This window comes from Streptomyces sp. NPDC058291, assembly GCF_042880855.1.
Lineage (GTDB): Bacteria > Actinomycetota > Actinomycetes > Streptomycetales > Streptomycetaceae > Streptomyces.
Genome location: NZ_JBHVYK010000051.1, coordinates 1 through 53235 on the forward strand (window position 1 = coordinate 1; position 53235 = coordinate 53235).

40 protein-coding genes and 2 pseudogenes are annotated in these 53235 nt (G+C 73.0%); 19 read left to right on the top strand and 23 right to left on the bottom strand.

The genetic code is table 11. The features are described 5' to 3' along the window. Positions 1-228: 228 nt before the first annotated feature. Complete coding sequence (locus ACFVYK_RS24065) at positions 229-666, bottom strand: ATP-binding protein (protein WP_389777478.1); 438 nt, start codon at positions 664-666, stop codon at positions 229-231. A gap of 316 nt (positions 667-982) precedes the next feature. Here ACFVYK_RS24065 and ACFVYK_RS24070 point away from each other — a divergent pair, with 316 nt between their 5' ends. From ACFVYK_RS24070 to ACFVYK_RS24090, 5 genes are all read left to right on the top strand, one after another. Beyond that, positions 983-1858, top strand: coding sequence for a helix-turn-helix domain-containing protein (locus ACFVYK_RS24070; RefSeq protein WP_389777481.1), 876 nt, complete (start codon positions 983-985; stop codon positions 1856-1858). Next, positions 1855-2118 (top strand): DUF397 domain-containing protein, encoded by a 264-nt coding sequence (locus tag ACFVYK_RS24075; protein WP_389777483.1) that lies wholly within the window; start codon positions 1855-1857, stop codon positions 2116-2118. Before ACFVYK_RS24070 ends, ACFVYK_RS24075 begins: the two co-directional genes overlap by 4 nt. Before the next feature lie 83 nt (positions 2119-2201). Further along, positions 2202-3008, top strand: coding sequence for an SAM-dependent methyltransferase (locus ACFVYK_RS24080; protein ID WP_389777486.1), 807 nt, complete (start codon positions 2202-2204; stop codon positions 3006-3008). 416 nt (positions 3009-3424) lie between these two features. Next, on the top strand, positions 3425-4003 hold the full coding sequence (locus tag ACFVYK_RS24085; protein ID WP_389777489.1) for a hypothetical protein: 579 nt from the start codon (positions 3425-3427) through the stop codon (positions 4001-4003). A gap of 130 nt (positions 4004-4133) precedes the next feature. Next, on the top strand, positions 4134-4943 hold the full coding sequence (locus ACFVYK_RS24090; RefSeq protein ID WP_389777492.1) for an SAM-dependent methyltransferase: 810 nt from the start codon (positions 4134-4136) through the stop codon (positions 4941-4943). Between the two features lie 110 nt (positions 4944-5053). Here the strand turns inward: ACFVYK_RS24090 and ACFVYK_RS24095 are convergent, their stop codons facing one another. The 3 genes from ACFVYK_RS24095 to ACFVYK_RS24105 form a co-directional block, all read right to left on the bottom strand. After that, on the bottom strand, positions 5054-6508 hold the full coding sequence (locus ACFVYK_RS24095; protein ID WP_389777495.1) for a WGR domain-containing protein: 1455 nt from the start codon (positions 6506-6508) through the stop codon (positions 5054-5056). Positions 6509-6655: 147 nt separating this feature from the next. Beyond that, on the bottom strand, positions 6656-7645 hold the full coding sequence (locus ACFVYK_RS24100; protein ID WP_389777497.1) for an MASE1 domain-containing protein: 990 nt from the start codon (positions 7643-7645) through the stop codon (positions 6656-6658). 50 nt (positions 7646-7695) lie between these two features. Further along, complete coding sequence (locus ACFVYK_RS24105) at positions 7696-8544, bottom strand: PP2C family protein-serine/threonine phosphatase (RefSeq protein WP_389777499.1); 849 nt, start codon at positions 8542-8544, stop codon at positions 7696-7698. 140 nt (positions 8545-8684) lie between these two features. On the opposite strand from ACFVYK_RS24105, the gene ACFVYK_RS24110 reads away from it, so the two are divergent. Continuing rightward, positions 8685-9269 (top strand): CGNR zinc finger domain-containing protein, encoded by a 585-nt coding sequence (locus tag ACFVYK_RS24110; protein WP_389777502.1) that lies wholly within the window; start codon positions 8685-8687, stop codon positions 9267-9269. Positions 9270-9487: 218 nt separating this feature from the next. Here ACFVYK_RS24110 and pgm read toward each other — a convergent pair whose 3' ends face one another. Both pgm and ACFVYK_RS24120 read right to left on the bottom strand, forming a co-directional pair. Continuing rightward, the gene (gene pgm / locus ACFVYK_RS24115) at positions 9488-11128 is read right to left on the bottom strand and encodes a phosphoglucomutase (alpha-D-glucose-1,6-bisphosphate-dependent) (RefSeq protein ID WP_389777504.1); all 1641 of its coding nucleotides are present in this window, start codon (positions 11126-11128) and stop codon (positions 9488-9490) included. A gap of 218 nt (positions 11129-11346) precedes the next feature. Next, the gene (locus tag ACFVYK_RS24120) at positions 11347-11523 is read right to left on the bottom strand and encodes a hypothetical protein (protein ID WP_351365370.1); all 177 of its coding nucleotides are present in this window, start codon (positions 11521-11523) and stop codon (positions 11347-11349) included. A gap of 298 nt (positions 11524-11821) precedes the next feature. Here ACFVYK_RS24120 and ACFVYK_RS24125 point away from each other — a divergent pair, with 298 nt between their 5' ends. Then, a complete protein-coding gene (locus tag ACFVYK_RS24125; RefSeq protein WP_389777507.1) occupies positions 11822-12475 on the top strand; it encodes a lysophospholipid acyltransferase family protein in 654 nt (217 codons plus the stop codon). A 142-nt stretch (positions 12476-12617) separates the two neighbouring features. Here the strand turns inward: ACFVYK_RS24125 and ACFVYK_RS24130 are convergent, their stop codons facing one another. Beyond that, on the bottom strand, positions 12618-13664 hold the full coding sequence (locus ACFVYK_RS24130) for a LacI family DNA-binding transcriptional regulator (protein ID WP_389777510.1): 1047 nt from the start codon (positions 13662-13664) through the stop codon (positions 12618-12620). A gap of 236 nt (positions 13665-13900) precedes the next feature. Between ACFVYK_RS24130 and ACFVYK_RS24135 the strand changes: the two genes are divergently transcribed. From ACFVYK_RS24135 to ACFVYK_RS24155, 5 genes are all read left to right on the top strand, one after another. Further along, a complete protein-coding gene (locus ACFVYK_RS24135) occupies positions 13901-14827 on the top strand; it encodes a carbohydrate ABC transporter permease (protein WP_389777512.1) in 927 nt (308 codons plus the stop codon). A gap of 4 nt (positions 14828-14831) precedes the next feature. Further along, positions 14832-15755: a carbohydrate ABC transporter permease gene (locus ACFVYK_RS24140; RefSeq protein WP_389777515.1), complete on the top strand. Its 924-nt coding sequence runs from the start codon at positions 14832-14834 to the stop codon at positions 15753-15755. Positions 15756-15844: 89 nt separating this feature from the next. Then, positions 15845-17182 (top strand): ABC transporter substrate-binding protein, encoded by a 1338-nt coding sequence (locus tag ACFVYK_RS24145; RefSeq protein WP_389777518.1) that lies wholly within the window; start codon positions 15845-15847, stop codon positions 17180-17182. Positions 17183-17319: 137 nt separating this feature from the next. Further along, a complete protein-coding gene (locus tag ACFVYK_RS24150) occupies positions 17320-19365 on the top strand; it encodes a beta-galactosidase (protein WP_389777521.1) in 2046 nt (681 codons plus the stop codon). A gap of 122 nt (positions 19366-19487) precedes the next feature. Beyond that, positions 19488-21515: a glycoside hydrolase gene (locus ACFVYK_RS24155; RefSeq protein ID WP_389777523.1), complete on the top strand. Its 2028-nt coding sequence runs from the start codon at positions 19488-19490 to the stop codon at positions 21513-21515. Here the strand turns inward: ACFVYK_RS24155 and ACFVYK_RS24160 are convergent. The 8 genes from ACFVYK_RS24160 to ACFVYK_RS24195 form a co-directional block, all read right to left on the bottom strand. Then, a complete protein-coding gene (locus ACFVYK_RS24160; RefSeq protein WP_389777526.1) occupies positions 21496-22512 on the bottom strand; it encodes an STM4011 family radical SAM protein in 1017 nt (338 codons plus the stop codon). The two genes, ACFVYK_RS24155 and ACFVYK_RS24160, sit on opposite strands and share 20 nt — an antisense overlap. 10 nt (positions 22513-22522) lie before the next feature. Beyond that, a complete protein-coding gene (locus ACFVYK_RS24165; RefSeq protein WP_389777529.1) occupies positions 22523-23902 on the bottom strand; it encodes an STM4012 family radical SAM protein in 1380 nt (459 codons plus the stop codon). Further along, entirely contained in the window at positions 23899-24771 is an 873-nt protein-coding gene (locus ACFVYK_RS24170; protein WP_389777581.1) for an STM4013/SEN3800 family hydrolase, read from the bottom strand. Before ACFVYK_RS24170 ends, ACFVYK_RS24165 begins: the two co-directional genes overlap by 4 nt. Positions 24772-24853: 82 nt before the next feature. Continuing rightward, a complete protein-coding gene (locus ACFVYK_RS24175; protein ID WP_389777532.1) occupies positions 24854-25987 on the bottom strand; it encodes an STM4014 family protein in 1134 nt (377 codons plus the stop codon). Continuing rightward, the gene (locus ACFVYK_RS24180) at positions 25968-26924 is read right to left on the bottom strand and encodes an STM4015 family protein (protein ID WP_389777535.1); all 957 of its coding nucleotides are present in this window, start codon (positions 26922-26924) and stop codon (positions 25968-25970) included. The genes ACFVYK_RS24175 and ACFVYK_RS24180 overlap by 20 nt, the downstream gene beginning before the upstream one ends. Before the next feature lie 284 nt (positions 26925-27208). Further along, positions 27209-27934 carry an FAD binding domain-containing protein gene (locus ACFVYK_RS24185; RefSeq protein WP_389777537.1) on the bottom strand — a complete coding sequence of 242 codons (726 nt, stop codon included), beginning with the start codon at positions 27932-27934 and terminating at the stop codon, positions 27209-27211. A gap of 170 nt (positions 27935-28104) precedes the next feature. After that, a complete protein-coding gene (locus ACFVYK_RS24190; RefSeq protein ID WP_389777540.1) occupies positions 28105-29229 on the bottom strand; it encodes a M23 family metallopeptidase in 1125 nt (374 codons plus the stop codon). Positions 29230-29559: 330 nt separating this feature from the next. Next, positions 29560-32934: a pyruvate carboxylase gene (locus ACFVYK_RS24195; protein ID WP_389777543.1), complete on the bottom strand. Its 3375-nt coding sequence runs from the start codon at positions 32932-32934 to the stop codon at positions 29560-29562. A 210-nt stretch (positions 32935-33144) separates the two neighbouring features. On the opposite strand from ACFVYK_RS24195, the pseudogene ACFVYK_RS24200 reads away from it, so the two are divergent. The 4 genes and pseudogenes from ACFVYK_RS24200 to ACFVYK_RS24215 form a co-directional block, all read left to right on the top strand. Next, a pseudogene (locus tag ACFVYK_RS24200) lies at positions 33145-33330 on the top strand (phosphatase); the annotation flags it as partial. A 209-nt stretch (positions 33331-33539) separates the two neighbouring features. Next, complete coding sequence (locus tag ACFVYK_RS24205) at positions 33540-38717, top strand: family 43 glycosylhydrolase (protein WP_389777546.1); 5178 nt, start codon at positions 33540-33542, stop codon at positions 38715-38717. A gap of 351 nt (positions 38718-39068) precedes the next feature. Next, on the top strand, positions 39069-41324 hold the full coding sequence (locus ACFVYK_RS24210) for an ATP-binding protein (protein WP_389777549.1): 2256 nt from the start codon (positions 39069-39071) through the stop codon (positions 41322-41324). 306 nt (positions 41325-41630) lie between these two features. Next, positions 41631-42668, top strand: coding sequence for a helix-turn-helix domain-containing protein (locus ACFVYK_RS24215; RefSeq protein ID WP_389777552.1), 1038 nt, complete (start codon positions 41631-41633; stop codon positions 42666-42668). Positions 42669-42776: 108 nt separating this feature from the next. Here the strand turns inward: ACFVYK_RS24215 and ACFVYK_RS24220 are convergent, their stop codons facing one another. From ACFVYK_RS24220 to ACFVYK_RS24230, 3 genes and pseudogenes are all read right to left on the bottom strand, one after another. After that, on the bottom strand, positions 42777-43142 hold the full coding sequence (locus tag ACFVYK_RS24220; protein ID WP_389777554.1) for a hypothetical protein: 366 nt from the start codon (positions 43140-43142) through the stop codon (positions 42777-42779). Positions 43143-43166: 24 nt separating this feature from the next. After that, a pseudogene (locus tag ACFVYK_RS24225) lies at positions 43167-43582 on the bottom strand (flavin reductase family protein); the annotation flags it as partial. A gap of 21 nt (positions 43583-43603) precedes the next feature. Next, positions 43604-44137 (bottom strand): STAS domain-containing protein, encoded by a 534-nt coding sequence (locus ACFVYK_RS24230; RefSeq protein WP_389777557.1) that lies wholly within the window; start codon positions 44135-44137, stop codon positions 43604-43606. Between the two features lie 233 nt (positions 44138-44370). Between ACFVYK_RS24230 and ACFVYK_RS24235 the strand changes: the two genes are divergently transcribed. Continuing rightward, on the top strand, positions 44371-44718 hold the full coding sequence (locus ACFVYK_RS24235) for a helix-turn-helix transcriptional regulator (RefSeq protein ID WP_389777560.1): 348 nt from the start codon (positions 44371-44373) through the stop codon (positions 44716-44718). Between the two features lie 232 nt (positions 44719-44950). Continuing rightward, complete coding sequence (locus ACFVYK_RS24240) at positions 44951-46909, top strand: NlpC/P60 family protein (protein ID WP_389777563.1); 1959 nt, start codon at positions 44951-44953, stop codon at positions 46907-46909. Positions 46910-46922: 13 nt separating this feature from the next. On the opposite strand, the gene ACFVYK_RS24245 is transcribed toward ACFVYK_RS24240, so the two are convergent. Further along, positions 46923-47096: a hypothetical protein gene (locus tag ACFVYK_RS24245; protein ID WP_389777565.1), complete on the bottom strand. Its 174-nt coding sequence runs from the start codon at positions 47094-47096 to the stop codon at positions 46923-46925. A 140-nt stretch (positions 47097-47236) separates the two neighbouring features. On the opposite strand from ACFVYK_RS24245, the gene ACFVYK_RS24250 reads away from it, so the two are divergent. Next, entirely contained in the window at positions 47237-47869 is a 633-nt protein-coding gene (locus ACFVYK_RS24250) for a class I SAM-dependent methyltransferase (protein ID WP_389777568.1), read from the top strand. Between the two features lie 6 nt (positions 47870-47875). Here ACFVYK_RS24250 and ACFVYK_RS24255 read toward each other — a convergent pair whose 3' ends face one another. The 4 genes from ACFVYK_RS24255 to ACFVYK_RS24270 form a co-directional block, all read right to left on the bottom strand. Further along, complete coding sequence (locus ACFVYK_RS24255; RefSeq protein ID WP_389777571.1) at positions 47876-48451, bottom strand: phosphatase PAP2 family protein; 576 nt, start codon at positions 48449-48451, stop codon at positions 47876-47878. Further along, positions 48444-49805, bottom strand: a complete 1362-nt coding sequence (locus ACFVYK_RS24260; RefSeq protein ID WP_389777584.1) for a diacylglycerol/lipid kinase family protein — start codon at positions 49803-49805, stop codon at positions 48444-48446. The genes ACFVYK_RS24255 and ACFVYK_RS24260 overlap by 8 nt, the downstream gene beginning before the upstream one ends. A 227-nt stretch (positions 49806-50032) precedes the next feature. Then, positions 50033-52189, bottom strand: coding sequence for a DUF1996 domain-containing protein (locus ACFVYK_RS24265; RefSeq protein WP_389777587.1), 2157 nt, complete (start codon positions 52187-52189; stop codon positions 50033-50035). A 235-nt stretch (positions 52190-52424) separates the two neighbouring features. After that, complete coding sequence (locus tag ACFVYK_RS24270; RefSeq protein ID WP_389777590.1) at positions 52425-53072, bottom strand: hypothetical protein; 648 nt, start codon at positions 53070-53072, stop codon at positions 52425-52427. Positions 53073-53235: the final 163 nt, after the last annotated feature.

Sequence of the window (53235 nt, forward strand, 5' to 3'; positions counted from 1 at the left end):
GGCAGCGGCGCGGGCGCGGAGCGTTCAGCGGCAGCGGCGCGGGCGCGGAGCGTTCAGCGGCAGCGGCGCGGGCGCGGAGCGTTCAGCGGCAGCGGCGCGGGCGCGGAGCGTTCGGCGGCAGCGGCGTCGCGGCCGGTGCCTGGCGGCGGACGCCGGTGCGACGGCAGGCCGGGGCGGGCTCCCCCTCGCCGGCTTCCCCGAGCCGGCCCCGGACCGGGGCTCCGGCGGTCAGCCCGCCAGGGTCGCCCACACCGCGTTGCCGCCGGTCAGCCGCGACCGGTCGACGCCCCAGGTCTGGGCGAGCTGTTCCACGAGGAGCAGTCCGCGGCCACCCTCGTCGTCCGGGCCGGGCTCGCAGCGGGGCAGGACGCGGCCCGAGCGGTCCTGGTCGTGGACCTCCAGGCGCAGGCACCCGGCCTCGACCAGCCCGACCCCGCACAGGAACCGGGCGCCGAGCGCGTGCCGCACGGCGTTCGTGGCCAGCTCGGACACGAGCAGAACGGCGTCCTCGCACAGCTCGCCGGGCAGCCGCCACGCCGTCAGCCGTGCGTCCATCGAGCGGCGGGCCAGCGAGACGCTGGAACGGTGAACGGGGAGTTCGAGCCAGTGCGTACGGTCCGGACTCCAGGTGTCCAACGGCTGAGGGGACGTCGTGTGGGGGGACACGGTGGGCGCCTTCCGTGGGGGGCGGGAGCAGCAGCCAGAGGCCGGAGAACGTGAGCAAGGGGCCGGGGAAGAAGCGGTCTTCCGGACGGTCCCTGCGCCGCGAACGCCCGAGCGGTCCAACTCCTGCGCGGATGGAGGAGCTTGACGGGGGAACGCTGGTGTTCGGCAACGCGGTTCACGCAAGTAACTATGCTCGCACCTAAGTTCAGGCTGCAACCGACTGCCTGATAATTTCAGCAAGCCGGTATCCGTCCGGTCGCCCCGTCAGGGGGCGCCGCCGGGCGCGTCAGGGTGACATTCCCTCAGGAGGCACGGCGTGAGCGAAGGCCGTTCGGGCACGGGCAGCAGCAGTGCGCCCACCGTGTTGCGCATGATCCTCGGCCGGCGGCTTCAGGAACGGCGTCAGCAGGCGGGCGCGTCACTGGAGGACGCGGCCAGGGCGCTGCGCGTGAAACCGCTGACCATCCGTCGTCTGGAGAAGGCGGAGGTCGGCCTCAAGCCGCTCTACGTGGAGATCCTGCTCGACATCTACGGCGCGGGCCGGCAGGAGATCGAGGAGTTCGTCGCCCTTGCCGAGCGGGCCAACGAGCCCGGCTGGTGGCACCCCTACCGCGATGTGCTGCCGAGCTGGTTCAGCGGCTACGTCAGCCTGGAGACGGGGGCCAAGACCCTGCGCACCTACGAGCCGCACTACGTCACGGGCCTGCTGCAGACCCCTCGGTACGCGCGCGCCGTCCTCGGCGGCGGCTTCCCGAACGACCGGGACGAGGACCTGCGCCGCCGCGTGGACCTGCGGCTGCGCCGCCAGAGCCTGCTGGAGCGAGCCGGCTCCCCCACACTGTGGACGGTGCTGGAGGAGGCCGTGCTGCACCGGATGGTGGGCGGCCCCGAGGTGATGCGGGAGCAGATCGACCGGCTGCTGGAGGTGTCGGAGCTGGAGCATGTGAGCGTCGACATCGTGCCCTTCACGGCCGGAGCCCACGTCGGCGCGTGCGCCCCGTTCACCTACTTCCGGTTCGAGGAACCGGAGCTGCCGGACATCGTCTACACCGAGATCCTCTCCGGCGCCGTGTACCTGGACCAGCGCTCCGACGTGGCGGCGCATCTGGAGGCGCACAACCGCATGTCCCTGCTGACCTCGGACACGGACAGCAGCGCGCTCCTGAACCGTATGCGCAAGGAGTACTCATGACCGGCATCGACGGCGGCGACGCCCACGACGTCTACAACGGGATGCCCGCCTCCGACCTGGGCGATCACGGCTGGGAGTCCCCGTGGAGCGGGCCGAACGGGGGCCAGTGCGTGCAGACCAAGCAGCTCGCCGACGGCCGCGTGGCCCTGCGGCAGTCGACCGACCCGGCCGGGCCGGCGCTGATCTACACCCCTGAGGAGATCGCCGCGTTCGTCGCGGGCGTCAAACGGGGTCTCGCCGACCATCTGGCGGCCGGCTGAACCCGAGCACGACGGACGGGACCCGGCCGTTCGCGGTCCCGGCCCGTCCGGCACCCCCCACGCACACCACCGAAAGGCACAGGATGACCACCTCGAACGCCGCGCGGGACATCGACACCAGCAGGCCGCACTCCGCCCGGATGTACGACTACTACCTCGGCGGCAAGGACCACTTCGCGGTCGACGAGCAGGCGGCGGAGGCCGTCGCGGGCGTCTACCCGGGCATCTTCGTGTGCGCCCGCGAGAACCGCGCCTTCATGCACCGGGCCACCCGGGTCCTGGCCCGCGAGCACGGCATCCGCCAGTGGCTGGACGTCGGCACCGGCATCCCGACCGAGCCGAACCTGCACCAGGTCGCCCAGTCCGTGGTCCCCGAGGCGCGGGTGGTGTACGCCGACAACGACCCCCTGGTCCTGAAGTACGCCAAGCGCCTGATGCGCAGCACGCCCCAGGGGCGCACCGCCTACGTCCACGGGGACGTCAACGACCCCGGCTCGCTGCTCGACTCGCCCGCGCTGGCCGAGGTGCTGGATCTGGACCGGCCCGTGGCACTGTCCCTCAACGCCCTGATGCACTTCGTCACCGACGCGCAGGACCCCTACGGCATCGTGGCGCGCCTGCTGGACGTGGTCCCCTCGGGCAGCGCACTGGCCCTGAGTCACTGCACGCCCGACTTCGACCCGTCGACCTGGCAGAAGGTCACGGACATCTACACCGGCGCCGGCACTCCGGTGCAGTTCCGCTCGCGCGACGACGTCGCCCGCTTCTTCGACGGGCTGGAGCTGCTCGACCCCGGTGTCACGGTCGGCCACCGCTGGCGTCCGGACGGGTCCGTCGAGGCGACCGACGCCGAGGTCAGCCTCTGGACCGGGGTGGGGATCAAGCCGTAGCAGGCCGTCCGCGCCCGGCCCCGGCGCCCCCACCGCACCCCGAAAGGCGAACACAGGGAAACCATGGAGACCATGGAGACCATCGCCGCTGACGTCGCGGACCTGTACGGACTCGGCACGGGGCCGTGGACGATACGGCCGGTCGCCCGGGGCGCGCCGGGGCAGATCCGGAAGCTGTCGGGCGGGGGCGCCTCCTGGGCGGTCAAGGAGATGTCTGCCGGAACTGGGCGCCGTCTCGCGCCTGGCGCAGTTCGTGGACACCGTGCGGTGACGGCCGTGACCGTCCTCGCGGCGCAGACGGGGCGTCAGCGCTCCCGGGCGGCCGCCCGCCGGCGTCGCCGCGGCTCGACTCCCCGCCGCGCCGTCTGAGTAGGAGACCTCATGACGCGCGCGACCTCGTGCGCGAAGATCGGCGCATGACGAAGATCGGACGCCCCGAAATACTGCGCGCCGCACCGCTGTTGGCCGCGCTCACCCTGCTGGCGGCGGGGTGCGGAACCGAGCGGGCTGGAGACGTCGCCGGGGACGGCGGCCCCTCACGGGCCACGGCGACGACGCCGAGCGCGCCGGTGGACCTTCCCTGCCCCGGGGAGAGTTCCGCGCCGTCGCCGTCGCCGAGTGCGGACCCGTCGGGTCCCGCCACGCCTCCCACCGACCACTACGCCGAGAACCACGGCTTCCTGGTCCCCCTCGCTCTGCACGGGAAGCTGCGGTGCGACGGGCTGGCGGCCGCCCGACGGATCGAGCGGGTGCTGGAACCCCTGCGCGAGCGCGGCGACTTCACGCCGCAGAGCACCCTCGGCGCGCTGACCGGCCTGGGGTACGCCGCCGGGAACGTGCGGTCGTCCCAGGACGGTCCCACCGGGGTGAGTTTCGTCATCGTCGCCCGTCCCCTGTGTCTGGAAGGCGAGATGAACCGCGAGACCACGCGGGCCGACGCCTTCGGCGGCTACCCCGACGGCACCGACTGCGAGCCGCCCTCCGGCGGCCACTGACCGCGGCCGCTTCCCACGAAGGGACCGTCGAAGGTGAACGGATAGGTGAACTGATGTACGGAACAGGTCGGTTGGGACGTAAGTTGTGGCCAGAACTGCTCACGCCTCGGCTGAAAGACGGACGACGACCATGACCGACCCTGTGACCACGTCAGCGGCGCATCAGCCCATCGACACGTCGGTGCCGCACTCGGCCCGTATCTGGAACTACTGGCTGGGAGGCAAGGACAACTACCCCGTCGACGAGCAGGCCGGCGACGCGTACACGGCCGTCTTCCCGGGCATCGTCACCATCGCCCGCAGCAGCCGCGCCTTCCTGCGCCGCACCATCACGTATCTGGTCACCGAGGCGGGCATCCGGCAGTTCCTGGACGTCGGCACCGGCCTGCCGACCGCCGAGAACACCCACGAGGTCGCCCAGCGGCTCGCCCCCGAGTCGCGGATCGTCTACGTCGACAACGACCCGCTGGTGCTCGCCCACGCCCGCGCCCTGCTCACGTCGACCCCCGAGGGCGCGACCGCGTACGTCGACGCCGACGTGCTGAACCCCGAGCGCATACTGGCGGCCGCCGCCCGGACGCTGGACCTCAGCCGCCCCACGGCGCTCATCCTCAGCAACATCCTGGGCCACGTCGCCGATCACGCGCGGGCCCGCTCCATCGTCACCGAACTGATGGCCGCGCTGCCGGCCGGCAGCCACCTGGCCGTCAACGACGGCTCGCGGGGCGTCGACCCGGTCTTCGAGCAGGCGCAGGACGCCTACAACGAGAGCGGCGCCGTGCCGTACAACCTGCGCACCGTCGAGGAGATCACGGCGTACTTCGACGGCCTGGAACTGCTCGACCCGGGGGTCGTGTCGGTGCCGCTGTGGCGGCCCGAGGCCGGTTCCCCGGCCCCGGAGCTCATCGGCGAGCACGGCGGCCTCGCCCGCAAGCCGTGAGCGAAGGCCGTCTCCACCGGCCCTGACCCGGCCCGTGCCGCGCCGTCCCGTCGGGGCCGGCGCGGCGGCGGTCGACGGACGGGCCCGCCGAGGCGCGGGGGCCGCCGCCGTCACAGCAGTCGCCGGATGTCGCCGCGGACCCGGTAGAAACCGCCGGCCGCCGGATGCAGGGCGTCGACGACGTAACGCGCCCCCGGCTCCCGTATCTCGCGCGGGAACTGGACGTTCCAGGACGAGTCGTAGCCGTCGGAGACCACGTGCACCCGCACCCGGCCGGACCTCTGGACGCACTCGACGACGATCGCACCCGAAGGGACCTGCGCCACGGTGGCCACGGCGCTCATCGCGGTGGCGGGCGCGTAGGTCGGCAGGGCCGCGGCGAGCTTGACGTCCCGCACCACCGGCACCGTGCCCTGCTGGGCCGCCTCGACGGCCGCCTCGCTCGCGTCCACGCACACCAGCGAGCCGTCCGTGGTCACCAGGTACAGCCGTTCGTCGCGGTACTGCATCGACAGGGCGGAGCCGCCGCCGGTGCCGAGCTTCCACAGCCGGGCGCCGTCCCGGTCGAAGCAGTAGACGGACGACGACGAGTCGCCCGCGAACACGAACCGCCCGCTGGGCGAGGTGGCGCACGAGTACACCGCGCTGTCGCAGCCGTACGTCGCCTCGACCGCGCCCGTGGCCTTCGACAGCCGCTGGACCACCCGGTGCGCGGTTCCGGCGTACACGGCGTCCTGCTCCTGCCAGCCGAACAGGACGCCGCCCTGGGTGGGCGTGTGCCAGAGTTCGCCGCCGCCGTCGGGCGCGTAGGCGGTGACGCCCCGGTGGTGACCGTGGTAGACGGCCCGGTCGTCGGCGCGCACCATCCAGGCGTGCTCGCCCTGGCTGCGGCGGGCCCACTGGTGCTCGTCCTCGTGGTCGATGACGGTGAGCCGGCCGCCCCGGTCCGAGACGTTGAGGACGCCCTCGTGGATGTCCAGCCAGAAGATGTCCACGTCGGCCGTGATGTCGTACGCGGCGAAGGGCAGTTTCGAGGACAGGTCGTAGACCTTGCCGTCGTCGCAGCCGGCGTAGATCCAGAAGTCGTCGGCGACCAGGCACTTCACGCCGTCCGGCAGGGTGAAGCGGGCGAGGACGCCGCCGTCGTGGTCCAGCGTGTAGACGTCGCCCGCCTGGTTGCCGACCCAGCAGCGGTCGTCGTCGACGTGGATGCCGAACGCCGAGGAGCCGGTGCGGAACCGCCACAGCACCGGAGCCACCGCGCGCGCGGTGGACGGGGCCGAGGCCACCTGACGGCGGGACACCGCACGGGGCGGGCGCTGTCCCGCGACGGCTGGGGCGTAGCCCTTGCGGATCTTCTCCCCGACCTTCTTCGCGGCGGCGGCCCGTGCCTTGTCGGCGGTGGGGAACGTGGTCGTCTGCATCTGGCCGGAGGCGCCGATCCGGCCGTAGCGCACCGTCACCACCGTGCCGTCGACGGCCACCTCGTAGAACTTGTGCGCTCCGCCGTCGTCCTGCGACAGCTCCAGATACGTCGTGGACGCGCTGTTGTGCCCCGTAGACATGACACACCCCTCCCCAGGGTGGATCCGCGGCCGTTCCGGCGGATCCCACTGCCGAAACCGTAGGCGCAGGCACTGACAATCGCGTCGGCCGCCGGCTCCGGCCCGGGCGCGTGGGGGCCGGTCCGTCGGGCCGCGACGGCGGTCCCCTCAGGTGTCCTCGTCCTTCGCGGGCCGGCCGGGTGGGGCGTCGCCCGCGGTGAGGTGTTCCAGGACCTCCACCAGCTCCTGGCAGGCTCGTTCCACGGAGCGTCTGGTGTTGCGCTGTTCCGCGAGCACCGCGGAGAGCAGCAGCGCGGTCAGCGCCATCGTGCCGTTGAAGGCCTGGAGCTTGATCATCACCTCGATGCGGGACAGGCGGGCGAAGGGCCCCACCTCGTCGGTGGCGGCGACCGTGGCGAGGACGGAGGCGAACAGGGCGCACAGCATGCTCGCGCCGAGCTGGAACCGCAGCGCCGCCCAGACCAGCAGCGGGTACACGAGGAAGAGCAGGCTGACCTCGCTGTGGGTGGCCAGCGGCACGACGGCGACGACGATGACGGCAAGACCCGTGGCCTCCTTCCAGCGGGACAGGCCCAGCGGCCGTCGGATCGTGTGCAGCACCAGCAGGACCGGCGTGACGATCAGCACGCCCATCGCGTCGCCGACCCACCAGGCCAGCCAGACGGCCCAGAAACTGTGCGCGTCGATCTTGTCGGTGAGGAGCAGGAGACCGACGCCGACGGTCGAGCTGATCAGCATGGCGGTGAGGGCCCCGAGGAAGACCAGCGCGAGGCCGTCCCGTAACCGGGCCAGGTCGTTGCGGAAGCCCACCTTGCGCAGCAGGAGGTAGGCGCAGACGGGGGCCGCGGTGTTCCCGGCCAGGTTGCCGAGCACCGCGGGCCGCAGCGACGTCAGGGACATGATGACGAACAGGGCGCCCAGCGCGATGCCCGCCCAGGAGCGGATGCCGAGGACCAGCAGACAGGCGACCGCCACGCCCGTGGGGGGCCAGATGGGGGTGAAGACCGCGCCTTCGACCACGAGCTCGCGCACCAGACCCAGCCGCCCGGCCGCGTAGTAGCAGAGGGCGACCGCCAGGGTCTGGAGGGCGAAGACGGCTGTTCGGCGCAGATCCGGGGTACCCACCACAGCAGCCATCAGACACCGGCGCGCCGCTGTCGGCGAGGCGAGGAGGGCGGCGACCGGCCTTATGGCTGAAGCGGGGGACGCTGCGGCGCCACCCGCCCGTCGTGGCCCACGACCAGGACGGCGGCGTCGTCCTCGTGGCCGACGCGCTCGGCGCGTCTGATCACGGCGGCGGCGAGCGAGTCCACCCCCATGCCCGCGACGGCGGCGATGCCCGCGAGCCGCACGACCTGGTCGAGGCCCTCCTCGACGCTGAGCGTCGGCCCCTCGACCACCCCGTCGGTGAGCAGCACGAAGACGCCGCCCTTGGTGAGCCGGTAGCGGGTCACGGGGTAGTCCATGCCGTCCAGGACTCCGAGCGGCGGTCCTCCCTCGTCCTCGGCGACGCCGGATTTCCCGTCGGCCGTGGCCCACACGCACGGGATGTGCCCGGCCCGCGCGCTCTCCAGGACGCCGGTGGCGGGATCGAGGCGCATGAAGATGCAGGTGGCGAAGAGGTCGCTGCCCAGGGAGAGGAGCAGCTCGTTGGTCCGGGCGAGGAGCCGGCCGGGCTCGCCCGTGACGGAGGCCAGGGCGCGCAGCCCGACCCGCACCTGCCCCATGAACGCGGTCGCCTCTATGTTGTGCCCCTGGACGTCGCCGATGGACAGGCCGATGCGCCCGTCCGGCATGGCGAAGGCGTCGTACCAGTCGCCGCCCACGTTGAGGCCGTGGCAGGCGGGCGCGTACTCGACGGCGAGCCGGAATCCGGGGGCCTCGGGCAGGTCGCGGGGCAGCATCCCGCGCTGCAGCGCCAGCGCCAGCTCGACGCGGGAGCGTTGCAGTTCAGCGCGCTCGCGCGCCTGGGCGGTCAGCGAACCGAGCCTGGCCAGCAGCTCGTCGCCGTCGTCCGCGGGGCGCTTGCGGGACATCGATCACTCCGTGAATCCCAGCCGGACAAAACTCACATTTTACCTTTATGGGATGATAGCGGTCCCGAGGCGCGAACCGACGGACCGGCCCGCGGAGCGGGCCGGTTGTCGACTGCCGGACTCCCTGCTGCAATGGCTTCATGCACCTGAACCCTTACGGCGAGGACGCCGTGAACCTCGCCGCGGACCTCGCCAACCGGCGGCCGGCCGACGCCGGGGAACTCGCGGACCGCTGCCGTGCCGCCGGGCTGGTGCTGGAGCACCCGGTGACGCCCGGGGACCTCGACCGCGCCCGGGAGGCGCTGGACGCCTGGGAGCAGGTCGTCGACGCCGAGGACGAGAGCGAACGGGCCGACCTGCTCAACCGCATGCTCGCGGAGGCCGCCGCCCACCCGCGGATGACGAACCACTCCGGCGGCGGCTGGCATCTGCACTACCGCGACGACCGGCAGACGCTGGGCTCCGTGCTCCACTCGCTGTTCGCGGTGGGCACGGCCCTGCACCTGTCCGGACGCGGGATGGGGCGCCTGGGGCGCTGCGCCGTCGCCGGGTGCGTCACGATCTTCGCCGACACCTCCCGTACGGGCCGGCAGCGCTACTGCTCCCAGCGCTGCGCCAACCGCGACGCGGTACGCCGGCACCGCGCCCGCACCGCCCCGTCCGCCGACCGCGGCGCCGCTCGGGACCGGCGGCGACCGGCCCGCGAGAGCGTCGCCCCACGCTGATCGGCCCGGGCTCCCGTCGGCCGGGGCGGGGCCTGCTAACGGCGCTCCCGCCCGCCGGGGCGGGGCCGTGCTAACGGCGCTCCCGCCCGCCGGGGCGGGGCCGTGCTAACGGCGCGCACGGCCCCTCCCCGGCCGACGCGGAGGGCGGCGACCGGCGCCGTCGACCGGGGACGGCCCCGTGCGCCGCGCACGGCCCCGCGGCCCCACGGCCGCCCGACTCAGCCGCCCAGTGCCGCGTCGACGACCTCCTTGGCCTCCTCCTGCACCCGGCGCAGGTGGTCCGGGCCGAGGAAGGACTCGCCGTAGATCTTGTAGACGTCCTCCGTGCCCGACGGCCGGGCGGCGAACCAGGCGTTGGCGGTGGTCACCTTGATGCCGCCGATGGCCGCGCCGTTGCCCGGAGCCTCGGTGAGCACGCCGGTGACCGCCTCGCCGGCCAGGGTGTCGGCGGTGACCTGCGCCGGCGAGAGCTTGGCGAGCAGCGCCTTCTCCTCGCGGGTGGCCGGCGCGTCGATGCGGGCGTAGGCGGGCGCGCCGAAGCGTTCCGTCAGCGCGGCGTAGTGCTCTGACGGGGTCTTCCCGGTCACCGCCGTGATCTCGGAGGCCAGCAGCGCCAGGATGATGCCGTCCTTGTCGGTGGTCCAGACGGAGCCGTCGCGACGCAGGAAGGACGCGCCGGCCGACTCCTCCCCGCCGAAGCCCAGCGAGCCGTCGACCAGGCCGTCCACGAACCACTTGAAGCCGACGGGCACCTCGACCAGGCGTCGTCCGAGGTCGGCGGCGACCCGGTCGATCATCGAGGACGACACCAGCGTCTTGCCGATGCCCGCGTCGGCGGGCCACTGCCCGCGGTGCGCGAACAGGTAGCCGATGGCGGCGGCCAGGTAGTGGTTGGGGTTCATCAGGCCCGCGTCGGGCGTGACGATGCCGTGCCGGTCGGCGTCGGCGTCGTTGCCCGTCGCGATCCCGAACCGGTCGCGCTGCTCGATGAGCGAGGCCATCGCGTACGGCGACGAGCAGTCCATGCGGATCTTGCCGTCCCAGTCGAGCGTCATGAAGCGCCAGGTCGGGTCGGTGAGGGGGTTGACGACGGTCAGGTCGATCCGGTGCTCTTCGGCGATCCGGCCCCAGTAGGCGACCGAGGCCCCGCCCAGCGGGTCGGCGCCGATGCGGATGCCGGCGGCGCGGACGGCGTCCAGGTCGAGGACGTTCGGCAGGTCCGCGACGTAGGCGCCGAGGAAGTCGTGCCGAGCGGTGGTGGCGGCGGTGAGCGCCCTCGCGTACGGGACGCGCCGTACGTCCTTGAGGCCGGCCGCGATGATGTCGTTGGCGCGGTCCTGGATCCAGGAGGTGGCGTCCGAGCCGGCCGGGCCGCCGCTGGGCGGGTTGTACTTGAAGCCGCCGTCGGCGGGCGGGTTGTGCGAGGGGGTGACGACCACGCCGTCGGCGAGGCCCGTCGCGCGCCCCCGGTTGTGGGTGAGGATGGCGTGGGAGACCGCGGGCGTCGGGGTGTAGCCGTCCGCGCTGTCGATGAGCACGCTCACCCCGTTGGCCGCGAACACCTCCAGCGCCGTGACCCGCGCGGGCTCGGACAGGGCGTGGCTGTCGGCGCCGAGGAAGAGGGGACCGTCGGTGCCCTGGGCCGCGCGGTACTCGCAGATCGCCTGGCTCGTCGCGGCGATGTGATCCTCGTTGAACGCCGTGTTCAGCGACGATCCGCGGTGCCCCGAGGTGCCGAACGCCACGCGCTGGGCCGGGTCGGCCGGGTCCGGGTGCAGCGCGTAGTACGCGGTGACCAGCCGGGCGACGTCGACGAGATCCTCGGGGCCGGCCGCCTGGCCCGCTCGCTCGTGCTGCATGTGCCCGCTCCTCCACATCGATTGACCAGTGCCTTGCGGTCCCATCTTTCCTTGTGGGAGCCGCTGCCCGCGAGTACGGGCCGGCCGGCGTCTGCGGACGGTTCGTCCGGTCCGGTGCGCCGGGTCGGGCGCGTGCGGCCCGAGGCGCGCGGCCCGAGGCGGTGCGATGCGCGCGGTCGGGCGCACCCGGGGTGCACCGGGGTGCGCCCGTGACGCGGTCAGCGCCGGCGGCCGCGGACCGCCCAGCCGCTGCCGATGCCCGCGACGTGCAGGGCGAGCAGGGCGAGCCCGATCAGCATGAAGTTGGTGGAGGTGAAGGTGTCGTTGGTGGAGATGTCCGCCGCGTTGATCAGGAAGGCGATGAAAAACAGCACTGCCGAGATGATGGCGAGCACGGGGGTCCGTCCTTTCGGGGGTGGAGGCTTCGTCGGATGCGGTGTCTCGGTGCGTTGCCGCGGGGTGTCTGCCGCCGCGGCACGTGTGGCTTCGGTGGGTGTTGTCGGGGTCCGGTGTCGCTTCGGTGTCGTCGTCTCTTCGTTGTGGCTGTTCTCCGCATGCCCCCGACCGCGCGCCGAACACCGGCCCGTTTCCCCGGTGTTCGGCCCGCGGTCGGTACCTGAGTAGCCGTACTCAGGCGTGACCGTCCTCCCGCCGGGAGACTGGGGCTCCGACCGCTCAGCCCGGAGGCCTCTCGTGTTCAGCCGTGCCGTCTACGCCCTGACGCCGCTCTTCGGGCGGCTCACCGTCACCAGCGAGATCAAGCTGCGCCTGCCGGCGGGGACCATATTCGTGGCCAACCACGACTCGATGGCCGACCCCGCCGTCGTCATGACCGCCCTGCGACGGTTCGACCTGGAGCCGGTGGTCATGGCGACGGCGGGGCTGTGGCGCGTCCCCCTGCTCGGCCGGGCGCTGACGCGGGCGGGACACATCCCGGTCCAGCGCCGTACGGCGCACGCGGCGCTGGCCCTCGACGCCGCCGCCGAGGCGCTGGCCGGCGGCCGGCACGTGCTGCTCTACGGCGAGGGCGGACTGCCGCGCCGCAAGGACGCGGCGCCCACGGCGCCCGAGCCCTTCCGCACCGGACTCGCCCGACTGGCGCAGGCGACCGGCTCGCTGGTCGTGCCGGTGGGGCACGCGGGAGCCCGGCGGATCGCCTCGGGGTCGGCGGCCAAACAACTGGCGGGCACCCTCACCGCGCCCGTGCGACGCCCGCACTGCCACGTCCACCTGGGCGCACCGCTGCGCCTGCCCACGGAGACGGAGAGCGGGACGACGGCGGCCCGCCTCGCCGTCACCACGGCCTGGCGGACCGCAGCCAGGGCCGTGGGCGAACACCCGAGCTGACCACCCGCGCGCCCCGCCGATCGCGTCGGCGTACGCGGGGCCCCCACATGGGCCACCGGCCCGTGCCGAGCACCCGCGCCTCACAACCCGCACCCCGGCCGCCGCGGAGGAGCGAGCCGGCCCGCGCGGGCGGCGGCGGCCCTCAGTCCGCGACGGGCGGCGGCGCCGTGCTGTCGCGCAGGACGAGCCGCGTGGGCACGAGCGTCGTGCCGCGCTCCGAGCCGTCCGGGCGCATCTTGCGCAGCACGGCCTGCACGCAGAGGCGTCCGACCTCGGCGAAGTCCTGGTGCAGCGTGGTGAGAGGGGGCAGGAAGGAGCTCGCCTCGGGGATGTCGTCGAAGCCGATGACGCTGACGTCCTCGGGGACTCGGCGGCCGCGTTCGTGCAGGGCGCGCAGCAGGCCGAGGGCCATCTGGTCGTTGGCGGCGAAGACGGCGGTGCACTCCTCGCGGGCCGCGAGTTCGAGGCCGGCCCGGTAGCCGGACTCCGCCGACCAGTCGCCGCGGACGAGCGGCGGCGGTGTGCGGCCCGCCTCGGTGAGGGCGGCGCGCCAGGCGTCCGCGCGGCGCTGAGCGGCGAAGGAGCCCTCGGGGCCGCCGAGGTGCCAGACCGTCCGGTGGCCCAGGTCGAGGAGGTGCTGGACGGCGGCCCGGGTGCCGCCCGCCTGGTCGGTGTCGACGACGGTGTAGTGGTCGCCGGCGTCCGAGTCCACGACCACGACCTGCACGTGCGGCGGCAGTTTCACGGTCGCCGCGTCCAGCAGGTGCACCTCCATGATGACGATCACCGCGTCGACGGCCAGTTCCTCCAACCGGGAGAACGCGCCGCGCACCTCGTCGGTGGTGGGGACGGCCACCGGGAGCAGGGTCACCGCGTAGCCCTCCGCGGCCGCCGAGGTGGCGATCGCCTCCAGGGTGCGCACGTTGCCGGTGGTGGACAGCGTGAAGGTGATGACGCCGATGGTGCGGAACTCGCCACGCTTGAGGGCGCGGGCGGCGCTGTTGGGCCGGTAGCCGAGTTCCGCCATGGCGGCCAGGACCTGCTGCCGGGTCTCCTCGTTCACGCCCGCGTAACCGTTGGAGACGCGGGAGACGGTCTGCGACGACACCCCGGCGAGCCTCGCCACGTCGGCCATGGAGGCGGTGGCCCGGGCGCGTCTCGGCACGTCGGCCGGTGTTCTCTGAGCCATGTTCACTCGGTGTGCCCACCTCTCCGTCGGCGCAGGTGCCACGGTCCCCCCAGACGACCCTTGACCATCGTTATCGGGGCAGTGTAGACATGCCGCCATCAGATGTTTACGTAAACATAACAGCTTGCCCGGCCTCTTGCGTGGCCGATGTTTACGTAAACATCATGGTGGCGGTGGGGTGCCGGACATCTCCGCACAACACCGCAGGCTCCAGTTCTGGACGAGCGAGGAACGACATGACGACGCTGCAACCGCCGGTGGCCGCCGAGCCGCGGCCGGCACCTCCTCCGGCGAAACGGGACCGCCGCTCCTGGACGGGATGGGGTTTCATCGGTCCCTTCGTGGTGGTCTTCGCGCTGGTCTTCCTGGCACCGATCGCGTACTCGGTCTACCTGAGCCTCTTCCGTGACCAGCTCATCGGCGGAAACCAGTTCGTCGGCCTGGACAACTACACCCGGGCCCTGCAGGACGACGCGTTCTGGTCGGCCGTCGGACGGGTGGCGCTCTTCCTGGCGGTCCAGGTGCCGATCATGCTGGGCATCGCCCTGCTGGTGGCGCTGGCGCTGGACAGCGGCCGGCTGTACGGCAAGAGCTTCTTCCGCATCACGATCTTCCTGCCGTACGCCGTGCCCGCCGTGGTCGCCACCCTGATGTGGGGCTTCATGTACGGCACCAAGTACGGCCTGGTGGGCGACATCAACTCCGCGTTCGGTGTCACCCTGCCCGACCTGCTCTCCCCCGGCTGGGTGCTCGCCTCCATCGGCAACATCGTGACCTGGGAGTTCGTCGGGTACAACATGCTGATCTTCTACTCGGCGCTGCGCGTCGTCCCGACCTCGCTGTACGAGGCGGCGGAGATCGACGGCGCCGGCCAGTGGCGGATCATCGGCTCGATCAAGCTGCCCGCCATCCGGGGCGCGCTCGTCATCGCGACGATCTTCTCGATCATCGGCAGCTTCCAGCTCTTCAACGAGCCGAGCATCCTGCGTCCGCTGGCGCTGAACTCGATCACCACGGACTACACGCCGAACTTCTACACGTACTCGCTGTCCTTCAACGGCCAGCAGCACAACTACTCCGCGACGGTGGCCATCATCATGGGCGTCATCACGATGATCGTCGCCTACGCCGTCCAGCTGCGCGGCATGCGCAAGGGAGCGTGACCCGATGACCGCCACTGTCGCCGCTCCCCCCGCGAAGAGCACCGCGCCCAGGCTGCGGACCCCTCGCAAGAAGCACACCCCGGGCAAGCCGAAGCGCAACGTGCTGCTGACGGTGCTGATGGCCCTGATGGTCCTCTACACCGTGGTGCCGCTGATCTGGCTCGTCATCAACTCCACGAAGACCCAGACGGGGCTCGGCGACTCCAACGGCCTGTGGTTCGCCCACGACTTCGCCCTGTGGGACAACGTCCGTGACACCTTCACCTACCACGACGGCATCTTCGGCCGCTGGCTGCTGAACACCCTGCTGTACGTGGTGCTCGGCGCCGGCGGGGCGACGCTGCTGGCCGTGCTCGGCGGGTACGCGCTGGCGAAGTTCCAGTTCCCCGGCAAGCGGGCGATCTTCGCCGTGGTCATCGGCGCCGTCGCGGTGCCGGCCACCGCGCTGGCCGTGCCGACCTTCCTGATGTTCAGCAAGATGGGGCTGACCGACACCCCCTGGGCGGTCATCATCCCGTCGCTGGTCTCTCCGTTCGGCCTCTATCTGATGTGGGTGTTCGCCGCCGAGGCGATCCCGACCGAGCTGCTGGAAGCGGCCCGGATGGACGGGGCGAGCGAGGTGCGCACCTTCTTCCAGGTCGCCCTGCCGCTGCTGGCCCCCGGGATCGTGACCGTGCTGCTGTTCACCACGGTCGCCACCTGGAACAACTACTTCCTTCCGCTGATCATGCTGAAGGACCCGGACTGGTACCCGCTGACGCTGGGCCTGAGCGCCTGGAGTTCCCAGGCCCAGACCATCGGCGGCGACGTGATCTTCAACCTGGTGATCACGGGGTCCCTGCTGACGATCCTTCCCCTGATCGCCGCCTTCCTGTTCCTCCAGAAGTACTGGCAGTCCGGCCTCTCCGCCGGAAGCGTCAAGGAGTGACGAGGGCCGCGCCCCCGAGCCCCACATGTGAGCACCACCCGCACCACCCCCACCCTCACCTGTCCCACCCACGTAGAAGTGGAAGCCCCATGCGCAGAACCACGAGCCGCATCCTGCGCGGCATCGCCCTCGTCTCCACCCTGGCCCTGGGCGTCACCGCCTGCGGCGGCTCGGACGACGACTCCGACACCAAGGCCGTCTCCGCCGGCGACATCCAGACCGCCCTGGACAAGGGCGGCGACATCACGGTCTGGGCCTGGGAGCCCACGTTGAAGACGGTGGCCGCCGACTTCCAGAAGAAGTACCCGAAGGTCAAGGTCAACCTGGTCAGCGAGCGCTCCGGCGACAAGCACTACACCGCGCTGTCCAACGCCATCTCGGCCGGCAAGGGCGTCCCGGACGTCGCCCAGGTCGAGTACTTCGCGCTCGGCCAGTACTCCCTGACCAAGGGCCTGACCGACCTGGCCCCGTACGGCGCAGCCAAGCTCGCCTCCCAGTACACGCCGGGTCCGTGGAACGCGGTCAGCGACGGCGACAAGGTGTACGGCCTGCCGATGGACTCGGGTCCGATGGCGCTCTTCTACAACAAGCAGGTCTTCGACAAGTACAAGATCGCCGTCCCGACCACCTGGGACGAGTACCTGGACGCGGCCCGCAAGCTCCACAAGGCCGACCCGAAGGCCTACATCGCCAACGACCTCGGCGACCCGGGCTTCACCACGTCCCTGCTGTGGCAGGCCGGTTCGCGCCCCTACAAGGTCGACGGCACCAAGGTCGGCGTCAACTTCGACGACGCGGGCGCCAAGAAGTTCGAGACGGTCTGGCAGAAGCTGATCGACGAGAAGCTGCTCGCCCCGGTCAACGGCTGGACCGACGACTGGTACAAGGGGCTGGGCGACGGCACCATCGCCACCCTGGCCACCGGCGCGTGGATGCCCGCCAACTTCACCACCGGCGTGCCGAACGCCAAGGGCCAGTGGCGCGCGGCGGCGATGCCGGCCTGGACCAAGGGCGACAAGGCGAGCGCGGAGAACGGCGGCAGCTCGCTGGCCGTCCCGGCGCTGGCCAAGAACAAGGAACTCGCCTACGCCTTCACCGAGTACGCCAACTCCGGCGCCGGTGTCGCCACCCGGGTCGGCGAGGGCGCCTTCCCCGCCACGAAGGCGGAGCTGGAGTCGGCCGCGTTCCAGAGCAAGAAGTTCGACTACTTCGGCGGCCAGGAGGCGAACAAGATCTTCGCCGAGTCCGCCGCGAACGTGGCGAGCGACTGGTCGTACCTCCCGTTCCAGCCGTACGCGAACTCGATCTTCAACGACACGGTCGGCAAGGCCTACGTCTCCAGCACCAAGCTGGCGGACGGTCTCAAGGCCTGGCAGGACGCCTCGGTCAAGTACGGCCAGGAGCAGGGCTTCACGATCGAGAAGTAGTCACGAAGCAGTCGCGAGGCAGCGACACGCAGTCGGTACGCAGTGATCGGTACCCAGTGATCCCCATGCAGTGAAACGCCGGGCGGCGTGGCTCCCGGGCCGCGCCGCCCCCGTGCACCACCTTCGGAAGGACCGCCATGATCTCCACCCTCCAGTCCCGCATGCTGCGCGGGGCGGACGGTGACGCCGCCCCGCGTCTGGCCTACGGCGCCGACTACAACCCCGAGCAGTGGCCACGGGACGTGTGGGAGGAGGACGTCCGGCTGATGCAGGAGGCCGGAGTCACCGTCGTGTCCGTGGGGATCTTCTCCTGGGCCCGCATCCAGCCGGGCCCGGACACCTGGGACTTCGGCTGGCTCGACGAGGTCATGGACCTGCTGCACGCGGGCGGGATCGGCGTCGACCTGGCCACCGCCACCGCCTCCCCGCCGCCGTGGCTGACCACCGCCCACCCGGAGATCCTGCCGGTCACGGCGAACGGCGAGACCCTTTGGCCGGGCGCCCGCCAGCACTGGCGGCCCACCTCGCCGGTCTTCCGCGAGCACGCCCTGCGCCTGGTCCGCGAGATGGCCGGCCGCTACCGGGACCATCCGGCGCTGGTCGCCTGGCACGTCTCCAACGAGCTGGGCTGCCACAACGTCTACGACCACTCCGACGACGCGGCCCGCGCCTTCCGCGTCTGGCTGCGCGCCCGCTACGGCACGCTCGACGCCCTCAACCACGCCTGGGGCACGGCCTTCTGGTCGCAGCGCTACAGCGACTGGGAGCAGATCCTGCCGCCGCGGCTGGCCGCCTCCCACCCCAACCCCACCCAGCAGCTGGACTTCAAGCGGTTCTCCTCCGACGCGCTGAAGGACCACCTCGTCGCGGAGCGCGAGATCCTGCGGGAGATCACGCCCGGCATCCCGGTCACCACCAACTTCATGGTGATGGGCGGCACGAAGGGCATGAACTACCCCGACTGGGCGGGCGAGATCGACTTCGTCTCCAACGACCACTACGTGCACCCCGGGGCGCAGGACCGCGACGAGCTGTCCTTCTCCGCCAACCTGGTCAGCGGCATCGCGAGCGGCCGGCCCTGGTTCCTCATGGAGCACTCCACCAGCGCCGTCAACTGGCAGCCCGTCAACGTGGCCAAGCGGCCGGGCGACCTGGCCCGCGACTCGCTGCTGCACGTGGCGCACGGCGCGGACGCGGTGTGCTTCTTCCAGTGGCGGCAGTCCGCGGCCGGCGCCGAGAAGTACCACTCGGCGATGGTCCCGCACGCCGGTGCGGACAGCGACCTGTTCCGCGCGGTCGCCGACCTCGGCGCCCAGCTCAAGGCCCTCGCCCCGGTGGCGGGTTCGGATCGCGAGGCGGCGGCCGTCGGCATCCTCTACGACTGGGAGTCGTGGTGGGCGAGCGAGCAGGACTCCCACCCCACCTCCCTGCTCGACTACCGGCAGGAGGCGCTCGACTGGTACTCGGCGCTCCTGGCCCTCGGCGTCCGCGCCGACCTCGTGACCACCCGCGCCGACCTGTCCCGGCACCGGGTCCTCATCGCGCCCGTGCTGCACATGGTGCCCGCCGAACTGGCCAAGAGCCTCACGCGCTACGTCGAGCAGGGCGGCCACCTCGTCACCACGTACTTCTCCGGGATCGTCGACGAGAACGACCATGTGTGGCTCGGCGGTTACCCCGGCGCGCTGCGCGAACTGCTCGGCATCCGCATCGAGGAGTTCGGCCCGCTGCTCGCCGGGGAGAGCGTGGAACTGGACGACTCGACCCGGGGCAGCCTGTGGACCGACCGGATCACCGTCGCCGACGGCGACACGGAGGTCCTGGCGCACTACCGCAGCGGGGTGCACGCCGGACGCCCCGCGGTCACCCGCCGCGCCACGGGCGACGGCTCGGCCTCCTACGTCTCGACCCGGCTCGGCGTCGACGGGCTGCGCTCGCTGCTGCCGCGGCTGCTGGACCCGGCCGGCGTGGGCAGCGAACTCCCCGCGCACGCCCGCGGATCGGTCGAGCTGACCGTACGGCGCGGCCCCGGGGGACGGTTCCTGTTCCTGGTCAACCGGACCGACGACACGGTGCAGGTGCCCGGCCTGGACGGCGAGGTGCTGCTCGGCGCCCGCGGCGCGCGGGACGTCCTCGTCCTCGGGCCGAGGGAGGTCGCCGTGCTGCGTCGGCCCGCCGACTGACGCCGCCCTCGCATCCCCACGACTCCCCGGCACGGCACGCACCCCTGCCGGGGGCCATCCCCTCCCGTCCGCGCGACGGGAGGGGGCCCACCACAGCGACCGCACCGCAGTTGGGAGCTCACATGGCACGCCGTACCCGCAGCAGACGGACCTTCGGGGCCGCCGCACTGACCGCACTGGCCACCGGGGCCGCGCTGATCGGCGTGCCCGTGCAGGCGCACGCCGAGGCCGCCGTCACCGTCACGCCGGACCCCTCGTACCAGCAGCAGAAGTTCGAGGGCTGGGGCACCAGCCTGGTGTGGTTCGCCAACGCCACCGGCGACTACCCCCCCGCGATCCGCGAGAAGCTCGCCAAGCTGCTCTTCGGCGACGACGGCCTGGCGCTGAACATCGCCCGCTACAACATCGGCGGCGGCAACGCTCCCGACGTCCAGGACTACCTGCGGCCCGGCGGCGCCGTGCAGGGCTGGTGGAAGGCGCCCGCGGGCACCACCCGCGCGGACACCGACTGGTGGAGCGCGGACGACCCGGCCGACTGGAACCCCGACGCCGACGCCACCCAGCGCTGGTGGGTGGACCGCATCAAGAAGGACATCACCCACTGGGAGACGTTCAGCAACTCCCCGCCGTGGTTCATGACGCAGAGCGGATACGTGTCCGGCGGGTTCAACGCCAACACCGACCAGCTCAAGACCGACTCGGTCGACGACTTCGCCGCCTATCTGGCGGGTGCGACGAAGCGGCTGGAGAAGGCCGAGGGCATCAAGGTCGACACGATCGACCCCTTCAACGAGCCCAACACCGGCTACTGGGGCACCCGGCTCGACGCGAACGGCCGGCCCGTCGGCGGCCGCCAGGAGGGCGCACACATCGGCCCCGAGCTGCAGCAGAAGGTGCTCGCCGCACTGGCGCCCGCGCTGAAGAAGGCCAAGGTCAAGGCCGGGATATCGGCCATGGACGAGACCAACCCGTCCATCTTCGCCACCAACTGGAACTCCTACGCGCAAGGCTCCAAGGACCTCGTGGACCAGATGAACGTCCACACCTACGGCACCGGGCAGCGCACCACCGTGCGCGACCTCGCCAAGGCGGCCGACAAGCCGCTGTGGATGAGCGAGGTCGAGGGCGACTGGGGCGACGGACAGAGCTTCACCGACATGCGTCCGGGGCTCGGGCTGGCCCAGCAGATGGTCAACGACCTGCGCGAACTGGAGCCCACGGCCTGGGTGTTCTGGCAGCCCGTCGAGGACTACGACAACATGAAGCCGGGCGGCGAGTCCGCCAAGGGCGGCAACTGGGGCTCCATCCAGCTCCCCTTCGACTGCACCGCCGCGGACACCCTCGAGTCGTGCCCGATCCACACGAACACCAAGTTCGACACGGCGCGCAACTTCACCCACTTCATCAAGCCCGGCGACAAACTGATCAAGGTGGACGACACCTCCAGCGCCGCCGCCGTGACCAAGGACGGCAAGGGCGTCTCGCTCGTCCACGTCAACTCCACCACCGCGGCGCGCACGGTCACCATCGACCTGTCCAAGTTCCGCAGCGTCAAGGGCAACGCGACCGTCACGCCGACCGTGACCAGCGCCGACGGCAAGCTCAAGCAGCAGGCTCCGGTCAGGGTGGTGGACGGCAAGGCCACCTACACCGTCCCCGCGCAGTCGGTGACGTCCTTCGCCGTCAGGGGCGTCTCCGGCGTCGCGAAGAACGCCGGCCTGTTCAGCAAGGGTCGCTCCTACACGCTGACCGGCGTGCAGAGCGGCAAGGCGGTGACCGTGGCCGCGAACGGCACGAACCTGGTCATCGGCTCGGCCGACGGCTCCACGGCTCAGCAGTGGCAGCTGGACGCCCGGCACGGCGACAAGGGCGCCCGCCAGCGCTACGTCTTCGCCAACCCGGCCGAGGGCAAGCGCCTCGCCGTCCGCGACGACGTGCCGGTGGTCGAGCCCGACACCGGCAAGCGTGACCCCGCCACGGAGTGGATCATGTCGACCACCGGTGACGGCACGTGGACCCTGGTCAACGCGGCGACCGGCCGTCTCCTCGAGGTCGGCGGCCAGGCGACGAACGAGGGCGCGGCCGTGACCACCTGGCAGGCCAACTCCGGCTCCAACCAGCGCTGGAGGGTCACGGACGTGACCCCGTAGCGCCCTGCCGACGTGCCGGCCGCGCCGGTGTCGCCGTCTCCGCCCGTGTCGTGAACGTCGCGATGCGGGCGGAGTGCTGTGCGGACCCGGCCGAGGGCGGTGCGCAACCGGCGAGAGGCAGTACGGAACCGGCCGGGGGCGGTACGGCCGGGGGCGGTACGGCCGGGACGCGTTCCAGGACGCCGCCCGCGAAGACGTCGTACAGCGGGAGCGTCTCCAGATGCACGTAGCCGATGTGGCAGTCGCAGACGGCGAGCGGACAGGCCCGGGGGCGCAGAGCGGCGCGGTAGGAGCCGTCGTAGAGGTTGCCGAGCTCGGCGCGGACGAAGTGACAGCGGCGTACCGTGCCGTCCCCGTCGACCGAGATCACGGAGTCGCCGGTGCGGCAGGGCAGCCCGGCGCTGGCGTGCGGGTGGCGGCTGTAGGGGAACAGCGGGTCCAGGGCGGTCCACCGGTCGGCCTCGGCGTCGTCGTAGACATGGCCCTCGGCGGCGTTGATCCACAGGTAGACGTGCGCGGGCAGCTCCGCGCGCAGACGGCGGGCCGCTTCCAGGTGCTCGGGCAGGCCGACGACGCCGACGCTGAAGCGGATGCCCCGCTCCGTCAGGTCCCGGCACTTGGCGAGGAAGCGGTCGTACGGCGTCTGGCCCGGGTGGTAGGTGCACCACAGGGCCAGGGTGCCGGGATCGGCCCCGGCGAGCCAGTCGGTGCGGCAGCTGAGGTTGGTCTGCACGGCGACCCGGCGGATGTGCGGGAGGCGGGAGAGGTCGGCCAGGGTGCGCCGGTACCAGGAGCGGACGAGGGCCTCGCCCCAGGGGGTGAAGAGGAGGGAGAGCCGGTCGCCGGTCCGGTCCGCGGCCCAGGCGGCGAACCGTTCGAGCGCGGCCCGGTCGGCGCGCAGCCGGGCGGTCGAGTCGCGTCGCTTGGCGAACGGGCAGTAGGGGCAGTCGTAGTCGCAGGAGGCGAGGGGACCGCGGTAGAGGAGGGTCAGGTCCACGGCGGCCGCCTCACTTGCGCTCGTAGCGGGCCATGGCGGCCCGCACGGCCGGGGAGAACAGGTCGGGGCCGACGGCGTCGGAGTGGGCGAGCCCTTCGGGGGTGAGCCGCAGGGTCGTCGGATCGGCGTCGGTGAGCCACCCGCGATCGGCGAGCCGCCCGAGTTCGGCGCCGAAGTCGTCGGCGGGCGCGGCGCCGAAGCGGGCCCGGTAGTCGTCCAGGCGCAGTCCCTCGGCCTGCAGCAGGGACTGCAGGAGGTGGCGTCGACGCGCCTCGCGCGGATCCATGCGGAAGCCGACCTGGGCGCGGGCGAAGTCGGCCGCGCCGCCGGCGACGTAGTCGTCGACGATGCCCCGGATGCGGTGCATGCCGACGGCGTAGTCGAAGGAGTAGTGCAGGGCCGACGTGTAGGACCGGGCGCCGCAGCCGAGGCCGATCATGCCGTCGGTCTGGCAGGCGTAGTCGTCGGCGCCCTGTGCCGGGGCGTCGGCGCGCCGGAACATGCGCATCGACTGCTGCGTGTAGCCGTGGGCGAGGAGGTGGTCGCGGCCCGCTCGGTACAGGCGCAGTCGCTGCTCGTCCCAGGCGGGGTCCGTGGCGGCGCAGGCCTGCCGGCCGGGCCCGCTTCGTCCGGACCCGCGTCGGTCGAGGCCGGTGAGGGGGCGGACGTAGAGCGGGTACAGGTAGAGCTCCTCGGGCCGCCAGGCCAGGGCGGCCTCCAGGGAGTGCAGCCAGCTGTCCTCGTGCTGGCCCTCGATGCCGTAGATCAGGTCGATGTTGAGGACCGGGATGCGGGCGTCCCTGACACGGCCGAGGGCCGCCTCGACGTCGGCGCGGCGCTGCGGGCGGACGGCGGCGCGCGCCTCGGAGCCGACGAAGCTCTGCACGCCGAGGCTGAGACGGGTGGCGCCCCGGTCGGCCAGGACGGCGAGGCGGTCGGCGGTGGCCGTGGCGGGCGAGGCCTCGACCGACAGCGGGACGGCGCGCAGGTCGGCGCCCATGCGGTGCTCGGCGATGTCGCAGAGCCGCTCCAGCTCGCCGGCGGTCAGGAAAGTGGGCGTGCCGCCGCCGAACGCCGCCGTGGCGAACCGGACCCGGTCCGTGTCCCCCAGCGCCTCCCGCACGGCGGTCGCCTGCCGCTCCAGCGCGTCCAGGTAGGCGCCCGTCAGGCCGTCGGGCGCGCCGATGCGGGTGAAGAGGTTGCAGAAGCCGCAGCGGACCTCGCAGAACGGTATGTGCACGTAGAGGGAGAGCGCGTCCTTGGGCTCCGCCGCCCAGAGTTCGCGCAGGAGCGGGCGTTCGGACAGCGGGCGGTAGGCGGTCTTGTGCGGGTAGGCGTACACGTAGTGCCGGTAGGGGCTTTCGCCGCCGACCGGCTCGGCGGTGGTCATCGGGCGGCCTCCGTCGGGCGGGGTGCGTGGTCGAGAGGCGCCCCGTCGAGAGGCTCCTGGTCGAGGGGTGCGTGGTCGAGGAAGAAGTGGGCGTACGGGACGGTCCACACGGACTCGTGGCCGAGGCGGTGGCCGGTGTAGCCGTCGTCGCCGTACGCGGTGCCGTGGTCGGAGCAGACGATCGCGAAGCAGCGGCGCCGGCTGCCGGCGGCGGCGAACAGCCGCCCGATGTGCCGGTCCACGTACTCCAGCGCGGCGGCGTGCGAAGCGCGGCTGTCGCCCGCCTCACGGGTCGCGCCGGGCAGGTGGAACCAGTTCGGCTGGTGCAGGGCGGACACGTTGACGAAGAGGAACAGCCGCCGGTCGGCCGGGAGTCGCCGCACGACGTCCTCGGCGCGGTCGATCTGGCGCTCGAAGGAGTGCGGCGAGGTGACGCCGAACTCCTGTTCCCAGTGGGACTCGTGGAACAGGCCGGGCAGCACCGAGCCCAACGGGCCCTGCCGGTTGAAGAAGCCCACTCCCCCGATGCACACGGTGTGGTAGCCGTCCCGGGCCAGTCCCGAGACGAGGTCGGGCGTCTCGTAGACGTAGGTGTCGTGCGCGGTGGTCTCGCTGCCCGCGAAGCTCGCCGCGAACAGCCGCGGGTGAGGTCCGGGGGCGGCCGGGGTCGGCAGGAACCCCGCGAAGATGGCCTGGTGGGAAGCGTAGGTGAAGCTTCCCGGGGCGTGCCGCTTCTCCCAGCGGCCGCCGGGGAGATGCCGGGCCAGGTTCGGGATGCGCCCGGCGTCGGCCAGCTCGACGGCGACGTCGTGGCGCAGGGTGTCGAGCGTGACGAGGAGCAGGTCGTGGCTGCCGACGACCTCGTTCATGTCCGGCTGACGCATCTCCGGCTGACCCATCTCCGGCTGACGCATCTCCGGCTCGTCCGTGTCCGGCTCGTCCGTGTCCGGCTCAGCCATGCGGGGTTCCTGTTCTCTGTGGTGCGAAGTCGCGCAGGACGGACGCCACTTGCGTCGCGTACGTGTCGAGCCCTTCGGCGCCGCTGCCCGGCATTCCGGTGAGTCCGGGCAGCAGGTCGCCGAAGGCGTTGACCTCGCCGACCGCGGTCCCGCGCCAGTCGACGGCCGGGAGCAGGTCGACGCCGACGCACAGCGTGCGCGGGAAGCAGGCCGCGGCCCGTTCGCAGACGCCCAGCGCGTCGGCCCAGCGGGCGCCCGCCGCCTCGACGGCCTGCCGTGCGGCCTCCAGATCTCCCCGCCGGCCGCCGAGATGAAGGTTCGTCAGGGGCGAGCGGCTGGTGCGGACCACCGCGTGGGTGGCACGGCCCGCCACCACCACGACCCTGAGGTCGGCCGCCCGGCCTCCCTGGGACGCCTTCGGCAGCCAGCGTTCGAGGTGCAGTCCGTCCGGGGCGAGTGCGTCGACGATGGCCGCGATGTCCTGTTCACGTTCGTAGCGGCGCACCTTGAGCGAGTTGTACAGGCCGCCGTCGGCGGCCCGTTCGACGGAGGTCGTCGCCCTGATGCGGCCGCCGCCGCCCGACTCGACGGCCAGGACGCCCGACGCGGAGGATCCGTGCGCGGGCTTCACGAACAGCCGGGGCATCCCGTGCTCACGCATCGCCGCGCGCACGTCGTCCCAGCCGCCCACCGCGACGCCCCGGTGGCCCGAGGTGGGTGAGGCGGGCACCGGGACGCCCGCCGCGTCGAGGACGGCGTGACAGAGCCGCTTGTCGAACAGCACGGCCAGGTCGTCCGGGTCGTCGAGGCGCAGGCCGCCGCGCAGCCCGCGCACCGCCTCGGTGAAGCGGGCGTACCAGCGCGCCGAGCCCTCGACCCGGGTGGGGTCCTGGCCGCCGCGCAGTATCCGGTCGGCCTCGCGGTTCTCGCCGGGTGAGTCGATCCGGACGGTCTCGTCGGCGGCGAAGTCGGCTCCGCCGCGCCGGAGCACGTCCGTCCAGGGGACGAGTCTCGGGGCGGGCAGGCCCGCCGCGCGCACCGCGTCCGCGAAGAGGCCGACCCGGCGGTTCCCGGGGTTGCCGACCACCGCGAACCGCGGCCCCGCGTCACTCGCCGACGGCGACATACCGCCACACGGTGCCGTCGTCCTCGGCGTCCTCCTCGGCGTGGCCGCGGTCGAGGTCGACCTCGACCCCGGCGGGCTCCAGCGTCCGCCGGACGCGTTCCACGAGGGGCTCGCTCAGGTAGTGGTGGTGCAGGTCGAGCTTCCCGAGGTGGGTGAGCGGCTGCCCGTCGAGCAGAGCCGCCGCGCCCTCGTCGGTCAGGACGCCCAGGGAGAGGTCCAGCACCTCCAGCCGGGCCACCACGGGCGCGGACGCCACCGCGGCGGCCACGGCGTCCTGCATCTCGCTGTTGCGCAGGGCCAGACGGCGCAGGTTCGGCAGCCGGGCGCCGGACAGGATCGGCTCCAGATCCGCGGGCGCGCTGTCGCCGCCGTATTCGGGGGTGCCGAGCCACAGGTCGAGATGGACGAGCGCGGGCAGGTCGCTGCCGCCGACCCCGCGCACCACCTCGGCGGGCAGCCCACCGGTCTCGATCACGAGGCTGCGCAGCGCGCCGTGGCTCAGGGCGGGGAACCGCAGCCCCGATCCGCCGCGCACGCCCAGCTCCTCCAGCCGGGGATACGCGGCCAGGAGGGGCGTGACGTCCGTCTGGTTGATCCAGGAGATCTCGCACTCCTCGGCCGCCATGTCCCCCACGAACAGGGCCCGCAGGGCGGGGAAGCGGTCCCGGGCGGCCGTCAGCGCCTCGATGACGGCGGAGGAATCCGTGTCGTAGGCCTCCTCCCAGGCGCCGACGATCAGGGACCGCACGCGGGTCGTGTCGACGGCGGCGCAGAAGCGGGCGAACGCGTCCGTCCAGTTCTCGCCCCTGTCGTAGACGCTGCCGGTGACCCGCCAGGCCACGGCGTCCGGTTCGACCGGCCGGGGCTTGTGCCCGGCGCCGGGAAACGTGTACGCGGGCAGCCCGTGCAGCGCGTCGAGGTGGTGGCCGATGGTCATGCGGCTGCTCCCGGGAGGAGAAGTGTGCGGTCCCTGATGTGTCCGCAGTTCTACCAACAGGCACTGACAACGCCAGTCGGCGGGGGCTCGGTCCGCCGCCTCCACCACGACGACGGACTCGTCGCCGTCCGGCTCCGCGCGCCACGGCGTGCCCGTCTCGGCCGGGTGGACGGGACGCGCGCCGGAGGTGCGAGGGACAGCGGTCGTCGTCCGGTCGCCCGCTCCTGGTCCACGCCGCGCCCGTGGTCCGGACGTGACGCCCGGGCACCTCCCGTGGACGGGACTCAGGCGGCGGCGCGGGACAGCACGTCGGCGACCTCGCGGCGCAGCGCGTCCCGCGCCGGGGCGGGCAGGGCGGCCGGCCCGGCGCCCGTCAGGGCCCGCATGACCTCTTCGGGGTCGGCGTCGGCGTGGTACGGGGCGCTTTCGCTGAACACCTCGTAGCCGTCGCGCACGGCCACCCGCAGGGTGCCGCGGGCGGCGCCGTCCGCGTGCGCCGCCGCGGCGACGACGAGCGGCGGCGGGCCTCCCGCCTCCCCCTCCAGTTTGCGGTATCCGCTGGCCAGCGGCGTGCGCCAGCGCAGGGCGAGCAGGACATGGCGCTTCGCCAGCAGCTCGGCCAGGTCGGTCTCGTACACGCCGTCGGCCGTCAGGACGGTGGGGCGGGCGTCGAGCACGAGGGCGGCCGGGAGCAGACAGCGCAGGGTGCTGCCGACGAGGTTGCCGCCGACCGTGGCCGCCCGGCGCACCGCGCCCGTGCCCACGCCCGAGGCCGCCCGGTGCAGGACCTCGGGCACGGTCGCGTCGACGCGGTGCAGCGGCACGGCCCCGCCCAGCTCGTCGGGGCCGACGGTGTTGGCCTCGGGCAGGTCGCGCAGTGACACGGCCTGCTCGGGGAAGCCGTCCCGCTGCCAGCCGGCCCACACCAGGGTGGCGCCGCCTATCGGCACCGCTCCCTCGGCCAGACAGCGCTGTGCTTCGGACACCGAGGAGGGAAGACGCAACCGCACGACAACCGACCTGCCTTCCCTGGGAGTTCGGTGGACGGCGGGGTGCGCGCCGGTCCGAGTGGTCCATGGCAGAACGGATTCTGCCCAGGCGCTCGGGGGCGCATACAGGGCTCATGGCCGCACTGCGCGCCATGGGCCGTCGCGGTGCGGCCGGTGCCGCCCGGCGCGGTTCAGGCGTTCGGCGCGAGCCAGGGCTGCGGGTCGGTGTAGTAGCCGTCGTAGATCACTTCGAAGTGCAGATGGGGGCCGGTGGACAGGCCGGTGGAGCCGACCCGCCCGATCGGGGCGCCGGTGCGCACCGCCTGCCCGGCGGTGACCTCCAGGAGGGAGAGGTGACTGTACGTCGTCTCCAGGCGCTTGCCGTCGATGAGACCGTGGTCGACGACGACGCGGTTGCCGTACGCCTTGGTCAGGGCCGCGAACACCACCCGGCCGTCGCGGGCCGCGGACACCTGGGCGCCCTGGGGCGCGCCGAAGTCCATCCCGGTGTGCAGCTTGGTGACGCCGGTGAGGGGGTGCTTGCGGGAGCCGTAGGGCGAGGTGACGGTGAGGGTCGTGGTGGGCGCCGCGAGGATCGCGTTCGCCGGGGCGGCGCCGCCGCCGGGGTCCTCCCGGTCGAAGTCGGCGTAGGTCGCGAGCCGGGACCGGACCTCGCCCAGGTACGTCTTGGCGGCGGCGGGGACCTTGCCCGCGCGGGCCACGGCGTCCGTGCCGACCGCGTAGGCGGCGAGGGTGAGGTCCACCAGGTCGCCGTTGACCGTGCCGTCCGTCCTCAGCTCGGTGATCTTCCCCGCCAGCGCGCAGTCCTGGCGGCCGAGCGCCATGATCGCGTCGGTGGGGTCGTGCGGCGAGGCGTGCCCGTCGCCGTCGTCGTCCTTGCCCCAGGCCCGCCAGCCGGCGGCCGTGAAGGCGGCGATGCCCTGTTCGCCGGAGGCGGTGCTCTCGTCGCTGAAGCCGGTGAGCTGATCGATCTGGGCGGCCAGGACGGACGGGGTGACGACGGAGCAGGCCTCGGCGGACCTGCGCAGCCAGGGGCCGTAGGTGGCGTTGACGCCGCCCACGGCGTCGTCCTGGGCGCCGGCCCCTGGGTCCTCGTCGCCGGGCAGTCCACCCGTCAGGGCGAGCAGGCCGGCCACGGCGGACAGGGTGAGCAGTGCGGGCAGGACCACGACGGTGAAGAGTCCCGGCCCGCGTCGGCGGGGCTTCGTCACGGGCGGTCTCACGGCGCCCGGGGCCTGCGGGGAGGACTCGACGGACTGCCGCGCGGACGTCTCGACGGGCTGCTCGTCGTTCACGCGGCAGGGTCCTGACGAGGCGTCATCGGCCGCTGCGCAGAGGTGCGGTTGTTCACGAGCGGACGGTAGTCGCCGATCCGCCGCACGTCACCGGACGGAAGGGCACACCTGCTGCCCCTGCGGGCAACGGCCCGTGCGGGGCGACCGGTCGGAGGCGAGCGCACAGCACGGCGCACGGGCCGGGGCGCGCGGTTGCGACCGCCGTCCGCTCACCGGAGAGCCACCGTGACGCCGGGCCGGCCCTGTCCTTGCCGCAGGGCTGACCGCACTTCACGCGGTGCGTCGCCGCCGGCGGAGGACCGCCGGCGGCGTGCGGCCCGGGTGTCCGGGTCAGTCCACGACGACGAGCAGGTCGCCGCCCTCCACCTGCTGGATGCGGTTGATGGCGAGCCTGCCGACCCGGCCGGCCTTCGGCGCGGTGATCGTGGCCTCCATCTTCATCGCCTCGATGGTGGCGACGGTCGCGCCGACCTCCACCTCGTCGCCCTCGGCGACGGCCAGGGTGACCACGCCCGCGAACGGCGCGGCGACATGCCCGGCGTTGCCGCGGTCGGCCTTCTCGGTGACCGGCACGTCGGACGCCGCCGCCTTGTCGCGGACCTGGATGGGCCGCAGCTGGCCGTTGAGGGACGACATGACGGTGCGCATGCCGCGCTCGTCGGCCTCGCCGATGGCCTGCAGCTCGATCAGGAGCCGTACGCCCGGCTCCAGGTCGACGGCGTACTCCGTGCCGGGGCGCAGACCGTAGAAGAAGTCCTTGCTGTCGAGCACGCTGGTGTCGCCGTAGGCCTGCCGGTGGGACTCGAAGTCGCGCGTGGGGCCGGGGAAGAGCAGCCGGTTCAGGGTGGCGCGGGGGGTCTTCTCCAGGCCCTCGCGGTCCTCGGCGCTCAGTTCCTGCACGGGCTTGGCGTCGGCGCGGCCCTGCAGCGCCTTGCTGCGGAACGGCTCCGGCCAGCCGCCGGGCGGGGTGCCGAGTTCGCCGCGCAGGAAGCCGATGACGGAGTCGGGGATGTCGTACCGGTCGGGCGTCGCCTCGAACTCCTTCGGGTCCACTCCGGCGCCGACCAGGTGCAGGGCGAGGTCGCCGACCACCTTGGAGGACGGGGTGACCTTGACGAGGTGGCCGAGGATGCGGTCGGCGGCCGCGTACATCGCCTCGATGTCCTCGAAGCGGTCGCCGAGGCCGAGCGCGACGGCCTGGGTGCGCAGGTTGGACAGCTGGCCGCCCGGGATCTCGTGGTGGTAGACGCGTCCGGTCGGGGAGGCGAGGCCCGCCTCGAAGGGGGCGTAGATCCTGCGGACGCCCTCCCAGTACGGCTCCAGGTCGCCGACGGCCTGGAGGTCGAGGCCGGTGGGCCGCTCGGAGTGGTCGGTCGCGGCGACGATCGCCGACAGCGAGGGCTGCGAGGTCGTCCCCGCCATGGAGGCCACGGCGCCGTCGACGGCGTCCGCACCGGCCTGGATCGCGGCGAGGTAGGTGGCGAGCTGGCCGCCCGCGGTGTCGTGGGTGTGCAGGTGGACCGGCAGGTCGAACTCGCGGCGCAGCGCGGAGACGAGCTTGGCCGCGGCCGGGGCGCGCAGCAGACCGGCCATGTCCTTGACGGCCAGGACGTGCGCGCCGGCCTCGACGATCTGCTCGGCGAGCCGCAGGTAGTAGTCGAGGGTGTAGAGGCGCTCGTTCGGGTCGGACAGGTCCGAGGTGTAGCACAGGGCGACCTCGGCGATCGCCGTGCCCGTCTCGCGCACCGCGTCGATGGCGGGCCGCATCTGGCCGACGTCGTTGAGGGCGTCGAAGATGCGGAAGACGTCGATGCCGGTGGCGGCGGCCTCCTGCACGAACGCGTCGGTCACCTCGGTCGGGTACGGCGTGTAGCCGACGGTGTTGCGGCCGCGCAGCAGCATCTGCAGGCAGATGTTGGGGACGGCCTCGCGCAGGGCGGCCAGCCTCTCCCACGGGTCCTCGGCGAGGAAGCGCAGAGCGACGTCGTAGGTGGCGCCGCCCCAGCACTCCAGGGACAGCAGCTGGGGCAGGGTGCGGGCGACCAGCGGGGCCGAGGCGAGCAGGTCCTTGGTGCGCACACGGGTGGCGAGCAGGGACTGGTGGGCGTCGCGGAAGGTGGTGTCGGTGACGCCGATGGTCGGTGACTCGCGCAGCCAGCGGGCGAAGCCCTCGGGTCCGAGGTGGACCAGGCGCTGGCGGGAGCCCGCGGGCGGCTCGCCCTCGGGCGTCGCGGGCAGCTTGGCGGTCGGGTCGATCAGTTCGGGCCGCTCGCCGTGCGGCTTGTTCACCGTGACGTCGGCGAGGTAGGTGAGCAGCTTGGTGCCGCGGTCGGCCGACGAGCGCGAGGTCAGCAGGTGGGGCCGCTGCTCGATGAACGACGTGGTGACGCGTCCGGCCTGGAAGTCGGCGTCGTCGAGGACGGCCTGCAGGAACGGGATGTTGGTGGCCACACCGCGGATGCGGAACTCGGCCACGGCGCGCCGGGCGCGTCCGATCGCGGTGGGGAAGTCGCGGCCCCGACAGGTGAGCTTGACCAGCATGGAATCGAAGTGGGCGCTGATCTCGGTGCCCGCGTGGGTGGTGCCGCCGTCGAGGCGGATGCCGGAGCCGCCCGGGGAGCGGTAGGCGCTGATGCGGCCGGTGTCGGGGCGGAACCCGTTGGCGGGGTCCTCGGTGGTGATGCGGCACTGCAGGGCCGCGCCGTGGAGTCGGACCGTCTCCTGCGAAAGGCCGAGGTCGGCGAGGGTCTCGCCGGAGGCGATGCGCAGCTGCGCCTGGACCAGGTCGACGTCGGTGACCTCCTCGGTCACCGTGTGCTCGACCTGGATGCGCGGGTTCATCTCGATGAAGACGTGGTTGCCCGCGGGGTCGAGGAGGAACTCGACGGTGCCGGCGTTGCGGTAGCCGATCTGCCGGGCGAACCGGACCGCGTCGGCGCAGATCCGCTCGCGCAGCTCCGGGTCCAGGTTGGGCGCGGGGGCCAGCTCGATGACCTTCTGGTGGCGGCGCTGCAGCGAGCAGTCCCGCTCGAAGAGGTGGATGACGTTGCCCTCGCCGTCGGCGAGGATCTGCACCTCGATGTGGCGGGGGTCGACGACGGCCTTCTCCAGGAAGACGGTGGCGTCGCCGAACGCGGACGCCGCCTCGCGGGAGGCCGCCTCGATGGACTCGCGCAGCACGGCAGGGTCCTCTACGCGGCGCATGCCGCGCCCGCCGCCGCCCGCGACCGCCTTCACGAACACCGGGAAGCCGATCCCCTCGGCGGCCCGGACCAGTTCGTCGACGTCGTTGGAGGGCGCGGACGAGCCGAGGACGGGCACGCCGGCCGCGCGGGCCGCGGCCACCGCGCTGGCCTTGTTGCCGGTGAGTTCGAGGATGCGGGCGTCGGGGCCCACGAAGGTGATGCCGGCCTCTTCGCAGGCGCGGGCGAGGTCGGGGTTCTCGGAGAGGAATCCGTAGCCCGGGTAGACGGCGTCGGCGCCCGCCCGTCGCGCGGCGCCGACGATCTCCTCCACGGAGAGGTAGGCGCGCACGGGGTGCCCCGGTTCGCCGATCTCGTACGCCTCGTCGGCTTTGAGCCGGTGCAGCGAATTGCGGTCCTCGTGCGGGAAGACGGCGACCGTGCGCGCGCCCAGCTCATAGCCGGCGCGAAACGCACGGATCGCGATCTCACCACGGTTGGCGACCAGCACCTTGCGGAACATCGTGGACCCCTTCAGCCTGCCGGTGACGGGACCCATCGTGGCGGTGGGTGACCGGGTTGGCCATGTGAGTCGGGCCACTCACCGCAATGTCTCGCTCGATCGGACCGTCCCCGGCCGCGGCTGACGCCCGCTCGGGTCGCTGCGGGCGCGGCTTGGCATGATCGGGGGAGCTCCAGTGAACCGACGCGGCCGGGCCGCACGAGGTACGTCCTGTTCGACGTCGATGGAACGTTGATCGACGCGGTGAGCAACCAGCGCGGGGTCTGGGAGAGGTGGGCGCAGGCGTACGCGCTGGACGCGGCCGAGGTCTACCGGACAGCTCTGCGGACGCGGCCGACGGAGACGTTCGCCCAGATCGCCGCCGAGCGGGACCCGCACGCCTGTCTGGCCCTGCTCACGGCTCGTTCCCCGCACGGACCCGGGCCCGACCCGCTTCGCCTGATCAGACGGTCGGGCTCGTCGGGCCCGGCCGTGAACAGGGTCCGCCGCCCTCACCCTCCGCATGTTCGGCCTGTCGGACATTGTTCGAGATGTCTTGACGCGGCCATGCACACCGTTTGACACTCCTGCAACATCACGTCACACGGTTGAAACGGCGGTCCCCCATGGCGCACAGACATCGACTCCGCGGCCGCACGCGACAGGGGGCGGGCCGACTGGCCGCACTGACCGCCATGTCCCTGCTCGTGGGCCTGGCCGGGACGGCGATTCCCGCGCGGGCCACGGAGGCCGCCGACGTCACCGACGGTCTGGCCCTCTGGTACAAGCTCGACGGCGCCTCCGGCACGACGGTCCCCGACGCGTCCGGCCACGGCCTGGACGGCACGGTCAACGGCGCCGCCGACTGGTCGTCCTCCGGCCAGGGGCTCGCCTTCAACGGCTCGGACACCTACGTCAAGGTGCCGAACGACGTGATGAAGGGCCTGACGTCGATCAGCGTCGCGATGGACGTGAAGGTCGACGCGGAGCAGTCCACGCCCTACTTCCTCTACGGCTTCGGCAACTCCAGCGGAAGCAACGGCAACGGCTACCTCTTCGCCACCGGCAACTCGTTGCGCACCTCGATCGCGACCGGCAACTGGTCGACGGAACAGACCACCAAGCCCGCCGACTCGCACAATCTGACCCGCGCGGTGTGGAAGCACCTCGCGTACACCCAGTCCGGCACCACGGGCGTGCTGTACGAGGACGGCGTGGAGGTCGCCCGCAACACGTCGGTGACCATCACCCCCGGCGCCATCGGCTCGGGCACGACCACGGCCAACGCCCTCGGCAAGTCCGTCTACTCGGGCGACCGCCTCTTCAAGGGCAGCATGCGCGACTTCCGCGTGTACGACCGGGCGCTGGACGCCGGCGAGGTCGAGCGGCTCGCGCTCCCCGTGGCCACGCAGGGCGTCGCCGACGACAAGGCGGCCCTGGACCTCGGCGACACGAGCGCCGTCACCGCCGACCTGACCCTGCCGAAGACCGGCCCGGCCGGCGGCTCCCTCATCACCTGGTCCAGCGACCACACCGACGTGGTGTCCGACACGGGCAAGGTGACCCGGCCCGCCTCGGGCGAACCCGAGGGCCGCGCCACCCTCACCGCGACCCTGAAGAAGGGCTCCGTATCCGCCACCCGGTCCTTCGACGTCACGGTCGTGCCGGACCTCGACGACAAGGCCGCCACCGCGCAGGCCGCCGCGGCCCTCGCGGTCCACAACCTCGACGACGCCCGCGGCAACCTCACCCTTCCCGCGACGGGCGCGTACGGCACCACCGTGACGTGGTCCTCCGCGAAGGAGGACGTCGTCTCCTCCGACGGCGTGGTCCACCGTCCCGCGCACGGCGCCGGCGCCACCACGGCCGACCTGACAGCGACCGTCGCCAAGGGCGACGCGAGGACGACCCGCACGTTCACCGCGAAGGTCCCCGAACTCCCCGCGAAGGAAGCCCTCAAGGGCTACATGTTCAGCTACTTCACCGGTGAGGGCACCTCGGACGGCGAGCAGCTCTACGCCGCGCTGAGCAAGGGCGACGACCCGCTGAAGTGGCGGGAGCTGAACGACGGCAAGCCGGTCCTGACCTCCACGCTCGGCGAGAAGGGCCTGCGCGACCCGTTCATCATCCGCTCCCCCGAGGGCGACAAGTTCTACCAGATAGCCACCGACCTCAGGATCTACGGCAACGGCGACTGGGACCGCTCGCAGCGCAGCGGCAGCAAGTCCATCATGGTGTGGGAGTCCACCGACCTCGTCCACTGGACGGACCAGCGTCTGGTGAAGGTCTCCCCGGACAGCGCCGGCAACACCTGGGCCCCGGAGGCGTACTACGACTCCCAGCTCGGTCAGTACGTGGTGTTCTGGGCGTCGAAGCTGTACGACAACCCCGCGCACTCCGGTGACACCTACAACCGGATGATGTACGCCACCACCCGCGACTTCTACACCTTCAGCGAGCCCAAGGTCTGGATCGACCGCGGCTACTCGGTCATCGACTCCACGGTGATCCAGCACGGCGGCACCTACTTCCGTCTGTCGAAGGACGAGCGCAACAACACCTCCTCCACCCCCAACAGCAAGTTCATCTTCGAGGAGAAGAGCGACTCGCTGCTGAACCGCTCCTGGGACCCGGTCGCCGAGGGCATCGGCAAGGGCGCGATGAACGCGGCCGAGGGGCCGCTGGTCTTCAAGTCGAACACCGAGGACAAGTGGTACGCCTTCCTCGACGAGTTCGGCGGCCGCGGCTACATCCCGTTCGAGACGAAGGACCTCGCCTCCGGCGTCTGGACCCCGTCCACCGGCTACGACCTGCCGTCGAAGCCGCGCCACGGAACCGTCCTGCCGGTGACGCAGGCCGAGTACGACCGGCTGCTGCGCGCCTACCAGCCGGACCAGATCGTCACGGGCGTCGAGGACGTGTCGGTGAAGACGCGGATCGGCGAGGCCCCGGTGCTGCCGGCCACCGTGATCGCCGAGTACGCCGACGGCGCCGAGCGGCCCGTCACCGTCACCTGGGAGAACGTGGCGGCGTCGCAGTACGCGCAGGCCGGCTCCTTCACCGTGAAGGGCGATCTGCCGGGCGACGCGGCGATCGACGCCCACGCCACGGTCACGGTCTCCGCCGAGGGCCCGGACGTCCCCGCCGACCTGCTCCTGCACTACGGCTTCGACGAGAGCGGCGGCAACATCGTCCGTGACTCCAGCGGCCACGGATACCACGGCACCTACGTCCGCACGCCCGCCTTCGGGACCGGCGTCGAGGGCGGCTCGTTCAGGATGTCCGGCGGCTCCAGCACCTCCGACTCGCCGTACGTGAAGATCCCGGGCGGAGTGCTCAAGGACGTGAACAGCGTCACCGTCTCCACGTACGTCAAGTGGAAGGGCGGCGACAACTTCCAGTGGCTGTTCGGGCTCGGCCCCGACAGCGACAAGTACCTCTTCGCCACCCCCTCGAACGGCGGCGGCAAGCTGTTCTCCGCGATCACCAAGGCCACCTGGTCCGGCGAGAAGCAGATGATCGGCGGCTCGCAGCTCACCCCGGGCGAGTGGAAGCACCTCACCGTCACCCTGGACGGGGCGACCCAGACGGCGGTCCTGTACGTGGACGGCGCCGAAGCGGCCCGCGTGAACGGCGTCACCGTCAAGCCGTCCGAGCTGTACGACCCGGCCAAGGACGCGTCGGGCTACATCGGCAAGTCCCTGTACTCCCCGGACCCGTACTTCGCCGGAGAGGTCGACGACTTCCGCATCTACAACCGCGCCCTGACGCCCGCCGAGGTCCTGGAGCTCGCCGGCAACACCACCGGCATCGCCGCGGCGACCCACCCGGCGCTCAAGGTGGACGCGCTGATCGACGACAAGAACAGCACGGTCGTCCTGCCGTTGACCGAGGGCAGCGACGTCACCGCCCTGGCGCCGCAGTTCACCCTGGCCCACGGCGCGGGCATCAGCCCGGCCTCCGGCGCCCTGCGCGACTTCAGCAAGCCGCAGACCTACGAGGTGACCGGCTCCGACGGCAGGAAGCGCACCTGGACCGTGTCGGCGCTGATCATGAAGAGCCCGGTCCTGCCGGGGCTGAACGCCGACCCGAACATCGTCCGCTTCGGCGACGCCTTCTACATGTACCCGACCACCGACGGCTTCGACGGCTGGAGCGGCACGCAGTTCAAGGCCTACTCCTCGACCGACCTGGTGCACTGGACCGACCACGGCGTCATCCTCGACCTGGGGCCGGACGTGAGCTGGGCGGACAGCAGGGCCTGGGCCCCGACGATCGCCGAGAAGAACGGCAAGTACTACTTCTACTTCTGCGCCGACGCCAACATCGGCGTCGCCGTCTCCGACTCCCCCACCGGCCCCTTCAAGGACGCCCTCGGCAAGCCCCTGCTGAAGGCTGGTCAGTTCCCCGGCCAGATGATCGACCCGGCGGCCTTCACCGACGACGACGGGCAGTCGTACCTGTACTTCGGCAACGGACACGGGTACGTCGTGCCGCTGAACGCCGACATGACCTCGATCGACACCGCGAAGGTCAAGGACATCACCCCGAGCGGATTCAACGAGGGCGCGTTCGTCGTCAAGCGCAAGGGCGTCTACTACTTCATGTGGTCGGAGAACGACACCCGGGACGAGAACTACCGGGTCGCCTACGCCACCGGCCCCTCCCCCAGCGGTCCATGGACCAAGCGGGGCGTGATCCTGGAGAAGGACCTCTCCCTGGGCATCAAGGGCACCGGCCACCACTCGGTGGTCCAGGTGCCGGGCACGGACGACTGGTACATCGCCTATCACCGCTTCGCGATCCCCGGCGGCGACGGCACCCACCGTGAGACCACCGTCGACAAGCTGGAGTTCGACGCCGACGGGCTCATCAAGAAGGTCGTGCCCACGCTCACGGGCATCGACCCGGTCGCCATCGTGCACGCCGGTCCGGACGTCAAGGGCACGGAGGGCGACAGGATCGCCCTGAACGGCACTCTCTCCGGGACGGGCAGCCCGAAGTGGACGGTCGAGAAGGGCGCGCCCTGCACGGTCGCGGCCCCGAACGCCGCCCGTACATCGGTCACCTGCACCGACGACGGCACGTTCACCCTCACCCTGACCGGCGGCCGCAGCACCGACACGGCCGTCGTCACGGTGGCCAACGCGGCGCCCTCGGTGACCTCCGCCGCCGGACCGTCGTCCCCGGTCCCGGCCGGCCGGCCGGCGGTCGTCACCGCCCGGTTCTCCGACCCGGGCGCCGGCGACGGCCACACCTGCACCGTCGACTGGAAGGACGGCGGCAGACCGGCGGCCGGCACGGTCACCGCGACCGGCTGCCGCGCCGAGCACGTCTACCGCGCGGCGGGCATCTTCCGCCCGGTGATCACCGTGAAGGACGACGACGACGGCGCCGGGTCCACGACGCTGCCCGAGGTGATCGTGTACAACCGGGCGGCCGGGCCGGTGGTGGGCGCGGGCCTCTCCGCGTCCCGGGGCAAGCCGTTCTTCTCCGTCTCGGCCGGGTACCTGCCCGGGGCCACCGCCCCGGCCGGCGCGGTCGCCTTCACCCTGAAGCCGGCCTCCCTGACGCTGCGGTCCGGCCACCTCGACTGGCTCGTCGTGTCCGGCAACCGGGCCGTGCTGCAGGGATCCGGCACCGTCAACGGCAAGAGCGGCTACCGCTTCCGCGTCACCGTCACCGACGGCCCGGACACCTTCCGCATCACGATCTGGAAGACGTCCGGCGGACAGGTCGTCCACGACACCGGCGCCCTGACCAGGATCGCCGGCGTGATCACGGTCGGGCCGCGGCGCCGCTAGAGCACGAGCCCGGCGCGTGAGCGCGCCGGGCGGTCAGGTCCCTGGGCCCCCTGCCACGGCGGGGGGCCCATGCCTGTGCCCGGGGAGACCCGGAACGGACCCGACCGGGCGCGGTCCGGCGAGGCGTCGGGCCGGCAGGCCGACGGCGGCCCAGGCGTTCCGGGCGTCTCGGGCCGACTCGGGCGGGCGGTGCGGGCGCCCACCTCGGGTGAGGACGGCGTACACGCTCCGGTCGCCGACGAGGCCGTCCGGATGCCGGTCGGCACGGGCCCGAACGGTCCGGCTTGTCTAGAATCCGGATGATCATGCTCGGGGGCGACGGATGGAGCATGCCGAGCCGAAGGGGCGGGGTTGAGCGGGGAACGGGCGGCGTTCGGGGCGCTGCTGCGGGAGCTGCGGCTGTCGGCGTCGCAGACCATCGAGGGTCTGGCCGAGGCCTCGGGCGTCAGTGTGCGCGGCATCGGGGATCTGGAGCGAGGACGGCGGGCGGCGCCACAGCGGCGGACGGTCGCCGCGCTCGCCGACGGTCTGGCCCTGGACGAGGCGCTGCGGGAGCGGCTGCTCACGGCGGCGCGGGCCGGTCGCGCCGGGGGCTACAGCCCGGCGGGCGTGCGGGCGTTCCCGCGGGGCGTCGACGACTTCGTGGGCAGGGCGGAGGAGTTGGCCCGCCTGGCGGCCCTCGCGCAGCGGGAGACCGCCGCCCAGCCGGTGGCCGTGGCGGTGTCCGGGGCGCCGGGTGCGGGCAAGACGACGCTGGCCCTGCACGCGGCCCGCGATCTGGCCGGCCGCTTCCCGGACGGCCAGCTGGTCCTGGACCTGCGCGGGACGCACGAGGACGGGCCCGGTCCCGCCGAGCTCCTGCTCAGCGTGCTGAGGGCGCTCCACGTGTCCGACCGGGATCTCGCCCAGGCCGGCCCGGAAGGGCACGGCGCGCTGTACCGGCAGCTGCTGGCCGAGCGGCGTTGTCTGCTGGTCCTGGACGACGCCCGGGACGAGGGCCAGGTGCGACCGCTGCTGCCGGCCGCGGGGGCGAGCATGGTGGTGGTGACGAGCCGTCGCATGCTGACCGGGCTGGACAGCGTGCACCGGCTGCCGCTCGGGGAGCTGCACCCCGCCGAGGCCGCCGAGTTGCTGGCCTCGCTGGTCGGCGCCGAGCGGGCGGCCGCCGACCCGGAGGCTCTCGCCGAAGTCGCCGAACGGTGCGGCCATCTGCCGCTCGCCCTGCGGGTGGCCGGCAACTGGCTGGCCACCCGCACGGGTTGGACCGTCCGCCGGCTGGCGGACCGGCTGGCCGGCGAGGAGCGGCGGCTGGACGCGCTGACGGCCGGCGACGTGCGTGTAGCGGCCGCCTTCGACCTGTCCTACCGTCAGCTGACCCCCTCGGCCGCCCGGCTGTTCCGTCGTCTGGCGTTGGTCCCCGGTGCGGACACGTGCGCCGCGGGGGCCGCGCGGCTCACCGGCCAGCCGCTGTTCGACGCCGAGGACACGTTGGAGGAGCTGGTCGAGGCCGGGCTGCTGGGCGCGATCGGGGACCGGTACCGGCTGCACGACCTGCTGCGGCTGTACGCGCGCGGGCGGCTCGACGCCGAGGAGAGCGCCCAGGACGCGCACCGGGCCCGTACGGCGTTGTATCGCTGGCTGCTGGAGACCACGGTGACGGCGGGGCGCTGGTTCGAGCCGGACCACGGGCCGCCGCCGCCTGCCTGGCAGGGCACGGTCGACCTGTCGAGCGCGGACCGGGCGCGGGCCTGGCTCCAGGCGGAGGGCGCCAACTGGCTGGCCGCGCTGCGCGCCGCGCACACCGCGGGCGAGCACGCGAGGGTGGTGGAGACGGCCGAGGCCCTGCACTGGTTCTCCGACCAGTGGATCTTCTGGGGTCACTGGCCCGAGGTCTTCGGCGCCGCCGCGCACAGCGCACAGGCGCTGGACGACCCGGTCCTGGAGGCGACCCACCTCAACTACCACGCGTGGGCGCTGCTCGCCTGCGAGGGCCGCCCCCGCGACAGCCTCGACCGGTCCGCGGCGGCTCTCGCCGCCGCCGAGCGCGCCGCCGATCCACGGCAGCAGGCCTGGGCCCACATCTACCGGAGCTCCGCCTTCCGCCGGCTCGGGGAGCAGGTCAGGGCCGCCTGGCACATGCACCGGGCGGCCGCCCTGTTCGAGGCGGTCGGCGACCTGCCGGGCGGTCTGCAGGCCCGGTACGGGCACGGCGTCCTCCTGCAGGACTCCGGCAGCCCGGAGGAGGCCCTCGCCTCGTACCGCGACACGCTGGCCTTCCTGGACCGGGCCGGCGACCGGATACCGTCGCACATCGCCGACTTCTCCCGGGGGCAGCTGCACGCGGCCATGGGCGCCTGTCACGCGCGCGGGGGGCGATGGCCCGAGGCCGTCAGCACGCTGACGTCCGCCGTGGCGATCTCCCGCGCGAACGCGAACGCGGCCATGGAGAGCCGCCACCTCGTCTCGCTGGCCGACGCGCTGCTGTCCGCCGGACGGCCGGCCGATGCCCGCGAGGCCCTCACCCGCTGTCTCTCGCTCGGCCTCGACGCCGATCCCCAGCGCGTCGCCGAGGCCCGCGACCTCCTCGCCCGTCTCGAAGCGCCCTGACCGTGCCCGCCGTCCCCGGATCGCCGCGAACCGGGGGCGGACGGGCCCGCGCCATGACGGGCGAGGCCCCTCGTCGTGTCGTCCATCCTGACCCGGCGGCCGCCCCCGCGTCTTGTCCCTCGGCGCACGGTGCTGTTCCCTCAGCGCACGACGGGCGGCCCGGCCGGTTCCGCGCCGTTCGCGTTTCTGCCTGTTTCCTGCCTGGCCGCGGCCGCGGGGGGCTGCTTGGCTGAGGGGCGGCGGGGAGAACGGGCCGCCGTCCGACGCTCTCCGCCGGTTTTTCGCACGGCTGGAGAGGAGGGCCAGGTGGCCCTGGTGCTGACGACCGCTTCGGTTCCCGACGGGGACCGACTCGCCCACTGGCGCGACGCGCTGGGCCGGGCGCTGGTGCCGATGGCCGTCACCGCGCGCGGCGACGGCCCGTTCGAGGCCCGCGTCCGCACCGAGCGGCTGGGCTGCCTGCGCATCTGTGCCGTCGACGCCGACGCGCATCGGCTGACCCGCACCGCGGCCCACATCGCCGAGGAGAGCGCGGGGGGCGCGGGCGCGGGGGGCGCGGGCTACGTGGCCGTCGGCGTGCAGCGGGCGGGCACGGCGACGCTGGTCCAGGACGGCCGACGTGCCGTCGTCGAGGAGGGCGACCTCTTCGTCCACGACACGGCACGGCCCTACTCCCTCGACTTCCCGGGGCGCTTCACCGCCCATCTGGTGCACATGCCCCGCCGGGCCGTGAACCTGCCCGAGGAGGAGCTGCGCCGGGTGACCGGGACCGCGATCGGCGGCGGGGACGGCTTCGGCGCCCTGCTGGCGAACTTCCTGACCTCGTTGACCGCCTCGGTCCCGCGCTGTGCGCCCTCGGTCGCCGCCAGGCTGGCCACGGGCGTAGTGGACCTCTTCGCCACGCTGCTCGACGAGCGGACCGGGCGGGCCCAGCCGGAGGCCGACCGGGTGGACCCTGTCGTGGCGCGCGTGCGCGAGCACATCGACCTGCGCCTCGGCGATCCGGACCTCTCCCCGCAGTCGGTGGCGGCCGCGCACCACATCTCGGTGCGCTATCTGCACCGGCTCTTCGAGGGCGAGGGCGTCACGGTCGCCCGGCTGATCCAGCAGCGCCGGCTGGAGCGGTGCGCCCGTGAGCTGGCGCGGGCCGGTTCCGCCGCTCCCACGGTGTCCGCGGTGGCCCAGCGGTGGGGCTTCGCCAACCCGGCGCACTTCAGCCGGGTCTTCCGAGCCGCCTACGGGCTGTCCCCCCGCGAGTGGCGCGGGACGAGACGTGCTGCGGTGCCCGCCGGGCGTCCCGGCGCCGATCCGCTGGGCCCGCTGTCCGCGGTGGAGTTCGCCTGACCGCGACGGCGTGCGTCGAGGCGCGGCCGGCCCCGGTGGGCTCCGCCGTTCGCTCCGCACGCCGGCCCTTCCCGGAGCCGGTCGAGCGGCGGCCGGCCCTCGCCGGGATCACCGCACGGAACGGCCCCGGCCCGACGCCCACGCGCACAGCAGCACCGCTCCGGCGACCGTGGCCGCCGCCGTGCCGGCCGCGCGGACGCCGCCGCGGGAGCGCCAGGACAGCACGGAGCCGGTCGAGCGGGCGGACAGCGCCGAACCGGCGCTGAGCCAGGAGCCCACGGAGGCGACGGACGCGGCGGAACCGACGGAGCCCACCGACAGGAAGCCGCCGACCGAGGCGACCGAGAGGCAGCTGCCCACGGAGCCGACGGAGAGGAACGATCCGACCGAGCCGACCGACAGCGCCGAGCCGACCGACCACAGGGAACGCCAGGAGTCGTTGCCGTCCTGGCGTTGCGTCACGGGTCTGTTCATGGTCCGAGCATAGGACGGGACCGCTCAGGACGGCGGCCAGTCGCCGTAGGCGATGCGGGCGCGGTCGTGGACCTCCCCGACGGTGCCCCACTCGTCGCGGCCCAGCCGGGCCAGGGGCCGCAGCCGCCGGATGTCGGGGTGCCCGTCGACGATCACGTCCTCCCGCACGGCCGCGTGCAGGACCTCGCCGAGGACCAGGGTGGAGCGGCCGATGCCCAACGTCGCATGCAGTCTGCACTCCAGGGCCACGGGCGAGGCGGCCACCCGCGGCGGTCCCACCCGCAGCGAGGGCTCCCGCTCGATGCCGACCGCGTCGAACTCGCCCTGGTGCGGGGGGAGCCGGTCCCGGTGGCGTTGATCTGCTCGAGAAGCGGCTCGGGCGCGAGGTTGACCACGAACTCGCCGGTGGCCTCGACGTTGCGCAGCGTGGCCCTGGGTCCCGGCGTTCTGGGAGGCGAGGGTCAGCACCCGCCGGGCCTCCTCGAAACCCAGGCCGAAGGACGCCATGAGGATGCCATGAGGATGCCGCGGACGAGGTCGATCACCGGGCGGGTCTGCAGGGCGCGCCGCAGACGCACGACCTCGACGCGCAGATTGTGTACGACGCCCGCGTCGTGCGGGTGGACCAGGAGGCCGTCGGCGCCGCGCGGTTCACGGTCCGCCGCCCCGCTGCCGCCGACGCGGCCGGGGGTGTCGGCGGCGGGGACGGGGGCCTCGAACAGCGTGCGGGTGCCGGTCAGGTCCAGCAGCCGCTCCACGGCCGGGCTCACCGTGCGCACGGTGACCGTTCTCCCCTCCCGCAGGCCCCGCTCACGAGCGGCGAGCAGCACGTTCAGGGTGGAGCAGTCGCAGAAGGCGACTCCGTCGAGTTCGAGGTCGACTCCGCCGACCGCCGCGCCGAGAGCCCCGTGCAGGGCCTGCTCCAGCCGTCCGGTCGACTCCAGGTCGAGTTCTCCCCGCACCGCGACGACGACGCGTCCGGCGTCGGTGCGCACGCGGATGGCCGGAGGAGCGGCCGGCCGAGACGAACGGGCACCGCTCGTCCCCGCTCCCGGGCGGGCGTCGGCCCCTCCGGCGTTCGCGTCAAAGGCAGGTTCCCGCATGACCGCCTCCCCGGTCATTCCACGTGTCACCTCAAGACTCCCCCCGCACTCGTCATACGTCAACCAATACACGAAATGACGTTCCGGTTTTTGGATGCGTGAACCCTCACGCGTATGATTGCCTCATGGAAGGGGTGCCCGAGCCACACAACGGATGGACGTTTCTCACCAACCACGCGCGCGTGCTCGCCGCCATCGCGGACGACAACAGCGCCCGCATCCGGGACATCGCCGCGCACTGCCGCCTCACCGAACGGGCCGTGCAGAAGATCATCGCGGACCTGGAGCAGGACGGCTACCTCTCCCACACGCGGGAGGGGCGCGGCAACACCTACCGGATCGAGCCCGACCGGCTGCTGCGCCACCCCGCCGAGGCGGGACTGAGCGTGGCGGCGCTGCTCTCCCTCCTGGCGCAGGACGATGCGGCCCGCAGCCGCCGCCCCGCGACCGGGACGAACCACCGACGACCGTGACCGGCGCGTCGGCAGCGCCCGGACCAGGGGCGCGACGACGGCGAGAGACGAAGGTCACGACTACGTATCGGACATTTAAGACCTCAATCTTCACGCCAGGCACACAAGTTGGCTAAGTTGACGCCAGGCCGTTCGACTGCCCTTCAGGGCAGGGGGCTTGAGGCGCCCGCAACAGGGGTCGCCCGGATTCCACCGCCTACCGGCGGCGGAGCACGGAAGGAGTACGTCTTCCATGGCGACGGATCGCAGCCCGCGCTTCCCAGGCAGCAGCGACGAGCCGAGTCGGGCGGAGATCCGGCAGCGGGTCGACTCCCTCTACGACCGGGCCGAGAGCGACACGGGCAACTACAACGCCACACGCGCCATGTCGAGCCGCTCGCGCGGCACGGTCACCTCCGTCGCCGGCAGCGGGCGCGGCTCCTCCGACCCGTCGCTCGACGCGGTGGCCAGGCAGTGGTTCGACAGGGCTCGCGACCGGGTGGGGCCCACCGTCCCCGCCGTGCTGCCTGCCGACCGGCTGCCGACCCCGGCTCCCCGGGCGGCGCGCGCACCGGAACGCGCCGCCGACAGCGCCGTGGTGCGCGAGCTGGAGGCCGCCGTCCGACGGGTCCCGGAGCTCACCGGACCGGCGGTCGCCGCGCTGCCCGGGGTGCCCGAGCCCCGTCAGGGCGAGCCCAGGGCCCTGGCGCCCGCCCCGGCCGCCCTCGCCGCCGCGCCCGCCCCGGCCGCGGCGCCCTCGGACCGGCAGGCCTCGCTCAAGAGCACCAAGGAGCGCAACGGGCGCAAGCTCACCGCGGCGCGGGCGATCCTGGCCGGCGCCGTCGCCGGCCCGGTGGCCGCCCTGTCCGCGCCCGCCCCGATCCAGTCGGCTGCCGCCACCGCCGTCCTGCCGGTGATCGAGACGCAGCCGGCCCAGGCGCAGCCGGTACAGCAGACCTGGGACACCGCGGAACAGCAGGCGTTCCGGGCGGAGATCGCGGCAGCGTGGGCGGGCACGCCGACCACCGCCGCCGCCGCTCCCGCCGGCCCCGACACCCTCCTCACGACGACGGGCCAGCTCGGCATCGTCACGCCGACCCCGGACTTCGCGACACCGCCCTCGGGCTTCGCGGTGCCGGCCCCGGACTTCGCGACACCGGCTTCGGACTTCCCCACGCCGGCCCCGGACTTCGCGACACCGGCCTCGGGCTTCCCCACGCCGGCCCCGGACTTCGCGACATCGGCCTCGGGCTTCGCGGTGCCCGACATGGCTCTCGCCGTGCCCGCCCCCGTCGCGGCTCCCGGTCAGCGCGGGCCGGAACCGGGCGGCATGGCACCGGCGCCCGGCTATCCCGCTCCGGAACTCGCCTTGACCGCACGGGAGTCCGGCTTCCTGACGCCTGACGCCGGCACCGGCGCCCTCTCGGTCGCGACCGGCTACCCGGCCGCCGAACCCGGTCTCTCCCCAGCCTCGTCCGGCTATGCGATGCCCGACTTCGGCCTCCCCTCGGCCGATACGGCCTTCAGGACGCCCGGCGTCGACGCTCTCACGGCCGTGCCCGGCCACCCGGCCCCCGGCCCGGGCGTCGCCGCACCGCCGCTCGGCTACCCGGCACCCGAACTCCCCCTCACCGCACCGGAGTCCGGCTTCTTCGCGCCCGCCGGGGCGTCCGTCCCGAGCCGGCCGACCGCCGGAGTCGGCGTCACGGTCCCCGCATGGGACGTGGTGACGGTCGGTTCCGGATACCCGGCCGCCGCCGGTCCCGGGGCCCCCGCCGTCCCGCTTCCGGCCGCCGTCCCGACGGTCGCGGCCCCGGCCGACGTGACGACCGGCACCACGGGCACGGCGTATCTGAGGAAGGCGGACAAGGCGCTCGCCTTCGCCCGGGCACAGGTGGGCCGACCGTGCGTGTCGGGAGCCACCGGGCCCGAGTCCTACGACTGCTCCAGCCTCACCCAGGCCGCCTGGCGGGCGGCCGGGGTGACCCTCCCGCGCACCGCGATCGACCAGGCGAAGGCGTTCACCCGGATCAGCCTGGCCGATCTGCGCCCGGGCGACCTCGTCTTCTTCTTCGACGACCTCAGCCACACCGGACTGTGCACGGGCGACGGCATGATGATCCACGCACCGGGGCCGGGCGCGTCCATCCGCGAGGAGGCGATCCTCCCGTTCGGGGAGGGCGCGCTGCGCGGCGCCGTGCGGCCCGCCTGAGCCGCCGGTTTCCTCAGCGCAGCGCGGAGCCGGCCCGCGCCTGAACTCGTCTGGCGTTGTTGTAGGCGCGCAGCAGGAGCTTGGAGACGGCGCACGGCGACATGTCGACGTGACACTGACGGCATGTGCGCGCATGCTCCTCGTAGGCGGCGCGGGTCTCCTGCAGGGCGTCCTCGGGAGTGTGCATGGGGGGTCCTCCGAACGAAGCGACGGTTGCCGGGGCGTGGCTACTCACCAGTAGGTTCCACGTCAAGAGGATTTGATCATGTTACTTACGGTAGTGAAAAACGCGGGAACAGAACCGCACGTCACGACAGGGGGACCGACTTGACGGACGACGACGGGCGGCGCGCGGCGCGGGTGTTCGACGCGCTGGGGCCCTCCTACGAGACGGCCTTCGCCCACTCGGAGGCGCACCGCAGGTCCCTGGAGTGGCTGCTCGGACGGCTCACGCCGGGCAGCCGCGTACTGGACGTCGGAAGCGGAACCGGGCGGCCGACGGCCGAGACCCTCGCCCGGGCGGGCCACGAGGTGCTGGGCGTCGACGTCTCCCCCGTCATGGTGGAGCTGGCCGCCCGGCAGGTGCCCGAGGCGGAGTTCCGTTGCCTCGACGCGCGCGAACTCCCGCTGGCGGAGGGGTCGTTGGACGCCGTCTGCGTGTACTTCTCGCTGCTGCAGCTGGACCGCGCCCACCAGGCCGCCCTGGTCGGCCGGCTGGCCCGTGCGCTACGGCCCGGGGGCAGCCTCGTGCTGGCGACCGTCCCGCTCGACGTCGAGGGCGTCGACGCCGTGTTCATGGGACAGCCCGTGCGGGTGACCAGCTTCGCCGACGAGGCACTCGTCGACCTCGTCACCCGGGCCGGCCTGACCGTGCTGGCCGAGGAGAACGTGCTGTTCACCCCCGACCATCCCCAGGCCGTGCCCGAGCCGCACCTCTTCCTGCACTGCGGCAGGCGGTAGGGCCGCTCAGCGCTTCGTGGCGCGGGCGGCCAGCGCCACGACCAGCGCCGCCGAACCCGTGCCCAGCAGCGCGCCGGCCACGACGTCACCGGGGTAGTGCACGCCGGTATGGACGCGCGAATAGCCCACCGCGCAGGCCAGCAGTCCCAGCGGGACGGCGGAGACCGGCAGGGTCGGGCCCACGGCGGCCGCGAACGCCACCGCCGAGGCGGTGTGCCCGGACGGGAACGACGCCGAATGCGGCATCGGCACATGCCGCCCCGGGAACGGCGAGTCCTCGGCGCGGTGCGGACGCGGACGGCGCACCAACTTCTTGCCGAGCAGGTTGGCTGTCGCCGAGGCGACACCGATGGCGGCGACGCCCAGCACGGCGGCCCTGCGCGGGCGTCCCCCGCGCAGGGCCAGCGCGCCGGCGACCGCGAAGGACAGCTTGGAGTGGTCGGCGGCGGCCGACAGCCGGCGCAGCGCGGTGTCCAGAGTGGGCGTCCTGGTCACGGTGACCGCCTCGTACAGGGCCTGGTCCAGGGTGACGAGGTCGCCGACCAGACTCCGGGCGGAAAGCTTCGGGCGGCGGTCAGACATCGTAGGCCTCCTTGACGGTGCGGTGGTCGGTACGGCCGAGCGCGAGGCGGAACACACGCCGCCAGTCGACCGTGGGGGGAGCGTAGGCGGCGCCCGGGCGGTGCCGGGGCACCCTGACCCGCAGCGCCGCGGGCCGTACCGTGCAGACGACGGGGACGGCCAGTTCGAGAGCCTCGCCGTCGACCGCCACCGCGATGCGCTCGCGGTCGGCCCCGACGACGACGCGCCGGGAGGTCACCGAGGTGATGCTGCCCGCGCGCTCGCCGAGCAGCGCGAGTTCGGCGGCCTGGGCCGCTCCCTCGACCCGGACGCCGATCACTCCGAGCAGACCGGCGTCGAGCCGGGGCCGGCGGCCGCCACCGAGCGGATCGGCGCGGGCGTAGGCGTTGTTGCTGACCAGAAGGGCCTGCGGAGCGTGCAGCTCGGTGTCGTCCGCCCTGACGTCCAGGACCGGTCCGGATTCGCCCTGCAGCAGGTCGGGCAGATGATCCAGGGCGGTCGCGGCCTTGGCGTCGCGGTAGTCGGGGCTCTGCACTATCTCCGCGTACGCCCCGAAGGAGACGGTGTTGACGAAGGCGCGTCCGCTGACGTCGCCGAGGTCCACCCGCAGTTCGACGCCGTTGGTGAGGGCGTCCAGGCTCCGCACGGGATCGGTGCGGTCGAGGCCGAGGTCCATCGCGAAGTGGTTGCGGGTGCCGGCGGCGACGACCAGGAAGGGCACGTCGTGTTCGGCGGCCACGGCCGCCACCAACGCCTGGGTGCCGTCGCCGCCCGCGACGCCGAGCAGGTCCGCGCCCTCGGCGACGGCCCGGCGGGCCACCTCCGCAGGGTCGGTGTAGACGTCGTCGGCGCCGAGCACGACCACCCGCGCGCCCAGCGCCTCGGCGCGCTCGACGAGACGGTGCTTGACGACCTTGCCGCCGCCCGAGCGCACGTTCATGATCAGCACCGGACGGCGCGGGGGCGGGGTCCGACGGCCGTGCGTGCCCTTGGGGCGCCGCACGCTGCGCAGCGAGGCGCGGGCCGCGGCCAGGGCGCCCGCCCACAGCGCGAGCGCGCCCACCGCCACCGGCCACAGACCGGACAGCGCGTACATCACCATGACGCCGACGGGCGCGCTGACGGCCAGCAGACCGCCCAGCAACCGGGCTCCGCCCCGGTGCGCCAGCATCCACCACACGCCGGCCCCGGCCGCGGCGAGCAGCGCGAAGCCCGCGAGCAGGACCAGCCAGCCGCCGGCGCCCGCGCCCGCGATCACCACGGCGACGCAGCCGGCGACCAACGCCAGCGCCAGCCGGGCCCAGCCCCGCGCGCGGGCGACGGCGTCCAGCCGTGCCGCGCCGACGTGCGGCAGCGGCCATTTCGTCCTGTCTGTCTCGTTCACCGTGCGCTCGCCATGCCCGTGGCTCCCTGTTGTGCGTCGACAGCGCCGACGATCTCGGTCAATTGTCCATGGCACGGCGCCTTGATGTGACCGCGATCCCGCTCTCGGCGCCCGCCGTGCGGGTTCCCGCCCGGGAGGGAGCTCATGAGAAGGGGCCCGTCGGCAGTCGACGGGCCCCGTGGTCGTGCGACCGGAGCTCAGGCGCGCCGGGTGCTGCGGCGCAGGACGACGAAGCCGCCGATCACCAGCAGTGCTCCCAGCGCCCCTGGCCACAGGTTGGCGCCGGTTTCGGCGAGGCCGCCCTGGACCGCCTGGGGCTCGGTCCCGCCGACCGCGCCGGAGCCGCTGTCGACCGGCGACTGCGACTGCGACTGCCCGGACGAGGGCGTGGGCGCGGCGGGGTTCTCCGGAGCGGTCGCCGGAGCGCCGATCTCGCCGCCCGAACCGGCGGCGGGCGCCGACGCGGGCGCCGAGACGGCCGCCTTCGGCGAGGGCTTCGTGTAGACGCGCGGCTCGGCGGGTGCGCTCGCGGGGGCCTCGGGAGACCGGGACTGCTGCGCGCTCCCTTGAGAACCGTTGCCCCCGTTACCGTTGCCGCTGTTGCCGTTGCTGCCGTTGCTGCCGTTGCTGTCGTTGCTGCCGCTGTTGCCGGAACCGGTGTCCCCGGAACCGCCGTCACCAGCGTTACCCGCGTTTCCGGCATTACCGCCGTTGCCGTTGCCGCCGTTGTCGTTGTTTCCGGAAGCGTTGCCGTCGCCGGTGTTTCCGGAACCGCTTTCGTCGCCGTTTCCGTTACCGGTGTTTCCGGAACCGTTTCCGCCGCCGTTGCCGTTGCCGGCGTTGTCGTTGTTTCCGGAACCGTTGTCACCGCCGTTGCCGGCGCCGCCGTCGCCCGGCTTCGCGCCCGCGCCGCAGGTACGGCCCTCGTTGATGCAGTCGACCATCTGCCCCATCAGGCCGTCGTCGAAGACGTTGATGAAGTCGCCGTGGTCCGTCACCGGCTTGTGCAACTGCTCGGGGAAGGAGTCCACCGCGAACAACGGAGTCGTCTTGCCGCCGTCCTGGAGGCTCGGTGCGTCGACGTCGTAGACGATGCGCTGCACCAGCTGCGGCACGGCCTTGAAGCCGTTCGGGCAGGCGCCGTCGGCGGCGGCGAAGGCCACATGGGTGCGGTGATTGGCGCTGTCGATGTTGGCGCCGTCCCAGCAGCTCTGGAAGCGGAAGGTGCGCACCACGTCGCTGCCGGCCGGGCAGAGCGGGTACTTGTCCTTGAGCTGACGGTCCTCGAAGCCGGTGCAGCTCCAGGACGCGTTGGCGTTGGCCGTGCCGTTGACGAAGGCCTTGGCGTCACCGGTGATGATGCGCAGCAGCCGAGGCATGGCGGTGACCTTGGAGCGCGCGTTGCCGACGAAGGTCAGGGTGACCTCCTTGGCGGTGACGATCTTGCCCGCGTTGCCCTCGACGCCGCCGCCGGGGCTGGCCGCGTCCCGTTCCTGGGCGCCGTTCTGCAGGCGCAGGACGGGCCAGTAATAGGTGGACTTGTCGCCCTGGTCCACGCAGCTCGTCTCGGCCTTGGCCAGATCGCCGTCGGAGGCGAAGGCGTTGTTGGACTGGTTGCCGATGTAGTCGTGGAAGTGGTGGGCGCCGTTGGAGACGCCCGGCGCGACGATCACGTTGTCCGAGTTGAACAGTCCGTTGGCGTTGACGCCGCAGCTGCTGGTGAAGGTGCCGCGCGAGGGGCCGGAGGCGAGGTCCGGGGCCTGCTGGGAGGGCTGCACGGACTTGATGTCCGCGTAGTCCGCGGCGACCGGTCCGTTGCCGGCCTGTCCGCCGTTGCCTTGCTGGCCGTCATCCTGCTGGCCGTCATCCTGCTGGCCGTTGCCCTGCTGACCGTCGCCGTTCCGGCCGTCGTCGCCGTTCTGGTCGCCGTTCTGGTTCTCGTCGCCGTTGCCGTCGGCGCCGCCGTCGGCCTGGTCGGAGGAGGCGCGCAGGGTGCAGGCGGCGAGGGACTCGAGGCCTTCCGGACGGTCGCCGACCCGGTCGATGGCGACCGCGATGCGCTCGATGGTCGCGCCGCGCTTCTCCTTCAGCGGGTTCATGACCGCGTTGTCCGCGAAACCGGCGTCCTGGCGCACGGCGTCGGCCGACTCCTGCAGTCGCTGGTAGGCCGCGGCGACCTGCTCGTCGAGCCGGGCCAGTTCGCGGTCGACCTCGGCGGACGCCCCGTCCGGGACGGTGGTCAGCTTGCCGCCGACGTCTGGGCAGTCGATGGTGACGGCGCTGTTGCCGGCCCGCCGGGTCGTGTTGCCGTCGGAGCCGTCCTCGGTGGCCGAGGCGTACACGTTCGCCGCCATCAGGCCGCCGCCGCCGAGCATCAACGCCGTAGCCAGGAAGGTCGCGCGTCGTCCGCCGGTCGGGCGTCTGCGCCGGTTCTGTACCAAGGAGTGCTCCTACGCGTCGTGGGCGGCCATGGACAGGAAATCCCCCGACCCCATACGCGGCGGGACCCGGAAGTGTTCAACCGCCCCACGAATTCATAGCAACATCTCAGGGAAGCCCGGTGGCCTGCCCCTTCGAACCGACGCCGCGTCATCCCGTCGGCGGGCCGAAGGACACGGACGGCGTCCGCCGCCCGCGGCGGGCGCGTTCGTGCAGCAGACCCATGACGACGGCGGCGGCCACCGCTATCAGATGCTCGCGGCCGGCGAGGTTCGGTGCGGCGATGGACTCCAGCACCATCGAGCCGCCGGTGAGCGTGAACACGATGGGCGCGCGGCGGACGACGGAGAGGAAGGTGAACAGTCCGACGACGGCCGCGGACGGGCCGGTGTCGAGCACCTGGCCGGCCTCGGGCGGCAGGCCGAGGCCCCACCAGCCGGGTCCCATCGCCAGCATCACCCGTACCGAGAGGGTGCCCGCCAGGGTGGACGCGTAGGCGACGAGCAGGGTCCTGCGGCGGCCGAGGGAGAGTTCGGCCAGGGCGAAGGCGAGGAACAGCTGGGTGATGCCGGCCCACACCGGCAGATCGAGCGCCGGGACGTAGAGGGAGACCGGGGTGCGCAGCAGGGTCAGCCACAGGGGCAGGTCGCCCTGGACGCCGCCGAGGACGCGCACGGCCTTCGCGCCCGCGGGGTGCTGGGCGATGGCGTGGAAGAAGATCACGCCGAGGCAGGCCACGACGGCCAGCAGCAGCGCGGCGGGTCCGCGCCGGCGCAGTTGCCGCAGCGGGTCGACCACGATGCCGTACCACTCGCCGCGCAGGGTCCGGCCGACGAACCGGGCCGCGTGGGCGAGCGCGCCGAAGCGCGCAGCGGCCGGGGCGCGGTCGTCGCGGCGCTCGTCTCCGGCGCGGTCGTCGCGGCGCTCGTCTCCGGCGCGGTCGTCGCGGCGCTCGTCTCCG

Bases quoted from the DNA above. Each gene is read 5' to 3' on its own strand.
- ACFVYK_RS24175 (WP_389777532.1), bottom strand. From the start codon at position 25,987: ATGTCGCCGTCGGCGAGTGACGCGGGGCCGCGGTTCGCGGTGGTCGGC.
- ACFVYK_RS24235 (WP_389777560.1), top strand. From the start codon at position 44,371: ATGGAAGGGGTGCCCGAGCCACACAACGGATGGACGTTTCTCACCAAC.
- ACFVYK_RS24110 (WP_389777502.1), top strand. From the start codon at position 8,685: ATGCACCTGAACCCTTACGGCGAGGACGCCGTGAACCTCGCCGCGGAC.
- ACFVYK_RS24140 (WP_389777515.1), top strand. From the start codon at position 14,832: ATGACCGCCACTGTCGCCGCTCCCCCCGCGAAGAGCACCGCGCCCAGG.
- ACFVYK_RS24135 (WP_389777512.1), top strand. From the start codon at position 13,901: ATGACGACGCTGCAACCGCCGGTGGCCGCCGAGCCGCGGCCGGCACCT.
- ACFVYK_RS24090 (WP_389777492.1), top strand. From the start codon at position 4,134: ATGACCGACCCTGTGACCACGTCAGCGGCGCATCAGCCCATCGACACG.
- ACFVYK_RS24155 (WP_389777523.1), top strand. From the start codon at position 19,488: ATGGCACGCCGTACCCGCAGCAGACGGACCTTCGGGGCCGCCGCACTG.
- ACFVYK_RS24105 (WP_389777499.1), bottom strand. From the start codon at position 8,544: ATGTCCCGCAAGCGCCCCGCGGACGACGGCGACGAGCTGCTGGCCAGG.
- ACFVYK_RS24220 (WP_389777554.1), bottom strand. From the start codon at position 43,142: ATGAACAGACCCGTGACGCAACGCCAGGACGGCAACGACTCCTGGCGT.
- ACFVYK_RS24075 (WP_389777483.1), top strand. From the start codon at position 1,855: ATGACCGGCATCGACGGCGGCGACGCCCACGACGTCTACAACGGGATG.
- ACFVYK_RS24150 (WP_389777521.1), top strand. From the start codon at position 17,320: ATGATCTCCACCCTCCAGTCCCGCATGCTGCGCGGGGCGGACGGTGAC.
- ACFVYK_RS24085 (WP_389777489.1), top strand. From the start codon at position 3,425: ATGACGAAGATCGGACGCCCCGAAATACTGCGCGCCGCACCGCTGTTG.
- ACFVYK_RS24265 (WP_389777587.1), bottom strand. From the start codon at position 52,189: ATGGCGGCGAACGTGTACGCCTCGGCCACCGAGGACGGCTCCGACGGC.
- ACFVYK_RS24095 (WP_389777495.1), bottom strand. From the start codon at position 6,508: ATGTCTACGGGGCACAACAGCGCGTCCACGACGTATCTGGAGCTGTCG.
- ACFVYK_RS24245 (WP_389777565.1), bottom strand. From the start codon at position 47,096: ATGCACACTCCCGAGGACGCCCTGCAGGAGACCCGCGCCGCCTACGAG.
- ACFVYK_RS24255 (WP_389777571.1), bottom strand. From the start codon at position 48,451: ATGTCTGACCGCCGCCCGAAGCTTTCCGCCCGGAGTCTGGTCGGCGAC.
- ACFVYK_RS24145 (WP_389777518.1), top strand. From the start codon at position 15,845: ATGCGCAGAACCACGAGCCGCATCCTGCGCGGCATCGCCCTCGTCTCC.
- ACFVYK_RS24165 (WP_389777529.1), bottom strand. From the start codon at position 23,902: ATGACCACCGCCGAGCCGGTCGGCGGCGAAAGCCCCTACCGGCACTAC.
- ACFVYK_RS24080 (WP_389777486.1), top strand. From the start codon at position 2,202: ATGACCACCTCGAACGCCGCGCGGGACATCGACACCAGCAGGCCGCAC.
- ACFVYK_RS24180 (WP_389777535.1), bottom strand. From the start codon at position 26,924: ATGACCATCGGCCACCACCTCGACGCGCTGCACGGGCTGCCCGCGTAC.
- ACFVYK_RS24195 (WP_389777543.1), bottom strand. From the start codon at position 32,934: ATGTTCCGCAAGGTGCTGGTCGCCAACCGTGGTGAGATCGCGATCCGT.
- pgm (WP_389777504.1), bottom strand. From the start codon at position 11,128: ATGCAGCACGAGCGAGCGGGCCAGGCGGCCGGCCCCGAGGATCTCGTC.
- ACFVYK_RS24240 (WP_389777563.1), top strand. From the start codon at position 44,951: ATGGCGACGGATCGCAGCCCGCGCTTCCCAGGCAGCAGCGACGAGCCG.
- ACFVYK_RS24205 (WP_389777546.1), top strand. From the start codon at position 33,540: ATGGCGCACAGACATCGACTCCGCGGCCGCACGCGACAGGGGGCGGGC.
- ACFVYK_RS24100 (WP_389777497.1), bottom strand. From the start codon at position 7,645: ATGGCTGCTGTGGTGGGTACCCCGGATCTGCGCCGAACAGCCGTCTTC.
- ACFVYK_RS24170 (WP_389777581.1), bottom strand. From the start codon at position 24,771: ATGAACGAGGTCGTCGGCAGCCACGACCTGCTCCTCGTCACGCTCGAC.
- ACFVYK_RS24130 (WP_389777510.1), bottom strand. From the start codon at position 13,664: ATGGCTCAGAGAACACCGGCCGACGTGCCGAGACGCGCCCGGGCCACC.